Annotated in this window: 51 protein-coding genes and 6 pseudogenes (2 of these 57 running past the window's edge); 38 read left to right on the top strand and 19 right to left on the bottom strand. The window is 52.2% G+C overall.

What is annotated here, in order from left to right; translation table 11 throughout:
• From nnr to ACQ86O_RS02935, 17 genes and pseudogenes are all read left to right on the top strand, one after another.
• A pseudogene (gene nnr / locus ACQ86O_RS03015) lies at positions 1–325 on the top strand (bifunctional ADP-dependent NAD(P)H-hydrate dehydratase/NAD(P)H-hydrate epimerase) (it extends 1,189 nt beyond the left edge of the window).
• A 10-nt stretch (positions 326–335) separates the two neighbouring features.
• A complete protein-coding gene (gene tsaE, locus ACQ86O_RS03010; protein WP_431224077.1) occupies positions 336–806 on the top strand; it encodes a tRNA (adenosine(37)-N6)-threonylcarbamoyltransferase complex ATPase subunit type 1 TsaE in 471 nt (156 codons plus the stop codon).
• A gap of 7 nt (positions 807–813) precedes the next feature.
• Positions 814–2,520 carry an N-acetylmuramoyl-L-alanine amidase AmiB gene (gene amiB, locus ACQ86O_RS03005; protein WP_431224076.1) on the top strand — a complete coding sequence of 569 codons (1,707 nt, stop codon included), beginning with the start codon at positions 814–816 and terminating at the stop codon, positions 2,518–2,520.
• 22 nt (positions 2,521–2,542) lie between these two features.
• Positions 2,543–4,414, top strand: a complete 1,872-nt coding sequence (mutL, locus tag ACQ86O_RS03000; protein ID WP_431224075.1) for a DNA mismatch repair endonuclease MutL — start codon at positions 2,543–2,545, stop codon at positions 4,412–4,414.
• Positions 4,407–5,347, top strand: a pseudogene (gene miaA, locus ACQ86O_RS02995) (tRNA (adenosine(37)-N6)-dimethylallyltransferase MiaA). The gene mutL and the pseudogene miaA overlap by 8 nt, the downstream one beginning before the upstream one ends.
• Before the next feature lie 114 nt (positions 5,348–5,461).
• Positions 5,462–5,770 carry an RNA chaperone Hfq gene (gene hfq / locus ACQ86O_RS02990; RefSeq protein WP_431224074.1) on the top strand — a complete coding sequence of 103 codons (309 nt, stop codon included), beginning with the start codon at positions 5,462–5,464 and terminating at the stop codon, positions 5,768–5,770.
• Positions 5,771–5,867: 97 nt separating this feature from the next.
• Entirely contained in the window at positions 5,868–7,148 is a 1,281-nt protein-coding gene (hflX, locus tag ACQ86O_RS02985; RefSeq protein ID WP_431224073.1) for a ribosome rescue GTPase HflX, read from the top strand.
• A gap of 91 nt (positions 7,149–7,239) precedes the next feature.
• On the top strand, positions 7,240–8,505 hold the full coding sequence (gene hflK, locus ACQ86O_RS02980) for an FtsH protease activity modulator HflK (RefSeq protein ID WP_431224072.1): 1,266 nt from the start codon (positions 7,240–7,242) through the stop codon (positions 8,503–8,505).
• 3 nt (positions 8,506–8,508) lie between these two features.
• Positions 8,509–9,519: a protease modulator HflC gene (hflC, locus tag ACQ86O_RS02975; protein WP_431224071.1), complete on the top strand. Its 1,011-nt coding sequence runs from the start codon at positions 8,509–8,511 to the stop codon at positions 9,517–9,519.
• Positions 9,520–9,623: 104 nt separating this feature from the next.
• Positions 9,624–9,824: a DUF2065 domain-containing protein gene (locus ACQ86O_RS02970; RefSeq protein WP_431224070.1), complete on the top strand. Its 201-nt coding sequence runs from the start codon at positions 9,624–9,626 to the stop codon at positions 9,822–9,824.
• A gap of 96 nt (positions 9,825–9,920) precedes the next feature.
• On the top strand, positions 9,921–11,219 hold the full coding sequence (locus ACQ86O_RS02965; RefSeq protein WP_431224069.1) for an adenylosuccinate synthase: 1,299 nt from the start codon (positions 9,921–9,923) through the stop codon (positions 11,217–11,219).
• Between the two features lie 281 nt (positions 11,220–11,500).
• The gene (gene nsrR / locus ACQ86O_RS02960; RefSeq protein WP_431224068.1) at positions 11,501–11,926 is read left to right on the top strand and encodes a nitric oxide-sensing transcriptional repressor NsrR; all 426 of its coding nucleotides are present in this window, start codon (positions 11,501–11,503) and stop codon (positions 11,924–11,926) included.
• 59 nt (positions 11,927–11,985) lie between these two features.
• Positions 11,986–14,472 (top strand): ribonuclease R, encoded by a 2,487-nt coding sequence (gene rnr / locus ACQ86O_RS02955; protein WP_431224067.1) that lies wholly within the window; start codon positions 11,986–11,988, stop codon positions 14,470–14,472.
• Between the two features lie 59 nt (positions 14,473–14,531).
• Positions 14,532–15,263 (top strand): 23S rRNA (guanosine(2251)-2'-O)-methyltransferase RlmB, encoded by a 732-nt coding sequence (rlmB, locus tag ACQ86O_RS02950; RefSeq protein ID WP_431224066.1) that lies wholly within the window; start codon positions 14,532–14,534, stop codon positions 15,261–15,263.
• Positions 15,264–15,391: 128 nt separating this feature from the next.
• A pseudogene (locus ACQ86O_RS02945) lies at positions 15,392–17,019 on the top strand (isovaleryl-CoA dehydrogenase).
• A 574-nt stretch (positions 17,020–17,593) separates the two neighbouring features.
• Positions 17,594–18,421 carry a filamentous hemagglutinin N-terminal domain-containing protein gene (locus ACQ86O_RS02940; protein WP_431224065.1) on the top strand — a complete coding sequence of 276 codons (828 nt, stop codon included), beginning with the start codon at positions 17,594–17,596 and terminating at the stop codon, positions 18,419–18,421.
• Entirely contained in the window at positions 18,418–20,187 is a 1,770-nt protein-coding gene (locus tag ACQ86O_RS02935; RefSeq protein ID WP_431224064.1) for a hypothetical protein, read from the top strand. Before ACQ86O_RS02940 ends, ACQ86O_RS02935 begins: the two co-directional genes overlap by 4 nt.
• Positions 20,188–20,247: 60 nt before the next feature.
• Here the strand turns inward: ACQ86O_RS02935 and bsmA are convergent, their stop codons facing one another.
• Positions 20,248–20,556, bottom strand: coding sequence for a biofilm peroxide resistance protein BsmA (bsmA, locus tag ACQ86O_RS02930; protein WP_431225634.1), 309 nt, complete (start codon positions 20,554–20,556; stop codon positions 20,248–20,250).
• Between the two features lie 130 nt (positions 20,557–20,686).
• Between bsmA and yjfP the strand changes: the two genes are divergently transcribed.
• Positions 20,687–21,439: an esterase gene (yjfP, locus tag ACQ86O_RS02925; RefSeq protein WP_431224063.1), complete on the top strand. Its 753-nt coding sequence runs from the start codon at positions 20,687–20,689 to the stop codon at positions 21,437–21,439.
• Between the two features lie 27 nt (positions 21,440–21,466).
• Here the strand turns inward: yjfP and ACQ86O_RS02920 are convergent, their stop codons facing one another.
• Positions 21,467–21,733 (bottom strand): DUF1471 domain-containing protein, encoded by a 267-nt coding sequence (locus ACQ86O_RS02920; RefSeq protein WP_431224062.1) that lies wholly within the window; start codon positions 21,731–21,733, stop codon positions 21,467–21,469.
• 435 nt (positions 21,734–22,168) lie between these two features.
• On the opposite strand from ACQ86O_RS02920, the gene rpsF reads away from it, so the two are divergent.
• From rpsF to ACQ86O_RS02895, 5 genes are all read left to right on the top strand, one after another.
• Positions 22,169–22,567 (top strand): 30S ribosomal protein S6, encoded by a 399-nt coding sequence (gene rpsF / locus ACQ86O_RS02915; RefSeq protein ID WP_004933634.1) that lies wholly within the window; start codon positions 22,169–22,171, stop codon positions 22,565–22,567.
• A gap of 8 nt (positions 22,568–22,575) precedes the next feature.
• Positions 22,576–22,893, top strand: a complete 318-nt coding sequence (priB, locus tag ACQ86O_RS02910; protein WP_076943052.1) for a primosomal replication protein N — start codon at positions 22,576–22,578, stop codon at positions 22,891–22,893.
• 4 nt (positions 22,894–22,897) lie between these two features.
• On the top strand, positions 22,898–23,125 hold the full coding sequence (gene rpsR, locus ACQ86O_RS02905) for a 30S ribosomal protein S18 (RefSeq protein WP_000135199.1): 228 nt from the start codon (positions 22,898–22,900) through the stop codon (positions 23,123–23,125).
• A 39-nt stretch (positions 23,126–23,164) separates the two neighbouring features.
• Entirely contained in the window at positions 23,165–23,617 is a 453-nt protein-coding gene (gene rplI / locus ACQ86O_RS02900; RefSeq protein ID WP_431224061.1) for a 50S ribosomal protein L9, read from the top strand.
• Between the two features lie 109 nt (positions 23,618–23,726).
• Positions 23,727–24,086: a DUF488 domain-containing protein gene (locus ACQ86O_RS02895; RefSeq protein WP_431224060.1), complete on the top strand. Its 360-nt coding sequence runs from the start codon at positions 23,727–23,729 to the stop codon at positions 24,084–24,086.
• Here ACQ86O_RS02895 and ACQ86O_RS02890 read toward each other — a convergent pair.
• Positions 24,083–24,757: an OapA family protein gene (locus tag ACQ86O_RS02890; RefSeq protein WP_431224059.1), complete on the bottom strand. Its 675-nt coding sequence runs from the start codon at positions 24,755–24,757 to the stop codon at positions 24,083–24,085. The genes ACQ86O_RS02895 and ACQ86O_RS02890 overlap by 4 nt on opposite strands.
• A 268-nt stretch (positions 24,758–25,025) precedes the next feature.
• Between ACQ86O_RS02890 and ACQ86O_RS02885 the strand changes: the two genes are divergently transcribed.
• Positions 25,026–25,646 carry a peptidylprolyl isomerase gene (locus ACQ86O_RS02885; protein WP_431224058.1) on the top strand — a complete coding sequence of 207 codons (621 nt, stop codon included), beginning with the start codon at positions 25,026–25,028 and terminating at the stop codon, positions 25,644–25,646.
• Positions 25,647–25,691: 45 nt separating this feature from the next.
• Here ACQ86O_RS02885 and ytfE read toward each other — a convergent pair whose 3' ends face one another.
• Positions 25,692–26,357 carry an iron-sulfur cluster repair protein YtfE gene (ytfE, locus tag ACQ86O_RS02880; protein WP_431224057.1) on the bottom strand — a complete coding sequence of 222 codons (666 nt, stop codon included), beginning with the start codon at positions 26,355–26,357 and terminating at the stop codon, positions 25,692–25,694.
• A gap of 272 nt (positions 26,358–26,629) precedes the next feature.
• Between ytfE and ACQ86O_RS02875 the strand changes: the two genes are divergently transcribed.
• Entirely contained in the window at positions 26,630–27,109 is a 480-nt protein-coding gene (locus ACQ86O_RS02875) for an Hcp family type VI secretion system effector (RefSeq protein ID WP_431224056.1), read from the top strand.
• Positions 27,110–27,373: 264 nt separating this feature from the next.
• Here ACQ86O_RS02875 and ACQ86O_RS02870 read toward each other — a convergent pair whose 3' ends face one another.
• Positions 27,374–28,120 carry a hypothetical protein gene (locus tag ACQ86O_RS02870; RefSeq protein ID WP_431225846.1) on the bottom strand — a complete coding sequence of 249 codons (747 nt, stop codon included), beginning with the start codon at positions 28,118–28,120 and terminating at the stop codon, positions 27,374–27,376.
• A 219-nt stretch (positions 28,121–28,339) separates the two neighbouring features.
• Positions 28,340–30,283: a bifunctional 2',3'-cyclic-nucleotide 2'-phosphodiesterase/3'-nucleotidase gene (locus ACQ86O_RS02865; protein WP_431224055.1), complete on the bottom strand. Its 1,944-nt coding sequence runs from the start codon at positions 30,281–30,283 to the stop codon at positions 28,340–28,342.
• A gap of 341 nt (positions 30,284–30,624) precedes the next feature.
• Here ACQ86O_RS02865 and cysQ point away from each other — a divergent pair.
• Positions 30,625–31,364, top strand: a pseudogene (gene cysQ / locus ACQ86O_RS02860) (3'(2'),5'-bisphosphate nucleotidase CysQ).
• A gap of 39 nt (positions 31,365–31,403) precedes the next feature.
• On the opposite strand, the gene ACQ86O_RS02855 reads toward cysQ, so the two are convergent.
• Positions 31,404–31,958 carry a YtfJ family protein gene (locus tag ACQ86O_RS02855; RefSeq protein ID WP_431224054.1) on the bottom strand — a complete coding sequence of 185 codons (555 nt, stop codon included), beginning with the start codon at positions 31,956–31,958 and terminating at the stop codon, positions 31,404–31,406.
• Positions 31,959–32,288: 330 nt separating this feature from the next.
• Between ACQ86O_RS02855 and ACQ86O_RS02850 the strand changes: the two genes are divergently transcribed.
• Positions 32,289–32,495, top strand: coding sequence for a DUF1107 domain-containing protein (locus ACQ86O_RS02850; RefSeq protein ID WP_431224053.1), 207 nt, complete (start codon positions 32,289–32,291; stop codon positions 32,493–32,495).
• 149 nt (positions 32,496–32,644) lie between these two features.
• Here ACQ86O_RS02850 and ACQ86O_RS02845 read toward each other — a convergent pair.
• Positions 32,645–33,975: pseudogene (locus tag ACQ86O_RS02845) on the bottom strand (hemolysin family protein).
• A gap of 190 nt (positions 33,976–34,165) precedes the next feature.
• A complete protein-coding gene (msrA, locus tag ACQ86O_RS02840; RefSeq protein WP_431225633.1) occupies positions 34,166–34,804 on the bottom strand; it encodes a peptide-methionine (S)-S-oxide reductase MsrA in 639 nt (212 codons plus the stop codon).
• A gap of 288 nt (positions 34,805–35,092) precedes the next feature.
• On the opposite strand from msrA, the gene tamA reads away from it, so the two are divergent.
• The 3 genes and pseudogenes from tamA to ACQ86O_RS02825 all read left to right on the top strand — a co-directional run bounded on the left by tamA (position 35,093) and on the right by ACQ86O_RS02825 (position 41,001).
• On the top strand, positions 35,093–36,829 hold the full coding sequence (gene tamA / locus ACQ86O_RS02835; protein WP_431224052.1) for an autotransporter assembly complex protein TamA: 1,737 nt from the start codon (positions 35,093–35,095) through the stop codon (positions 36,827–36,829).
• Positions 36,826–40,647: pseudogene (gene tamB / locus ACQ86O_RS02830) on the top strand (autotransporter assembly complex protein TamB). The gene tamA and the pseudogene tamB overlap by 4 nt, the downstream one beginning before the upstream one ends.
• Positions 40,648–40,650: 3 nt before the next feature.
• Complete coding sequence (locus tag ACQ86O_RS02825) at positions 40,651–41,001, top strand: gamma-glutamylcyclotransferase family protein (RefSeq protein WP_431224051.1); 351 nt, start codon at positions 40,651–40,653, stop codon at positions 40,999–41,001.
• A gap of 50 nt (positions 41,002–41,051) precedes the next feature.
• Here ACQ86O_RS02825 and ppa read toward each other — a convergent pair whose 3' ends face one another.
• On the bottom strand, positions 41,052–41,579 hold the full coding sequence (gene ppa, locus ACQ86O_RS02820) for an inorganic diphosphatase (RefSeq protein ID WP_431224050.1): 528 nt from the start codon (positions 41,577–41,579) through the stop codon (positions 41,052–41,054).
• Between the two features lie 256 nt (positions 41,580–41,835).
• Here ppa and ACQ86O_RS02815 point away from each other — a divergent pair, with 256 nt between their 5' ends.
• Positions 41,836–43,389 (top strand): methyl-accepting chemotaxis protein, encoded by a 1,554-nt coding sequence (locus tag ACQ86O_RS02815; protein ID WP_431224049.1) that lies wholly within the window; start codon positions 41,836–41,838, stop codon positions 43,387–43,389.
• A gap of 39 nt (positions 43,390–43,428) precedes the next feature.
• Here ACQ86O_RS02815 and fbp read toward each other — a convergent pair whose 3' ends face one another.
• Positions 43,429–44,433, bottom strand: a complete 1,005-nt coding sequence (gene fbp / locus ACQ86O_RS02810; RefSeq protein WP_431224048.1) for a class 1 fructose-bisphosphatase — start codon at positions 44,431–44,433, stop codon at positions 43,429–43,431.
• A gap of 170 nt (positions 44,434–44,603) precedes the next feature.
• Between fbp and mpl the strand changes: the two genes are divergently transcribed.
• Positions 44,604–45,983, top strand: coding sequence for a UDP-N-acetylmuramate:L-alanyl-gamma-D-glutamyl-meso-diaminopimelate ligase (gene mpl, locus ACQ86O_RS02805; RefSeq protein WP_431224047.1), 1,380 nt, complete (start codon positions 44,604–44,606; stop codon positions 45,981–45,983).
• A gap of 189 nt (positions 45,984–46,172) precedes the next feature.
• On the opposite strand, the gene yhcN (ACQ86O_RS02800) is transcribed toward mpl, so the two are convergent.
• From yhcN (ACQ86O_RS02800) to argR, 3 genes are all read right to left on the bottom strand, one after another.
• Positions 46,173–46,436, bottom strand: coding sequence for a peroxide/acid stress response protein YhcN (yhcN, locus tag ACQ86O_RS02800; RefSeq protein ID WP_431224046.1), 264 nt, complete (start codon positions 46,434–46,436; stop codon positions 46,173–46,175).
• 133 nt (positions 46,437–46,569) lie between these two features.
• The gene (yhcN, locus tag ACQ86O_RS02795; protein ID WP_431224045.1) at positions 46,570–46,833 is read right to left on the bottom strand and encodes a peroxide/acid stress response protein YhcN; all 264 of its coding nucleotides are present in this window, start codon (positions 46,831–46,833) and stop codon (positions 46,570–46,572) included.
• Positions 46,834–47,359: 526 nt separating this feature from the next.
• The gene (gene argR / locus ACQ86O_RS02790) at positions 47,360–47,830 is read right to left on the bottom strand and encodes a transcriptional regulator ArgR (RefSeq protein ID WP_431224044.1); all 471 of its coding nucleotides are present in this window, start codon (positions 47,828–47,830) and stop codon (positions 47,360–47,362) included.
• 468 nt (positions 47,831–48,298) lie between these two features.
• On the opposite strand from argR, the gene mdh reads away from it, so the two are divergent.
• Complete coding sequence (mdh, locus tag ACQ86O_RS02785) at positions 48,299–49,237, top strand: malate dehydrogenase (RefSeq protein WP_431224043.1); 939 nt, start codon at positions 48,299–48,301, stop codon at positions 49,235–49,237.
• A gap of 68 nt (positions 49,238–49,305) precedes the next feature.
• Here the strand turns inward: mdh and ACQ86O_RS02780 are convergent, their stop codons facing one another.
• Positions 49,306–49,566 carry a helix-turn-helix domain-containing protein gene (locus ACQ86O_RS02780; RefSeq protein WP_431224042.1) on the bottom strand — a complete coding sequence of 87 codons (261 nt, stop codon included), beginning with the start codon at positions 49,564–49,566 and terminating at the stop codon, positions 49,306–49,308.
• Between the two features lie 183 nt (positions 49,567–49,749).
• Here ACQ86O_RS02780 and ACQ86O_RS02775 point away from each other — a divergent pair, with 183 nt between their 5' ends.
• A complete protein-coding gene (locus ACQ86O_RS02775; RefSeq protein ID WP_431224041.1) occupies positions 49,750–50,103 on the top strand; it encodes a DNA-binding protein in 354 nt (117 codons plus the stop codon).
• Positions 50,104–50,226: 123 nt separating this feature from the next.
• Here the strand turns inward: ACQ86O_RS02775 and ispB are convergent, their stop codons facing one another.
• The gene (gene ispB / locus ACQ86O_RS02770; RefSeq protein WP_431224040.1) at positions 50,227–51,198 is read right to left on the bottom strand and encodes an octaprenyl diphosphate synthase; all 972 of its coding nucleotides are present in this window, start codon (positions 51,196–51,198) and stop codon (positions 50,227–50,229) included.
• A 268-nt stretch (positions 51,199–51,466) separates the two neighbouring features.
• On the opposite strand from ispB, the gene rplU reads away from it, so the two are divergent.
• From rplU to cgtA, 4 genes are all read left to right on the top strand, one after another.
• The gene (gene rplU / locus ACQ86O_RS02765; RefSeq protein WP_431224039.1) at positions 51,467–51,778 is read left to right on the top strand and encodes a 50S ribosomal protein L21; all 312 of its coding nucleotides are present in this window, start codon (positions 51,467–51,469) and stop codon (positions 51,776–51,778) included.
• A 17-nt stretch (positions 51,779–51,795) separates the two neighbouring features.
• A complete protein-coding gene (gene rpmA / locus ACQ86O_RS02760; RefSeq protein ID WP_004933559.1) occupies positions 51,796–52,053 on the top strand; it encodes a 50S ribosomal protein L27 in 258 nt (85 codons plus the stop codon).
• A 106-nt stretch (positions 52,054–52,159) separates the two neighbouring features.
• Complete coding sequence (locus ACQ86O_RS02755) at positions 52,160–53,131, top strand: DMT family transporter (protein WP_431224038.1); 972 nt, start codon at positions 52,160–52,162, stop codon at positions 53,129–53,131.
• 16 nt (positions 53,132–53,147) lie between these two features.
• Entirely contained in the window at positions 53,148–54,320 is a 1,173-nt protein-coding gene (gene cgtA / locus ACQ86O_RS02750) for an Obg family GTPase CgtA (RefSeq protein WP_431224037.1), read from the top strand.
• Between the two features lie 50 nt (positions 54,321–54,370).
• Here cgtA and pmrB read toward each other — a convergent pair whose 3' ends face one another.
• The 3 genes in view from pmrB to dacB are tightly spaced (at most 11 nt apart) and all read right to left on the bottom strand, a layout consistent with a single transcriptional unit that may run on beyond the window.
• On the bottom strand, positions 54,371–55,435 hold the full coding sequence (gene pmrB, locus ACQ86O_RS02745) for a two-component system sensor histidine kinase PmrB (protein WP_431224036.1): 1,065 nt from the start codon (positions 55,433–55,435) through the stop codon (positions 54,371–54,373).
• A complete protein-coding gene (gene pmrA, locus ACQ86O_RS02740; protein WP_431224035.1) occupies positions 55,432–56,094 on the bottom strand; it encodes a two-component system response regulator PmrA in 663 nt (220 codons plus the stop codon). The genes pmrB and pmrA overlap by 4 nt, the downstream gene beginning before the upstream one ends.
• Positions 56,095–56,105: 11 nt before the next feature.
• Positions 56,106–56,785 carry the end of a serine-type D-Ala-D-Ala carboxypeptidase gene (gene dacB, locus ACQ86O_RS02735; protein WP_431224034.1) on the bottom strand. 754 nt of this gene lie beyond the right edge of the window, so 680 of the gene's 1,434 nt are visible here — the last part of the coding sequence; its start codon lies beyond the right edge, outside the window; its stop codon occupies positions 56,106–56,108.

Raw genomic sequence — 56,785 nt, 5'->3', positions numbered from 1 at the left:
AGCTCGCAGGCTGGTAGAGCAGTACGGCGGGGTTGTGGTGCTGAAAGGCGCAGGTACGCTGATCGTCGGGCAACAGGGTGAAATGGCGATCGCCGACGTTGGCAATGCCGGTATGGCCTCTGGCGGCATGGGAGACGTGCTGTCAGGTATTATCGGTGGTTTGCTGGCGCAAAAGCTCTCACTGTATGATGCTGCCTGTGCAGGCTGCGTAGTCCACGGCGGTGCGGCGGATTATGTGGCAGCAAAACAAGGAACAAGAGGATTACTGGCAACAGACTTGCTGCCAATGATCCCTCATTACGTAAACCCTGAGTTGGCAAAATAGACATTATCGAATGAAAGAACTCGTTTTACCTCTGCCGGATGAGGCAGCGACAATCGCATTAGGCGCCGCTTTGGCCAAGGCCTGTGATCGTGCCAGCGTGATTTATCTTTATGGCGATCTAGGCGCCGGTAAAACCACCTTCAGCCGGGGTTTTCTACAATCGTTGGGCCATCAGGGCAATGTGAAAAGCCCCACTTATACGTTAGTGGAGCCTTATGCGTTGCAGCCCCTGGCGGTATATCACTTTGACTTATACCGGTTAGCCGATCCGGAAGAACTCGAGTTTATGGGGATCCGCGACTATTTTGCGCAGGACGCCATTTGCCTGGTGGAGTGGCCGCAGCAGGGAACCGGTGTGCTCCCTGAACCCGATCTGGAGCTGCATCTCAGCTACCATGACGAGGGCCGACAGGCGAAAATCCAGGCGGTTTCACCCTATGGTGCGCAGCTTCTAGATCAAATTCACGGGCAACAGGGATAAGGCAGCAATGATGTATGGATTAAGAAAATTTGCTGTTATTGCCTTGATTGCGCTATTGGGGCCAATGGGGGCGTGGGCGGCATCGTCCCTGTCCGATATTAAAGTGACCAATGCCCAGCGTGAGGCTACGGTGTCGGTGAGCTTCAATGGCCCTCCGGCGTATGCGTTCTCCTCTTTGCACGGGCCGGAGCGCGTAATTCTGGACGTGAACCAAAGCGGCAAAGTGGGTGGCCTGCCGTTGAATTTCAGCGGCCAGAATCTGGTAAAAAGCATTCGCTCCAGCAAGCCGAAGGATGCTCAGAGCGTGCGGCTGGTGTTTGATCTGACTCAACGAGCGAAGACCCGTGCGGTAACGCGTCAGGATGGCAATATTTACACCGTGGTATTCACCATTACCTCCGAAGGGGGCACACATACCAACACCGTGCGCAAAGCGCCAGCTCCGGTCGTTAGCGAGCCGGTACGTAAAGCGCCAGCAACGCCGAGTGGGTCTAATCCATTTACCAATAAACCGGTGGCAGTATCCGGTACGGCAACGGCCGTGACACCACGCAGCAGCCGCGTTTCCGCCGGTTCTGGTGATCGCGTGGTTGTGGCTATCGATGCGGGACATGGCGGGCAGGATCCTGGTGCTATCGGGCCCAACGGGCTGCAAGAGAAAACCGTGACCATTGCTATCGCCCATCGTCTGCGGGCATTGCTGGATGCCGATCCCATGTTCAAACCGGTGATGACACGTAACGGTGATTACTTTATCTCGGTTATGGGGCGTTCTGATGTGGCGCGTAAGCAGGGGGCCAACGTGTTGGTTTCCATCCATGCAGATGCGGCGCCGAACCGCAGTGCCAACGGGGCTTCGGTCTGGGTTCTGTCCAATCGCCGTGCCAACAGCGAAATGGCGGGTTGGCTGGAACAGCACGAGAAACAATCCGAATTACTGGGTGGTGCTGGCGATCTGCTGGCTAACAGCCAGGCTGACCCTTATCTTAGCCAGGCGGTGCTTGACCTGCAGTTTGGTCATTCGCAACGCGTCGGTTACGACGTCGCCGTGAAGGTTTTGCAACAGTTACAGAGAGTAGGATCATTACACAAACGCCGTCCGGAACACGCCAGCCTGGGAGTGCTGCGTTCACCGGATATTCCATCTCTGTTGGTGGAAACCGGGTTTATCAGTAATAGCACGGAGGAGCGACTGCTGGGCAGTAGCGCATATCAGGATAAAATTGCACAGGCGATCCACAACGGCCTGCGCAGTTATTTCCTGGCGCATCCGCTACAAGCCGACCCAAAGGTGGAAAACCGCCCGCTGGAGGTCGCAGCGGCGGTTAACTCGACAACACAAGACCTGAGGCAACCTGAGCCGGTTACCGACCGGAACACGCAGATCCACGTGGTGAAGCGAGCAGAGACGCTCTCCGGCATTGCCGACAGCTACGGCACCAGCATGACGGTGCTGCGTAACCTGAACAAGTTGAAAAAAGATGGCGTCTGGGTCGGTCAGCGGCTGAAGGTACCCGCTGGGAAAACAGCAGCGACACCGGTTCAGGCCAAGGCAAAAAGCGCCAGGCCGACCAGACATAAAGTCACGCGTGGTGATACGCTGTCGTCTATCGCGGTACGTTATGGCGTAAGCGTTAGCGAACTTAAACGGGTTAACAAACTAAAGTCGGATGTCGCGCCGCTGGATCGGACGCTGACTATTCCACAGGCTTGATGTCAAAAACAGAGGGATCCGTATGCCTATCCAGGTTTTACCGCCACAGCTAGCCAACCAGATTGCCGCCGGAGAAGTGGTCGAACGGCCTGCGTCGGTAGTGAAGGAACTGGTAGAGAACAGCCTGGATGCCGGGGCAACCCGTATCGATATTGATATCGAGCGTGGCGGTGCCAAACTGATCCGCATTCGTGATAACGGCTGCGGGATTGGTAAAGCGGATCTGGCCTTGGCATTGGCCCGCCACGCCACCAGTAAAATAAGTACGCTTGACGATCTGGAAGCGATTATCAGCCTGGGGTTTCGTGGCGAAGCGTTGGCCAGTATCAGTTCGGTATCACGTCTGATGTTAACCTCTCGCACAACAGAACAGAGTGAAGCCTGGCAGGCTTATGCGGAAGGGCGGGATCAGGACGTCACCGTCAAACCTGCTGCACACCCGGTGGGTTGTACGGTGGAAGTACTGGATCTGTTTTACAACACGCCTGCACGGCGCAAATTTATGCGCACGGAAAAAACCGAATTTGGCCATATCGATGAAGTGGTCCGGCGCATTGCGCTGGCACGCTTCGATGTGGCAATCAATCTGAGTCACAATGGCAAACTGATCCGCCAGTACCGCGCAGCTAAAGAAGAAAGCCAGCATGAGCGGCGCCTGGCCAGCATCTGTGGCCCGGCTTTCTTGCAGCATTCGCTGGCGGTTTCCTGGCAGCATGGCGATCTCGGCATCCGTGGCTGGGTGGCCGATCCGCAAGGAACTGCTCAGCTAGGCGAAATGCAGTATTGCTACGTTAATAGCCGGATGATGCGGGATCGTCTGATCAATCATGCCATTCGCCAGGCTTATCAGGATCAGTTAAAAGGCGATCAGCAGCCTGCCTATGTTCTGTATCTGGAAGTCGATCCGCACCAGGTGGATGTCAATGTCCATCCTGCCAAGCATGAAGTGCGTTTTCATCAGGCCCGGTTGGTGCATGATTTTATCTACCAGGCGGTCACGACGGTTCTGCAGCAGGCCGCAAATGCGCCCCTGCCGTTGGCAGAAGAAAGCACTACGCCTGAAACTCCCGCCTGGCAACCGGAAAACCGCATTGCCGCTGGTGGCAACCACTTTTCGCAGCCTGCTCCGCAACGTGAGCGGCAACCTGCAGCACCAACTTTGGCCCGCGAGCATGCGCAGCCAGCCTATCAGGCGGGTTCTGGTTATCAAAAGCGTGAAGGTGAGCTGTATGGCCGCCTGTTGCAGGCCACGCCTGTAGCAGAGGAACCCGTGGAAACGGCAAAACCGCCACTATTCCCACCGGTCAATGCGTTGCAGGAAACTCCGTTGTCCGGTAACCAGCATAGCTTTGGCCGGGTGCTGATGATTTATCCCCCCAGTTTTGCGTTGGTCGAACAGCGCCAGCAGTTGGCATTACTCAATCTGACCATTGCTGAACGTTGGCTGCGGCAGGCACAACTATGCCCACCGGAAGAAGGGCTACGTTCACAGCCGTTGCTGATCCCGATAAAGCTGACGTTGAATAAAAATGAAGCAGCTGCCTGCGTGCAGCATCAGGCTCTGCTGGTAAAAATGGGCCTGGAACTGCAATCAGATCGCGGGCGTGTGACGTTGCGCGCAGTTCCTTTACCATTACGCCAACAAAATTTACAAAAGTTGATACCCGAGCTGTTAGGCTATCTGGCCGAACACCAGGAGATGTCGCCAACGGTGCTTTCCATCTGGATCGCCAGCCAATTAGGCAGCGAGCATGAGCAGTGGAACAGCTCGCAAGCGATACAATTGTTGACAGACGTTGAACGACTTTGCCCGCAGTTGGTCAAATCCCCTCCTAGCGCTCTTTTACAACCCGTTGATTTACAGGCCGCACTGGCGGCGCTTAAGCATGACTGAAATTGAAATGAACTCTCGTCCTCCGGCCATTTTTCTCATGGGGCCAACGGCCTCCGGTAAGACCGCGCTGGCTATGGCACTGCGTGAACGCTTGCCGGTGGAGCTGATCAGTGTAGATTCTGCATTGATCTATCGCGGTATGGATATCGGTACTGCCAAACCGACGGCAGAAGAGTTGGCCCAGGCACCACACCGGCTGATTGATATCCGCGATCCCGCAGAATCCTACTCGGCGGCAGATTTCCGCGCCGATGCGTTGCAGGAGATGCGTGATATCACTGCTGCTGGGCGAATCCCGCTGCTGGTGGGGGGAACAATGCTTTATTTCAAAGCATTGCTGGAAGGTTTATCGCCATTACCCTCTGCCGATCCAGCGGTACGAGAGCAGATTGAACAGCAGGCAGCGGAGCTGGGTTGGGAGGCTTTGCACCGCCAACTGCAACAGATTGACCCGGTTGCGGCACTACGTATTCATCCGAATGATCCGCAGAGACTCTCCAGAGCACTGGAAGTTTTTTTATTTCGGGTAAAACTTTAACGGAACTGACTAAAATTTCGGGTGAATCGTTACCGTATCATGTTCACCAATTTGCGATTGCGCCGGTTGGCCGGGAGTTGTTACATCAACGTATCGAGCTGCGGTTCAATCAGATGTTGGCGGCAGGTTTTGAAGCGGAAGCGCGTGCACTTTTTGCACGGGGTGATTTGCACACGGATTTGCCTTCCATTCGCTGCGTCGGTTATCGCCAGATGTGGTCATATTTTTCTGGCGAAATTAGTTACGATGAGATGGTTTTTCGCGGTATTTGCGCAACACGTCAGTTGGCCAAACGTCAAATGACCTGGTTACGGGGTTGGGAGTCGGTTCATTGGTTGGACAGTGAAAAGCCGGGAGAGGCTTTAGACTCAGTGATACAGGTTGTTAGTGCATAGGTTGAGTGATTGTGTACAATTGATGAGTATTCAGCGCGCAAATTTTTTAGGTCGTTTATTTTAGAGCCAACAGGTTCTTAGTTACAAACAACAAACAAATAAGGAAAAGATAGAATGGCTAAGGGGCAATCTTTGCAAGATCCGTTCCTGAACGCATTGCGTCGTGAACGTGTTCCGGTTTCTATTTATTTGGTGAATGGTATTAAGCTGCAAGGCCAGATTGAGTCTTTTGACCAGTTTGTCATCCTGTTGAAGAACACGGTGAGCCAGATGGTTTATAAGCACGCTATCTCTACCGTTGTCCCGTCACGCCCGGTATCGCACCACAGTAACACCCCGAGCGGCGGCACCAGTAATTATCACCATGGTAGCAACCCGTCTGCGGCGCAACAGCCGCAGCAGGAAAGCGATGACGCTGAATAAAGCGCGTTGCGAGTCAACCATGACGGGGAGCATAAGCAGCCAAATGCTGTTTATGTTCCCCAAACTCGCGGTTTTTTCCGTTTGAGAGGTTGCACGCTTGTTTGACCGTTATGAAGCCGGTGAGCAGGCCGTACTGGTTCATATCTATTTCTCGCAAGACAAAGATACAGAAGATCTCAGTGAGTTCGAATCGCTGGTGTCCTCTGCGGGCGTCGAAGCTTTGCAAGTGGTTACTGGTAGCCGCAAAGCGCCGCACCCCAAATACTTTGTAGGCGAAGGAAAGGCCGAAGAAATTGCAGATGCGGTGAAAGCCAGTGGCGCGTCTGTTGTCCTGTTTGATCATTCCCTTTCCCCAGCGCAGGAGAGAAACCTCGAGCGCCTGTGTGAATGCCGCGTGATCGATCGCACCGGGTTGATTTTAGACATCTTTGCCCAGCGTGCCCGTACCCATGAAGGTAAGCTGCAGGTAGAACTGGCGCAGTTGCGTCACATTGCCACTCGCCTGGTTCGTGGCTGGACGCACCTAGAGCGTCAGAAAGGGGGCATAGGCCTGCGCGGGCCAGGGGAAACCCAGTTGGAAACCGACCGCCGTCTGTTACGCGATCGCATCAGCCTGATTCTGCGCCGCCTTGAGCGGGTAGAGAAGCAGCGTGAGCAAGGCCGCCGAGCGCGGACCCGTGCCGATGTACCGACGGTTTCGCTGGTTGGCTACACCAACGCCGGTAAATCAACCCTGTTTAACCGAATTACGTCTGCCGATGTGTATGCGGCGGACCAACTATTTGCCACCCTGGATCCCACCCTGCGGCGTATTGACGTGGCGGACGTTGGCGATACCGTGTTGGCGGATACCGTAGGTTTTATCCGGCACTTGCCGCATGATCTTGTTGCCGCTTTTAAAGCGACGCTGCAGGAGACGCGCCAGGCCTCTCTGTTGTTACATGTGATCGACGCTGCGGATCCTCGGGTGGATGAGAACATTGAAGCGGTGAATACCGTGCTGGCAGAGATTGAGTCAGATGAAATCCCTACACTGTTAGTAATGAACAAAATAGATATGCTGGATGACTTTGTCCCGCGTATCGATCGCAACGATGAAAATTTACCGATCCGAGTGTGGCTGTCCGCCGCCAGCGGTGAAGGTATTCCGTTGCTATTTCAGGCGTTGACGGAGCGCTTATCGGGGGAGATCGCGCAGTATGAATTGCGCTTACCGCCACAGGCAGGCCGTCTTCGTAGCCGTTTTTACCAGCTTCAGGCAATCGAAAAAGAATGGAATGAAGAGGACGGCAGCATCGGCGTGGTCGTGCGTATGCCGATCGTGGAGTGGCGTCGCCTCTGCAAGCAGGAACAGGATCTGATTAACTTTATCGTATGATCATATACTGTTACATTTGAGTGCTCGCTGATAGCCGAATGGGCTAAGCGTTAGCCTGAAGTACCCAATCACAGAATAATGGAGCTAAAACATGGCGTGGAATCAGCCCGGTAATAACGGACAGGACCGCGACCCGTGGGGGAGCAGCAATAATAATGGCGGCAACTCTGGCGGTAACAATAAAGGCGGTCGCGATCAAGGGCCACCGGATTTGGACGATATCTTCCGTAAACTGAGCAAGAAATTGAGCAGTTTAGGCGGGGGCAAAGGCTCCAACAGTAATAACAGCGGTGGCACCGGTTCAAGCGGGCCGAACTTAAGTGGCAAAGTCATCGGTATCGCTGCGGTTGCGGTGGTGGTGGTCTGGGCCGCAAGCGGCTTCTATACCATCAAGGAAGCCGAGCGTGGTGTAGTTACTCGCTTCGGTAAATTCAGCCATCTGGTGCAGCCAGGTTTGAACTGGAAACCGACGTTTATCGATCAGGTGCGTCCGGTCAACGTGGAGTCTGTACGTGAACTGGCAGCGTCCGGTGTCATGCTGACCTCCGACGAGAACGTGGTACGCGTTGAAATGAACGTGCAGTACCGTGTCTCTGATCCTGAAGCCTATCTGTTTAGCGTGACCGATCCTAACGATAGCCTGAGACAGGCGACAGACAGCGCATTGCGTGGTGTTATTGGTAAATACACCATGGACAAGATCCTGACTGAAGGCCGTACCATCGTCCGTAGCGACACTCAGCGTGTACTGGAAGAAACCATTCGTCCGTACAAAATGGGTATCACCCTGCTGGACGTCAACTTCCAGGCTGCACGTCCGCCGGAAGAGGTGAAAGCCGCGTTTGATGATGCGATTGCCGCACGTGAGAACGAGCAACAATCTATTCGTGAAGCGGAAGCCTACGCCAACGAAGTTCAGCCACGTGCAAACGGGGCTGCGCAGCGTTTGCTGGAAGATGCTCGAGCCTATCAGGCCAAGACCGTTCTGGAAGCTCAGGGTGAGGTGGCGCGTTTTGCCAAGCTGCTGCCAGAGTACAAATCCGCACCGGAAATTACCCGTGAGCGTCTGTACATCGAAACCATGGAGAAAGTCCTGAGCCATACCCGTAAGGTGCTGGTGAATGACAAGGGCAATAATAATCTGATGGTATTACCACTGGATCAAATGTTGCGTGGCCAGGCCGGTAAAGCGGTGAGCGAAGGCAGTAAAGACTCCAGCCTGATTCGTCTCAACCCTGCCCAGTCTTCTAGCAACTCGTCGGATGCGAGTACCAACAGCTCCAGCGGCAGTTCAGTCATGGACCAACGCCGGGCAAACACGCAGCGTAGCGACAACACTCGCGTAGGGAGAGAATAACCAATGCGTAAGTCTTTTTTAGTTATCGTCGCTGTAGTGCTGGTAGCCCTTTATGCCTCATTGTTTGTGGTACAGGAAGGCGAGCGTGGCATTGTGCTGCGTTTCGGCAAAGTACTGCGTGACAGCGAAAACAAACCGTTGGTGTATGCGCCGGGTCTGCATTTCAAGATCCCATTCATTGAAACAGTGAAAATGCTGGATGCCCGTATCCAGACCATGGATAACCAGGCCGATCGCTTCGTAACCAGCGAGAAGAAAGACCTGATCGTCGACTCTTACCTGAAATGGCGTATCAGTGATTTCAGCCGCTACTACCTGGCAACCGGTGGTGGTGATGTTTCTCAGGCAGAAGTACTGCTGAAACGTAAGTTCAGTGACCGTCTGCGTTCCGAGATCGGTCGTCTGGATGTTCGCGATATCGTCACCGACTCCCGTGGTCGCCTGATGTCAGACGTGCGTGATGCCCTGAACACCGGTACCGTTGGTGAGGGTGAAGAAGTGGCCACTACCGAAGCTGATGATGCTATCGCTTCAGCTGCAGCCCGTGTTGAGCGTGAAACCACTGGCAAACAGCCACAGGTTAACCCGAACAGCATGGCGGCGCTGGGTATTGAGGTTGTTGACGTGCGTATCAAGCAGATCAACCTGCCAGCCGAAGTGTCTGATGCCATCTTCCAGCGTATGCGTGCAGAACGTGAAGCGGTAGCCCGTCGTCACCGTTCGCAAGGCCAGGAAGAAGCGGAGAAGCTGCGTGCAACTGCGGACTACGAAGTGACCCGTACGCTCGCAGAAGCTGAGCGTCAGGCGCGTATCACTCGTGGTGCGGGTGATGCCGAAGCCGCTAAGCTGTTTGCCAATGCGTTTAGCCAGGATCCGGATTTCTATGCGTTCATCCGTAGCCTGCGTGCTTATGAAACCAGCTTCGCTCCGGGTAATCAGGACGTGTTGGTGTTGAGCCCGGACAGTGATTTCTTCCGTTATATGAAGTCGCCGGAACCTACGCGTAACCGATAATGCCAGAGCAATGGCAATACCCAATAGCTTTCAGGCTGTAGCCTGAAAGAGTTAGGGTAGACCAGGGCCCGTTTAATACGGGCCCTTTCTTTTTTGGGGGATAAATGAACTCAACGATCTGGTTGGCTCTCGGGCTGGTTTTGGTGCTTGAGGGGCTGGGGCCAATGCTGTTTCCGCAGGCCTGGCGCAAAATGATCCTGGCGATGACGCAGTTGCCGGATTCAACCTTACGGCGTTTTGGCGGCGGAATAGTGGTTGCGGGCTGTGTTATCTACTACATGTTGCGTAGCCAAACGGGGGTTTAAAGCTTAGTCGAAAAAGTAGGCAAACGTGTGCTAAAAGTGCTGAAACTCGTGAATTACGGTGGTAGAATCCATTTTTAAGCAACCGGTGATTTTAAAATGGGTAAGAACGTCGTCGTACTGGGCACCCAATGGGGTGACGAAGGTAAGGGTAAGGTCGTAGACCTGCTGACTGAACGGGCTCAATATGTTGTGCGCTACCAAGGTGGCCATAACGCTGGTCATACTCTGGTTATCAACGGTGAAAAAACCGTTCTTCATTTAATTCCTTCAGGTATCTTGCGTGAAAACGTGACCAGCATCATCGGCAACGGTGTGGTTCTGGCGCCAGACGCATTGATGAAAGAAATGGGTGAACTCGAAGCGCGCGGTATCCCGGTACGCGAACGTCTGTTACTTTCCGAAGCCTGCCCCCTGATCCTGCCTTATCATGTTGCATTGGATAACGCGCGTGAGAAAGCGCGTGGCGCTAAAGCGATCGGCACCACTGGCCGTGGTATCGGTCCTGCTTATGAAGATAAAGTTGCCCGTCGTGGTCTGCGTGTGGGCGATCTGTTCGATAAAGAAACCTTCGCCGTCAAGCTGAAAGACATCATCGATTACCATAACTTCCAGTTGGTTAACTACTACAAAGTTGAAGCCGTCGATTACCAGACGACGCTCGACTATGTGCTGTCTATCGCTGATATCCTGACTGCGATGGTAGTAGACGTTTCCGAACTGCTGGATGGCGCACGTAAGCGTGGCGATCTGATCATGTTCGAAGGCGCGCAAGGTACCCTGTTGGATATCGATCACGGTACCTATCCGTACGTGACCTCTTCCAATACCACCGCTGGTGGCGTGGCGACAGGCTCAGGCATTGGCCCTCGCTATGTAGACTATGTTTTGGGTATCGTTAAAGCTTACTCTACCCGCGTAGGTGCCGGCCCGTTCCCTACCGAACTGTTCGATGAAACTGGCGAATTCCTGTGCAAGCAGGGTAACGAGTTTGGTGCCACCACTGGCCGCCGCCGCCGTACCGGCTGGCTGGACGCGGTAGCGGTGCGCCGTGCCGTTCAGATCAACTCCCTGTCTGGCTTCTGCTTGACCAAGCTGGACGTCCTGGACGGTCTGAAAGAAGTGAAAATCTGTGTGGGTTACCGCATGCCGGATGGCCGCGAAATGACCACTACGCCGCTGGCAGCAGAAGGTTGGGAAGGTATCGAGCCAATCTACGAGACCTTGCCGGGCTGGAGCGAAACTACTTTTGGTGTGAAAGAGCACAGCAAACTGCCGCAGGCAGCGTTGAGCTACATCAAGCGTATCGAAGAACTGACCGGCGTACCGGTAGATATTATCTCTACTGGCCCGGATCGTAGCGAAACCATGATCTTGCGCGATCCGTTCGACGCATAATCTGCCGCTACGGCCTTCAAATAAACCGGGCGTTGTCCCGGTTTATTTGCCTCACTTATTCTCCCCGATCGCGCTTTTACGTCAAAAAATCCTTTTATTATCCCGGTTAAGAGCCTTCTCTGCGCTAAATAATTAGCTGCGAGCTCTCCGGCTGGTTTATTATCCAATGAGACATCTATACCTTATGCATTTCAGGTTATGGCCTGAAAGGTGACGCAGGTATAAAGAACTTCGCCGAGAATCGGCATATAAGACGGGTAAGCTGATACCCAGGGGTAGACGTGCAGTTAACAAGTTTTACTGATTATGGCCTGAGGGCATTGATCTACATGGCATCATTGCCAGCGGACAAAATGACCAGCATCTCTGAAGTTACGGAGGTGTACGGCGTTTCCCGTAACCATATGGTAAAAATTATCAATCAGTTAAGCCGTGAAGGCTTTGTCACCGCCGTGCGGGGCAAAAACGGCGGCATACGCCTGGGTAAACCGGCCGAGAGTATTCGCCTTGGCGACGTGGTGCGGGCCCTGGAACCTCTTTCGCTGGTTAACTGCAGCAGCGAGTTTTGCCATATAACTCCGGCCTGCCGCCTGAAACTGGTGCTTCAGAAGGCCGTACAAAATTTCCTTGAGGAGCTGGATAGCCATACTTTGGCCGAAATGGTCGATAGCAATCCACCGCTCTACAAGCTTTTGCTTGTCGAATAAAGCGTTACTGAGAAGACAAGGCTCAGCGACACCCTGCTGATGACAACGGAGGAACCTCAATGTCACAAGATCCATTCCTGGAACGAGAAGCAGAAAAATATGAATCCCCAATTCCTAGCCGCGAATTTATCCTGGCCCATTTGGCGAAACGTGAAACGCCTGCCAGCCGCGAAGAGTTGGGCAATGAACTGAATTTATCCGGTGAAGAACAACTGGAAGCCCTGCGCCGTCGTCTGCGTGCGATGGAGCGTGATGGTCAATTGGTATTTACCCGCCGCCAATGTTACGCCTTGCCGGAACGCCTTGATCTGCTGCGCGGCACGGTGATCGGCCATCGCGATGGCTATGGTTTCCTGCGTGTTGATGGCCGTAAAGACGATCTCTATCTTTCTGCCGAACAGATGAAAATGGCCATCCACGGCGATGTGGTTCTGGCACAGCCATTGGGCGAGGATCGCAAAGGTCGCCGTGAAGCCCGTATCGTGCGCGTGTTGGTGCCAAAAAACAGCCAGATTGTTGGCCGTTACTTCACCGATGCTGGTACGGGTTTTGTGGTGCCGGATGACAGCCGCCTGAGTTTCGATATTCTGATCCCGGCGGACTCCGTCAGTGGCGCACGCATGGGCTATATGGTGGTCGTCGAACTGACCCAGCGCCCGACGCGTCGTACCAAAGCTGTCGGCAAGATTGTGGAAGTTCTGGGTGATAAAATGGGCACCAGCATGGCGGTAGATATTGCGCTGCGTACCCACGAAATCCCGCATACCTGGCCACCTCAGGTGGAAAAACAGGTTGCCGATCTCAGCGAGCAAGTGCCAGAGGCGGCCAAAAAAGGGCGTGTCGATCTGCGCAGTTTGCCGCTGGTTACCATTGACGGTGAAGATGCCCGCGATTTCGATGATGCCGTATATTGCGAGAAAAAACGGGGTGGTGGCTGGCGTCTGTGGGTGGCGATTGCCGATGTCAGTTATTACGTGCGTCCGCGCACCGCGCTGGATGATGAGGCTCGCAGCCGTGGCACTTCCGTTTATTTCCCGTCGGAAGTGGTCCCGATGCTGCCGGAAGTGCTCTCCAACGGCCTGTGCTCGCTTAATCCTCAGGTAGACCGCCTGTGTATGGTGTGTGAGATGACTATCTCCGCACAGGGTCGCCTGTCTTCATATAAGTTCTATGAAGCGGTAATGAGCTCTCATGCGCGCTTAACCTACACCAAAGTCTGGCACATTCTACAGGGCGACCAGGATCTGCGTGAGCAGTACCATCCGTTGGTCAAACACCTGCAGGAATTGCACACCATGTATAAAGTGCTGGATCAGGCGCGTGCGGAGCGTGGGGGGATTGCCTTCGAGACTGAAGAGGCCAAGTTTATCTTCAACGCCGAACGCCGTATTGAGCGTGTGGAACCAACGGTACGTAATGACGCACACAAGCTGATCGAAGAATGCATGATCATGGCGAACGTTGCCGCTGCGCGTTTCGTTGAGAAGAGTAATGAGCCTGCGCTGTTCCGCGTGCACGATCGTCCAAGCGACGATCACATTTCGGCGTTGCGCAGCGTCTTGAATGAATTGGGGCTGACCCTGGCTGGTGGTATGAAGCCGCAGCCGAAAGATTACGCCACCCTGATGGATGAGGTGTCCGAGCGCCCGGATCGTGAAATGCTGCAAACCATGTTGTTGCGCTCAATGAAACAGGCGATCTACGATCCGGAAAACCGGGGTCACTTTGGCCTGGCGTTGGCTTCTTATGGTCACTTTACCTCGCCAATCCGTCGTTATCCGGACTTGGCGTTGCACCGTGCCATCAAATATCTGATAGCCAAAGAGCAAGGCCAGGTGAAAGAGCGTTGGACGCCAACCGGCGGTTGGCACAGCGAATTTGAAGAGATGCTGCAACTGGGGGCGCACTGCTCCATGACCGAGCGCCGTGCTGATGAAGCCACGCGTAACGTGGCGGACTGGCTGAAGTGTGACTTCATGCAGGATCACGTTGGTGAAGTGTTCAGCGGGATTATTGCCAGCGTCACCGGCTTTGGCTTCTTTGTGCGCCTCAACGATCTGTTTATCGATGGTTTGGTGCACGTATCCTCGCTGGATAACGATTACTACCGCTACGATAATATCGGCCAACGCCTGATCGGTGAATCTTCCGGCATGGTTTATCGCCTGGGTGATACGGTGGAAATCCGTGTGGATGCGGTGCATATGGACGAGCGCAAGATCGACTTTGCCCTGGTCTCCAGTACCCGTAAGCCGCGTGGTGAAGGTAAAACAGAACGCGATCGCGCCAAGAGCGGTGGCCAGCGTACGTTGCGCGATGGTGCCGGGGCTGGCCGTGGTCAGGCCCAGCGCAAACGTCGTGGTGGTAAACCACCGGCTAACTTTGAACCAGACAGCGCCTTTCGCAAAGAAGGGACCAAGCCTGCAGACAAGGTGAAAAAGGACAAAAAGGCGAAGACCAAGAGCGCGTCTGATAAAACCAAGAAGATAGCAGCGGCGACCAAAGCCAAGCGCGGCAGCAAGAAGAAAGGTGCAGAGCAGGGTTAACCTGCCGCACGTTATTATCACCGGCCGGGCACCCCCGGCCGCACAGTTAAAAGAGCATCATGAGCGAAATTATTTACGGCATTCACGCTGTCAAAGCCCTGTTAGACCGCGATCCGCAACGCTTCCTGGAAGTGTTTATCCTCAAGGGGCGTGACGATCGCCGCCTGCAGCCCTTGATTGCCGAGCTGGAAGCAACCGGTATTGTTATCCAGGTGGCTAACCGCCAGTGGCTGGACGATAAGGTGGAGGGGGCCGTCCATCAAGGCATTATTGCCCGGGTACGTGAAGGGCGTCAGTATCAGGAAAACGATCTGCCGAGCCTGCTGGAAAGCGTCGATACCCCATTCCTGCTGGTGCTGGATGGGGTTACCGATCCCCACAATCTCGGGGCTTGCCTACGCAGTGCCGATGCGGCCGGTGTGCATGCGGTGATCGTCCCACGCGATCGCTCTGCCCAATTGAATGCGACGGCGAAGAAAGTGGCCTGTGGTGCGGCAGAAAATGTGCCGTTGATCCGCGTTACCAACCTGGCGCGCACCCTGCGTTTGCTGCAGGAGATGAACGTGTGGGTCGTAGGTACGGCAGGTGAAGCAGACCATACGCTGTATCAAAGCAAAATGACCGGGCCGATGGCGCTGGTGATGGGGGCTGAAGGCGAGGGAATGCGGCGTCTGACCCGTGAACATTGCGATGAACTGATCAGCATCCCAATGGCGGGTACCGTTTCTTCGCTTAACGTTTCGGTGGCTACCGGCATCTGTCTGTTCGAAGCGGTGCGCCAGCGTAGTTGATCATTCCTGACGAGGGCGGGGATCTCCGCCCTTATCCTCCCCAATCTTCCATCTTGTGATCTCATCTCCGGCAGAAATCCCCTTAATGACCATAATTACTTCTGAAGCGTTAATCAGGGAGCAAGCTTATGGTCTGGAATACGCATACCGTTTTTAACCAACCCAAGCCGCTGGGTAACAGCAATCTGTTTCTTTCCGATACACCATTGCGTGAAGCCGTGCAGCGCGAGCATGCGGGTTGGGATGCTGACGTCCTGGCGTCGCTGGGGCAACAGTTGGGAACGCAGGAGTCCTTGGAATTAGGGCGATTGGCCAACGTCAACCCGCCGGAATTGCTGCGCTACGATGCAACCGGGCAACGCCTGGACGACGTGCGCTTCCATCCTGCCTGGCACATTCTGATGCAGGGCCTGGTGGCTAATCGGGTGCATAACTTACCTTGGCAGGAAGATGCCCGTATTGGTTCCCAGGTCGCCCGCGCCGCTCGCTTTGTATTGCATGCTCAGGTGGAGGCTGGAACGCTTTGCCCAATCACCATGACGTTTGGTGCCATTCCGCTGTTACAGCGTGCGCTGCCTAAAGAGTTTCAACCTTGGTTGGCTCCGCTGTTTTCCGATCGTTATGATCCCCATCTGCTGCCTGCCTCGCAAAAGCGGGGGTTGCTGATTGGTATGGGAATGACGGAAAAACAAGGTGGTTCAGATGTTCTCAGTAATACCACGACCGCGATGCCACTTGCTGGGCGTGGCAATGGTGAGGCGTATCGTCTGGTGGGCCATAAATGGTTCTTTTCGGTGCCGCAAAGTGATGCTCATCTGGTATTGGCGCAAACCGAAGGGGGCTCTCATGTTTCTTCCTGCCGCGGATCCTGCCTGATGGCACGCGTAATGCTATCCGTCTGGAGCGGCTTAAAGACAAACTGGGTAACCGCTCCAATGCCAGCAGTGAGGTCGAGTTTCAAGATGCCACCGCCTGGCTATTGGGCGACGAGGGTGATGGCGTCAGACAAATCCTTCAAATGGGGGGCAGAACGCGGTTTGACTGTGCATTGGGTAGTCATGGGTTGATGCGCCGAGGCTTGTCTGTTGCGTTATTCCATGCCTTGCAGCGGCAGGTGTTTGGCAAAACGCTCATCGAACAACCGTTGATGCGCCAGGTGTTGGCACGAATGGCGCTAAGGCTCGAGGGCCATACCGCCTTGCTGTTTCGCCTGGCTCGGGCCTGGGAAAACCGGGGGAATGAAGGTGAAACTATTTATAACCGTTTGCTGACGCCGGCGGCGAAATACAGCATTTGCCGTCAGGGTGCGCCGTTTATTGCAGAGGCGATGGAGGTGTTGGGGGGCATTGGTTATTGCGAAGAGAGTGAGTTACCCCGGCTTTATCGCGAAGTCCCGGTTAACAGTATTTGGGAAGGCTCGGGCAACATTATGAGCCTGGATGTGATGCGCAGCCTGCATAAGCTGCCGGGCGCGCTGGAGTTGTTACAATTGGAGCTGTCGTCGGTTCGTGGGCAAAGTCGGTTATTCGATCGCGCCTGGCGGCAATGGCAGCAGCAGATACGTCAGCCGCGTGAGGAAATGGGGCGGCAACTGACCCAGCAGTTATTTGATTTGTGCTGTGCCGCTCAGTTGCTGCAGCATGGTAGCCCGCTTTTGGGTGAAGCCTGGTGTCGTTTAACGCTGGATCATCGTGGAGAGACGATGCTACCCGAGGGAGTGTGTGACACTTTGCTCAACCGGGCAATTGGGATCTGAACCCCGAGCGTAGTGCTGCATCGCCATATTAGCGGCCTGTCTGGTCTTGGCGATGCAGTACCGGTTTGACTGAGGTTTATTCCCTAAGATAATACATTTGGTGCTTTATTTTTTTGATTGGCCATTTTTTCTGAATTTAATAATAGGAATAACTTGGCACTTATCTTTTTTCTATAAATAATTTAAATAGATCCTTTGGCTCTTTGGCGGAAGATTCTCATTTATTTAGCGGACGTTACCTGTTTTTGTGTTTGACTAGGTAATTGTCTGAGTCACGCGGTTTTTATATGCTATCTTTTTCCTGTTTTAATGAGTATATACCCGATGAATTTCAAGTTGGCCGCTCAAGCGCATCCATGAGCTCAACTCACTCATCCCCCGGAGCTCACTTAAGTCAGTGTCTGGAGTGTGTGAATGCAGGTAACAACGTTGCAGCTTGAAAAGCGATGGGTATAGAGGCACCAACCTTGGCAGTCAAGGCGTGTCTATTATTCGTTAAGATAACCTATTTTTCTGTCAAAGCCTGTTCTGGTTAATGGGCAGGTTTTCCTATTATGTAAAAGGAATTAACTGAATGGCATCTACCAAACACTTCCCCAAGCCTTCCTTATTGTTGTCAGGTAATGGAAAGAATAATTTCTCTCTGAGAGCCCGTCTTTCACCTTTGTACTTTGCCGGTCTGTTGGCCTCAGGCTTTGTGTCCGTGGCTAATGCGGCCATCGTTGCTGATGCCGGGCAGGCTTCTCGTCCTTCTATTAGCGTAGGGCAGAATGGTGCAACTATCGTTGATATTAACGCCGCAGGTAATGGCGGTGTATCACATAATATTTTTAATAAGTTCGATGTAGATAAAAACGGTGTGGTATTAAATAACAGCGTCGCAGGTGCCAATAGTCAACTAGCCGGGAATATTGCCGGTAACGTTAATTTAAACGGTGGTGCGGCTTCGGTTATTTTAAATGAGGTCAATTCTAATAACGCCAGTGTTCTTAATGGGATGGTTGAAGTCGGCGGGCAGCAGGCACAGGTTGTTATTGCCAACCCTGCGGGTATCGCCTGTAGCGGTTGTGGCTTTATCAATGCCAGTCGAGTGACGCTGACTACCGGCCAGGCAGAGTTCTCTGAGGGCAATCTGCAAGGTTACAGGGTGGAGAAAGGTTCGATTATTATTAATGGCGAAGGGATGAAAGGGGAGGATGCAAATTATACCGACCTGATTGCCCGTTATGTGAATGTCAGTTCAGAACTCAAAGCGAAAGACCTGAGGGTTATTGTTGGCCGTAATACTGTGAGTGCCGACACCAGTGAAGTCACTGCACTCAAAATGACGGGCAGTGGTGGCGTTAATGTCGGTCTGGATGTTGCGGCCCTGGGGGGATGTATGCCGGGAAGATCACCTTGATCAGCACTGAAAATGGTGTGGGTGTACGCAATAGCGGCACCATCGGTGCTTCGACCTCCGATCTGGTGATGGACATCAACGGCGTATTGAATAACGGTGCCGGTTCCCTGCGAGCCGCACGTAATATCGGTATAAAGACCACAGATTCTGTAGATAACACGCTGGGGCAGATCAGTTCAGGCAGCGGTATCACCATTGATACCAACAAGAAGCTGTTCACTAACACCAGCGGTAAATTGGCCACCAACGGTTCTGTGAATATTAACAGTGGCCAGATGAACAATACCAATGGCCTGGTCCAGGCTGGCCTGCTGGTCAATGTGGATACCAATGGCCAAACTTTGACTAACACCGGCCGTGATCGCGGTGCCGGTATCTACAGTGGTTTGGGAATAACGCTGAAGACTGGTCAATTGAACAACAATAATGGTCTGATCACCACCAGTGGCAAATCCACCATTACCAGTGGTGCACTGGATAACCGCAATGGGCAGATCTATGCATTTGGCTCTGCTCTATCCGACCTGTCGATGACGGTAGCCGGAACCCTTGATAACCGTGGCGGCGAAATGGCAGCTCAGCGTAATTTGAACCTGTCTACCACCGGCACGTTGAACAATAGCGCTAACGGTAAAATGAGCGCAGGCAGTGCTTTCACATTGGCAACCAACAAGACCACGCTTAATAACAGCAGCGGTTTGATTGAAGCCGGTACGGTTCTTGATATCAACAGCGGAGAGTTGAACAACGCCCAGGGTATCTTGCAATCAGCCAAAACGTTGGCTGTGGATACCAATGGCCGAACGCTGATTAACAATGGCCGCGAAAATGGCAAAGGGATCTTCAGTGGCACCAGTACCACGCTGACTACCGGGCAATTAACCAATAACGGTGGCCAGATCTCCTCCAAGGGTAATATCAATCTCTATAACACCAATGCGATGTATAACCGTGATGGCCGTATAGAAGGCGATGGCAAAATGATCCTGCAATCCAACAGCCTGGATAACAATACCGGTGGGATCACCATGGGCAGGGGAAGTGAAGTTCGCGTCAATACCATCAACAACAACCGTGGGGTGATTGCCAGCAAAGGCGCCACCGATGTTTATGCCAAGACACTCAATAATAATGCGGGTGTAGTTGGTGGGCAGACAGTGCATGTAGAGGCAGTCACGCTGCAAAACGATGCGGGTCTGATCTACGCAGAGAGCTCTGCAGATGTTCAGGCGACGACTATCTATAACCGCAATAGCGCGAAGTTTGGCAGCGAAATGGGGCAGTACATTGAAATGGCTGACGAAGAGGGCGGCATTGTCAGCAAGGGTAACCTGAGTGTCTCCTCCGATCGCTTATACAACAATGATGGTCTGGTTGCCTCGACCAGCGGCAATGTGAAAATGGAACACAATTCTGTGGATAATACTCGCGGTATTATCTCTGCGGTAAAAGATCTGTCTCTGTCTACGGGTTCCCTGAATAACAGCAAAGGCATTATCGCAGCCAAAGGTGCTAATACCCTTGGCATTAATTCGTCCTTTACCAATGCGGGGACTATCAGCGGTACCGAAGGGTTGAATGTTAGCGTCTATGGGGATTTAACCAATAGCGGCAATTTATCGTCTGATGGGGTGACCAGCATCAACAGCCAACATTTCAACAACCAGCGTGGCGCAGTGACCACTGGCCTGGAAGGTGTGAAGCTGAATCTGACCGGTAAATATACCAATAACGGCACGGTAAATGGCCCGGTAACTAAAGAGTAACAACGGAAAGAACACTCCACGGGTGCTCGTTCGGGCACCCGCTTTCGCTTCGGTTACAAGCTAGCGGTAAAGAATTGCCTGAGAATACCATTGGCCTGGCACAATGGTTTCGCTGTTCATGATTATCATGTAATAGCGAGCACCGCTGGCATTGGCTTTACGCTGGATTTCATCTTCGACATTCATCGGGCTGCCACGTACCAACGCGCTGATTGTCGCCATCTTTTCCAGCCCGAAGGTTTGTGCGCGGGTGATTTCCTGCGCCTGGTTGGTCGGTGGCGGCGGTGGTTTGGGAGTAGTGTTAAATACGCTACAGCCTGATAGCAGGCCAATCAGCAATAGGGTTATCACCGAACGGGAAAGTTTCATCGCCAGTCTCACGTCGTCCATTCTGATAGTCAGTGTAACGCAATCATTTGGCATATAGTGGAACCGATTGAGCTAATACCTGAGGCCGATTTTTGCCATTATAAGAAGGATTAGCCAAAGGGGAGAGTCAATGATCGAAATCCATGATGAGCGGGTAGGCGAGATTGCGGTGATTCATGCGGTACCTGCCGGGCACTATGAGAAGCCTTTACCGACGGTGTTTTTCTACCATGGTTACACCTCGTCAAAAGAGGTGTATGCCTATTTCGCCTATGCTCTGGCAAAGGCCGGTTTCCGTGCCGTGTTGCCAGACTGTGAGATGCATGGCGAGCGTTTTGATGGTGATGAAGCGCGAAGGTTGGCGCACTTCTGGGAAATTTTGCAGCGTAATGTCGATGAATTGCCCGCACTCAAGGCGCACTTTGAACAACGTGGATTAACCGCGGAGGGGCGAGTGGGGGTGGCAGGGGCTTCCATGGGGGGGATGACGACGCTGAGCGCTTTTAGCCGTTATTCCTGGGTGAAAGCGGCTGCCAGCCTGATGGGATCTGGCTATTTAACCTCGCTGGCGCAGACGTTGTATCCGCCATTGGATGCTCAGGGCAAATTGCTGGATAATATCGCCTTTGCGGAGCGGATTGCGCCTTTGGCCGCCTACTGTGTAGAGCCGCATTGGGAAAGTCTGGCCGGGCGGCCATTGCTGTTGTGGCATGGTGAAACCGATGATGTAGTCCCAGCGGCAGAAAGTGAGCGATTGGCCAATGAATTGCAGCGACGAGGGTTAAGCCAGCATCTGACTTATATCACCGAGCCTGATGTCCGGCACCGTATCACGCCTGGAGCATTAGCCGCCACGGCCGCCTTTTTCCAGCGTTGGCTATAAAAGGTGGCGCGTGGCCAGGCATTTTGGTTAACGGTACAGTTCAGCGCTGACGTGGATCGATGCTGCGCTGCCCGGCTCATGCAGAGTAATAATGTGGTAGGCAGTGGCGCCACGCTGTTCAGCGATCTGGTTTATTTGCGAAATAGCATCATCAGGTGAAACCACATTCTGATCCAGGGTGACAAACCCGATGCTTTGGCGTTGATCCGCCTGATGTGAGGTGATTTCCGTAGCGGCCATGGCATTAGCGGAAAGGAGTAACGCGAAAGCGGTAGCGATGGTGATACGTTTCATAAGTTCCTCTCTTAACTTTTGCTGCAACGGTAAGCAGCAAAAGTTATTTATCAGTATTGAATAACTTCGATTCTTTTTCGCAGCTTTATCTGCGGTGTATTGCTTAATTTTAGACCTTGTTATGGGATTAAATAGAGGGAGGTTTTGATGGAGTTATTCAAAAAAATGATAATGATTTGCGCCTGTCTGATGATTTTATTGAAAGATTTTTTATACTAATGGATCTGCATACATCGCTTTACCCAGCGGCAAATCGTGCTATTTACCGTGGCTGCCCGCACAAACATCAATAAATCCTACACAGTCCTTGAGTTTCCCCCTTGCGCCAGTATGATTACGCGTCATTTTTCAGCCGCACACACATACACGTTCCTTGCTTCCATGGGCCGCGGTTGACCCTGACAGGAGGCTGAATAATCCGTAAGGAGCAATTCGATGCGTCATTACGAAATCGTTTTTATGGTCCATCCTGACCAAAGCGAACAGGTTCCGGGCATGATCGAGCGTTACAGTGCTACCATCACTAACGCACAAGGTCAGATCCACCGTCTGGAAGACTGGGGCCGCCGTCAACTGGCTTACCCGATCAATAAACTGCACAAAGCTCACTACGTTCTGCTGAACGTTGAAGCTCCGCAGGAAGCGATCGATGAGCTGGAAACTAACTTCCGCTTCAACGACGCCGTTATCCGTAGCATGGTTATGCGCGTTAAGCACGCGGTAACCGAAGCATCTCCGATGGTTAAAGCGAAAGACGAACGTCGTGGCGATCGCCGCGAAGACTTCGCTAACGAAACCGCAGATGATGCAGATGCTGGGGATTCTGAAGAGTAATTGCCGCCGTGACCGCTAATCGTCTGGTGTTGTCTGGCACTGTGTGCAAGACCCCCGTGCGAAAAGTGAGTCCTTCCGGGATACCCCACTGCCAATTCGTGCTTGAGCACCGATCGGCGCAGGTGGAAGCCGGATTCAGCAGACAAGCATGGTGCCGAATGCCCGTGGTTGTCAGCGGACAACAGTCACAAGCTTTAACTCAAAGATTAACGGTCGGCAGTCAGGTAACCGTTCAAGGCTTCGTTAGCTGCCATCAAGGGCGCAACGGGCTGAACAAATTGGTCCTGCATGCCGAGCAGATTGAATTGATAGATTCTGGAGACTAGCCTAATGGCACGTTATTTCCGTCGTCGCAAGTTCTGCCGTTTCACCGCGGAAGGCGTTCAAGAGATTGACTATAAAGACATCGCTACGCTGAAAAACTACATCACTGAAAGTGGTAAAATTGTCCCGAGCCGTATCACCGGTACTCGTGCAAAATATCAGCGCCAGCTGGCCCGTGCTATCAAGCGCGCGCGCTACCTGTCTTTGTTGCCGTACACTGATCGTCATCAGTAATCGGCCACTGTCCATTAACGACTTTGAGAGGATAAGGTAATGCAAGTTATTCTGCTTGATAAAGTAGCAAACCTGGGCAGCCTGGGTGATCAAGTTAACGTTAAATCGGGTTATGCCCGTAATTTCCTGGTACCACAGGGCAAAGCTGTTCCTGCTACCAAGAAAAACGTAGAGTTCTTCGAAGCACGCCGTGCTGAACTGGAAGCCAAACTGGCTGACGTTCTGGCTGCTGCTGAAGCTCGCGCAACTAAGATCAACGAACTGGGTTCAGTGACTATCGCGTCTAAATCAGGCGACGAAGGTAAACTGTTCGGCTCTATCGGCACCCGCGACATCGCTGACGCAGTGACTGCGGCAGGCGTTGAAGTTGCCAAGAGCGAAGTTCGTCTGCCGAATGGCGTTCTGCGTACCACTGGTGAGCACGAAGTGCACTTCCAGGTACACAGCGACGTGTTCGCACAGCTGAATGTAGTTGTGGTTGCAGAAGCTTAATCGCTCCTGCCAGCCAAGTTAAAACGCCAGCCTCGTGCTGGCGTTTTGCTTTTCAGCGTTAGGCAAAACGCGCTACTCTGTGGCTATCTGTTGGCAAGGAGCAGCGAAAATGGCAGAAATCAATCTACAACGAGTCTACGATTTCAGCGCCCCGGCACCGGAGCACTGTTATTTGATTGACCGGCTATGGCCACGGGGTGTCAGTAAAGAAAGGCTGCAGGGCGTGGTGTGGTTGAAAGAAGTGGCTCCGGATACGGCTTTGCGCCAGTGGTTTCACCAGCACACCGAACGGTGGGATGAATTTGAATTGCGCTATCGCCAGCAACTGGCCAGTAATGACGCCTGGCAGCCGCTGGTGGCATTGTTGCAGCAGGGTAAGCCGTTGACTCTGCTATATGGTAGCAAGGACACACAGCACAACCAGGGGGTTGTACTGCGCGATTTTTTGCTGACTCAGGCTAAAGGCTAGCGGATACGCAGATAGCTGCCATCGGCCTGGCGGCGGAACAGAGCTTCGCTATTGTCCGCAGAGGTGACGGAGAGGGCGGTGATCACGCCGTTGGCATTACGCTCGATACGTACCTCCTGCCCGGCTTTAAGGTTACTGAGCGGCTTATCTCTACCTTCAACTTGCGCCATGGCAAACACTTCATTAACCGGCAGATTGTTGTCGCGGAACAGTTGCGCCAGCGTTTGACCTGCCTGGATCTGATAGCTCTGCCAATTGCCGCTTTCCGGCTGCTGTTGCTGTTGGCCATCATTTTGCAATTGGGCCTGCAAAGGTATGCTGTTCTCCTGAGCGGTGACCGGGAACGAGCGTGATGCGCTATTGTCAGAGTACGGCCAAAGCAGAGAAAGCAGTAAGATAGCACCAAAAATGATCACCCAACGGCGGTGAAAATAAGGCAGAGGCTCCATCCAGTGGAAGCTGTCTGGCAGGTGCCATATCTTCAGCAGTAAAGCTTTGAGCTCATGCCCTTTGCCGTTTTGCTGCGGTGGTTGCAAATCCGGTTCCTCGGTTGTCTCCGGCACTTCCGGTGCCTGGCCGAGTTTCAGACGCTGGCTCAGGTTTAACCAGATGCGCAGCAGCGGCTGATAGACTCGGGTGGTTTTCCTTCTCCTGGGCGCGATTCTGCCCATGGTGACCTCTCTTCAACTGCGTAAAATTGCCACGGTACAAACAGGGTATGAAAAAGTGTAACGCCAACCCCGTATACTTGTCGTCTTTCAAGCTGCAGCGCTATTGACTGCATTTCTCCATTCCGGGGAATGGTATCAAGCGTTAACAGAAGGTTATTGTTTCTTTTTCTACGACAAAAGTCATCATTCTCCACACAAGATTTTACCCGGCTTTCCAGCGCTGCTATGCTGCGCTTTCGACTTTTATACAGACTAAAGGAAAACCCCCATGACAACCCCTTCTTTTGACAGCGTTGAAGCGCAAGCAAGTTACGGGATTGGTTTACAGGTCGGCCAGCAACTGCAAGAGTCCGGCCTGGAAGGTTTACAACCAGAAGCTCTGCTGGCTGGCCTGCGTGACGCACTGGAAGGGAATGCCCCGGCGGTTCCGGTAGATGTGGTACATCGCGCACTGCGTGAAATCCACGAACGTGCCGATGCCGTGCGTCTTGAGCGCCAGAAGGCGATGGCCGTAGAGGGCCAGAAGTTCCTGGAAGACAACGCTAAGCGTGATGAAGTGTCGCTGACCGAGTCTGGTCTGCAGTTCTCCGTTCTGGAGCAGGGCAATGGCCCAATCCCATCCCGCCAGGATCGTGTGCGTGTGCATTACACTGGCCGCCTGATCAACGGTGATGTATTCGACAGCTCCGTTGAACGTGGCCAACCGGCAGAATTCCCGGTGAGCGGTGTGATCCCAGGTTGGATCGAAGCGCTGACGCTGATGCCGGTAGGATCCAAATGGCAGTTGTATATCCCACACAACCTGGCCTATGGCGAGCGTGGTGCGGGTGCCTCGATCCCTCCGTTCAGCGCGTTGATCTTTGAAGTTGAGCTGTTAGACATTCTGTAATCTGTTATAGCATTGCAGCAAGGGCGCCTTAACGGCGCCCTGGTTTTATCTGCCGCTCAGTGCGCGTGGGAACAACAGATTGTTCTCCAGATGGATATGCTCCATCAGATCGCTGATAAACGTATTGATGCCGTTATACAGGGCCAGCCAGGTATTGCAGGCGCCCTCCGGCGGGGTGACGTTGTTGGTGAGGAATTTCACCACTTCCAACTGCTCGCCAGCCTCATCATGTTCATGCTCCATCACCGAAATCGGCCCGGCCGCCTGTTGCCCCATACCTTGCTTAATCAGCGGGAACAGGATCTGTTCTTCCTTCATCATGTGATTTTCCAGATCGAGACGGATCAGGTTTAGCTGTTTTGCCAATCCGCGCGGGCAGGCAGGTTTATCACCATGAACTCGCTCAACCTTTTCCGCCATTAACACCAGCTCAGGCAGTTGTTCACGGTGGCGCTGGTGGAAGCGGGGCAGGATATAATCGATGATCTCAGCCAGCGGAGCCAGACGCCAATCGCGGGTATCCACGGAGTCTGCCGCCAGTGCAGCCAGCTCACTTTCCAACTTATCCAGATCCAGTTCTTTGCGGCTGGCAGCACGCTCCAGGGTTTGTTTACCCCCGCAGCAGAAGTCCAGATCATAATCGCGAAACAGCTTGCTGGCTCGTGGGATTGAGATGGCGAGTGCGCCTAGGGATTGATTGCGGTAATCCATGATGATGCCTCTTTAAAGGAAGAAAACTTTAACATGCATTTTAAATGCAATTTAAAGAGTGCGCTACTGTTAAAAGTGTCTAAGCCTAGCCTGGGCCGAACAATCACGATGACGACGTTCAGTTTGCTAAAATATAGAGATTTATTCGTAAAATCGACAATGTTGCAGGGTAATAACCTACAGCCTTGATAAGGTATTTTACTTTTCCTCTGAAGAAAATGGATATACCATGAAAACCTCTCATTCTTTCACGAAAGCGATAAGGATATTCTATGAGCTTTAATACTTATTTAAGTTTAGCAGGAAGCACACAAGGCTTGATTTCTGCCGGGTGTAGTTCTTTTGATTCAATTGGGAATCGCCATCAGAGTGGCCATGAAGACGAGATCCAAGTGTTATCATTAAACGGCGCCATCACAAGAGAGCAACACTGTACTCATCACCCTATAGAATTTATCAAACCTATTGATAAATCATCCCCCTTGTTGCTTATGGCGGTCTCAAATAATGAGATGTTGACTCCTATTTTCTCAATATACCGATTGAATCAATTTGGTGCATTGGAAGTGTTTTATGAAATGAAGCTAAGTAAGGCTACGATAATAGATATAAGCCCAAGCTTCCCACACATTATTAATAATCAGGGATCAATGCCATTTGAGAAGATCTCACTTAGATATGAATCGATCTCATGTCAGCATAAAATAGCTGGGACCTCTGGTTATAGCATATGGGACGATAGAGTTTATTAATGTAGTCTATTATATCGCCCGTACATTCAAGATGGAATGTACGGGGGTGAATAGAGTAGAAATCAGCGTTTAAATTTATTTTTTAAGTAATCCTGCAAAAGATAGGATAAGTAAAATGACAAAAAGAAGCCACCATACACAATGTACATCATAAAGGACTCAGGTACTTGCCAAGATAGGTATATGAAGAATGCGAAAAATAAAAGCGCTAAGGCAATAAATGACCACCCTGCCAGTATACTAATTAAGAGCTTCATAGAGTCCTCATTGTTGTAAAATATTATTCAACGATTGTATTACTTCATCGGCTGACTTCTCTTTGGCAGCACTGATGAGCGTATCCACTTTCTTCTCGATTAAGAAGTAAAGCATCTCTATTTTCATCTGATATAGTTGATTGTAAATAGCAGTATTCTCACGCCTCAATTTTCGCGCAGATCTTGACGCTTTTTCTACGATGGCATAAATTTGAAAGGCTGTAAGGGTGATAGTTGTTATTGTTCCGGCTTGCTTTAGCACATCAGGGTCTGAGGATAAAGCATATGAGACAATACGTATTATCGCTTCCGTTAACGTTATTTTCGTTGCCATTTTTGTTGCTGTGTTAGCGACAAGTGAAGATCCCTTTGGAGTAATTAAGCTAGGTAGTTTTTCAATAACTCTATCTTGTAATTCCGGCGGCATTGACATGAAAATTGTATGTATGGTTACTTTTATCATCTCTGAGATCGTGAGTGAATCTCTTGATAGCATCATAATCGCCATAACCATTCTTTTATTTTCTACAAGAATGAGTTCCCGGTTGGCTGATAAATGATTTTTAATGACCCGGTTGTACTGGGGAAACATCGTTAGTTCAGGAACAAGCTCAGGTGCAACGGTCATAAACGTTCTCTCAGCACCTAACCCCATAGTTTCAACTGTATCAATAATCACGGTCGATGACTTTTTGATAAACGCATCAAAATATCTTTCTAATACGGCATCTGCGGATTGTTTACTATAAATCATGTTAACAAATTCCTTTTTTAATCCCTATGTAACCAAGCAGGTTAACCATTGGGTAATCCTCATCATCCTGCCAAAAAGTTCATTCCTATGTTTCCGGCTATATAGACATACTATCAAGCAAAATCCCATGTAGCCAGATTGTTGTTAAGTTTTCTACTCCTCAAGCCTGTATTGAGGCATATTACGGATAAGGCGCGCCGTAACGCGCCCGGAAATTAATTACTTGCTCTGCAAATCAATCTGATATAACTCAAAGCCAATGCTGTCGTTACCCTTGGCGTTCATCGGGTACTGAGCGTTATCTTTAATAAATGCGGCTGCTTTCTCGCTAGGGGAAGTTTCAAAACGGATATCCAGCGGCTTAGCGCTGCTGATATTGGCCAGACGCCAGTTGTTATCTGCCTGGGGTTTTACCGCGCCATGTTTTTGCGTTTCCGCGCTGATATAGGCCGCTAATACCGAGCGGTTCTCATCGGGTGAAGCAAAGGCGATATGTTTATCGCCCGTACCGGCAAACTTGCCGCCGTAAGCGCGATAGTTATTGGTCGCAACCAGGAAAGTAGCATCCGGATCGATCGGTTTACCATTGAAAGTGAGTTGCTTGATGCGTTCAGCTTTTTCATTAATCAGTGCGCATTCCCCGTCATAACGCGCGGGTTGGCTGACATCAATCTGATAATTGACACCATCAATCACGTCGAAGTTATAGGTGCGGAAACCGTCCCAGTTGATCAGTTCCTGCGGCTTGCTGCTGTTAATGTCGATTTGATTGAACTGCCCGGCGGAGCATTCCAGCCACTCTTTGACTTCCTTGCCGCTGGCTTTGACCACCACCAGAGTATTGGGATAGAGATAAAGATCGGCGGCATTACGGAAGGTGAGTTGGCCTTTTTCCACTTCGACATAACTGGCGGGATCGTTCTTGCGGCCACCCACCTTGAACGGTGCGGCAGCGGTCAGCACGGGTAGATCTGCCAGGTCCGGGTCGCCCTGAATATAGTGTTCCACGTAGGCTTTTTGCGCATTATTGACAATCTGTACGGTAGGATCGTCCTGTACCAGGGCCAGATAGCTGTACATATTGCCGTCGGACTTGCCGATCGGTTTACTGACAAAATCACGCGTCCCCTTGTGCGCTTCTGCCAGCACTTTCACCAGTGCGGGGTCTTCTACTGCCAGCGATCTCTTGTTTTCTTTGTCATAAATAGGCCGGGCCTGCGCTTTTGCGGCGGTAACCTCCCAGCTACCCGCATCGTTATTCATTTGCAGATCCACGATGCCGAGATGATCGCCCCACTGGCCCGGCATCACTGCGGGGATGCCGTTCAGCAAGCCCTGGTCGATGTCTACGCCCTTGATATTGGCGAAATCCTTGCTTGGGAATACCGCATGGGCATGTCCAAACATGATGGCATCGATACCCGGAACCTGGCTGAGGTAGTAAACAGAGTTCTCTGCCATTACCTTGTAGGGATCACTGGAAAGGCCGGAGTGAGGGATCGCAATGACCAGGTCTGCCCCCTGTTTACGCATTTCCGGTACGTAATGCCTGGCGGTTTCGGTGATGTCGTTGACCGTCACTTTCCCCTGCAGATTGGCTTTGTCCCAGACCAGGATCTGAGGCGGTACGAAACCGATGTAGCCGATACGCAAAGTATGTGCCTTGCCGTCACGATCTTTTACCGGGGTATCGACAATAATATAAGGGGTGAACAGAGGTTGCTGCGTAGTGGCGTCGATGACGTTGGCGTTAACGTAGGGGAATTTGGCTCCGGCCAGAGCATTCTTCAGGTAGTCGAGACCATAGTTGAACTCGTGGTTGCCAATATTGCCTACGGCGTAATCCAGCGTGTTCATTGCCCTATAGACCGGGTGAATATTGCCAGGTTTTAATCCCTTGGCAGCCATATAATCGCCCAAGGGGCTGCCTTGAATAAGGTCACCGTTATCTACCAGCACGCTGTTGGTTACCTGCTGCCGAGCATCGTGGATCAGGCTGGCGGTGCGCGCCAGGCCGAATTTGTCGGTCGGTTTATCCTTGTAATAGTCAAAGTCCATCATATTACTGTGCAGGTCACTGGTTTCCATCACGCGAAGATCGACTGTGGCAGCCTGGGCTGAGGCGCACACTAACAGAGTGAGGGCGGATAATCGTAGGGTCATTGGTTATCTCCATTGCGTTATTGTTCGAGAGGTATCCCAAAAGAGTATGTAATTACCATTGGCTATCTCAATAAACTGTGAAGTTTGGCAGAAAGCAGCCGAATGTAACGCACAGATGTGCAAAGTTGTGACGACGAAGACTTGTGGAAATACCGCAGCTTAGCGAGTTGAGATGGATATTCTGCAGAAAAAAACTAGGCTGCAAGTTAGGCTATGCCCAACCATTACACCCTCCACCCTGATTATTAGCGGTTGTGGCCGCGACGGTACCTGGGTTAAAAGTAGGGCAAAGCCTGGAGCAGGGGGCAATTTCCCACGGAACAGAATGTCTGAGGTGCACTATGTTGGAGCAGATTTGCCAACTGTCCCGCGAAGCGGGAGCAGCGATCATGGCGGTATATAATGGTGAACAACCGCTTGATGTGGCGCATAAAAAAGACGATTCACCGGTGACTGCCGCCGATCTGGCCGCGCACCATATTATCAAACGTGGCCTGGCGGCGCTGACGCCGGAAATTCCTTTGCTGTCGGAAGAGGATCCTCCCGCCTGGGAGATCCGTCGCAACTGGACTCGTTACTGGCTGGTAGACCCACTCGACGGCACCAAAGAGTTTTTACACCGTAACGGAGAGTTCACGGTCAATATCGCATTGATTGAAGACGGTGAAGCGGTGATGGGCGTGGTGTTTGCACCTGTGCTGGATGTGTTGTATCTGGCTGAGCGTGGCAAGGCCTGGAAGGAAGAAGGGGGCGGCGCCTAGCGATTAGTGTCAGTAATGCCGAGCTGCCACTGGTGGTGGTCAGCCGTTCTCATAGCGACGATGAATTGCGGGATTACCTGCAGCAACTAGGCGAACACCAAACCATTTCGGTCGGTTCATCACTGAAGTTTTGCCTGGTGGCGGAAGGGAGAGCGCAGCTTTACCCGCGTTTTGGGCCAACCAATATCTGGGATACGGCTGCGGGGCATGCGGTGGCGGTAGCTGCCGGGGCGCAGATCCATGATTGGCAAGGTAAGCCGCTGCTTTACACGCCGCGTGAGTCCTTCCTTAATCCTGGCTTTAGGGTTTCTTTGTTCTAAGCGATGCCCGCCAACAAAAGCGCGGGCATCGTTTCAAGATTATTTCAGTAATTGGTGCAGCAGATCCATCACCTGCTGTACCTCTTGCGGTGTCAGTGCGCCATCTTTGGCAAACTGGATCTTGCCATCTTTATCCAACACCACAATCGCCGAACTTTTTGGCTGCAGATCCCAGGCTTTTTTGACGATGCCATTGCTATCGACAATAAACTGCGACCAGGGGAACTCTTTTTTGCTGTCTTCTATACTGTTACGTACGAAAACTGCGGTACCGATGATGGCATCGTCGGTATTGACGATTGTCGTCGTTTGGTAACGATCGTGCGGTAGTTTAGCTGCCTTGATCGCTTCGATTAGCGGCTCGTTCAGCTCTTTGGCAGAGGTTCGGCCAGCAATATGTTGCATCACTCGCACTTTTCCACCGAGCTGAGCGCTATTCCAGGCTTTGTAGCTAAACTTATCATTAGCGTAATCCAGTTCTCCTTTATCGCTGACGCCAATCGGGGCCACGCGCTGTTGGAGTTGGAAATTGTGAGCAGAGGCCAAAATAGGGGCCAACAGCAGCGATATAATTAGCATGCTAGTTTTTTTCATGCATTCTCCTGCAAAAGGGGATCAGTATTGATATGACTCTGGTGCCTAAAGCATAGGTGGTCATCGGAGGTCTGTCCTGTTAGCCGGATCGCAGTTTGCCTATCTGGCTCTAAACACGCTGTTTTTGAATGGATATACTGAAAAAGTTATAAATTATTATATACAATTCTGTCAAAAAGTGTAAATCCAGCGGGGAAACCCAGGCAGAGTTGAACGAAATAGTCTTTACTAGGTCTACTAGAAAGCAATCAAGTTGCGCTCCGAATGTCGAGGTAGCCACTTTTGGCCGCTCGCTGAGCGCATGGATCCAACGGGAGGAGAGTAAAAACGATGAGAATCTTCCAGCGTTATAATCCACTTAAAGTGGCCAAGTATGTAAAAACCCTGTTTCGTGGAAGGCTATACATCAAGGATATGGGGGCGTTTGAGTTCGACAAAGGCAAGATCCTGTTGCCGAAAGTGCGTGACAAGCGCCACTTCAACGTGATGTCCGAGGTCAACCGGCAGGTGTTGTTACTACAGGCAGAGATGGGTTAATGCGCGATACCCGAGGCTTTTCAGACCGCCGCTATAGATACTGCGAATCGAAATCCAGAGGGTAGACTGGAGTACCTGCAAAGCACAAATAACTGCGGCCCCACTATGGGGCCGCTGATGTTTCTGGCTCGGGGCAACGGTTATCCCAACTAGGCCTGAGTGGTTTCTTCCGGCGTTTTTGGCAGCACAATGGTTGGTTTGTCGATCAGTCTGGTGACCAGCAACTGGTCAATTTTGTAGCTGTCGATGTCGACGACCTCAAACTTGTACCCGGCATACTTCACGAAGTCGGTACGCTTCGGGATCTTGCGCAGCATATACATCATAAAACCGCCGATGGTTTCGTAGTTGCCTGCCTGTGGGAATTCATCGATATGCAGCACACGCATCACGTCTTCGATGGGGGTACCGCCCTCAATCAGCCACGAGTTTTCATCACGGGCCACAATTTGTTCTTCCTGCCCCTGGCCAACCAGATCGCCCATCAGAGTGGTCATTACGTCATTCAGGGTGATGATGCCAACCACTAGCGCATATTCGTTGAGGATCACCGCAAAGTCTTCACCCGCAGTTTTAAAGCTTTCCAGCGCTTCTGACAGCGTCAGCGTATCTGGCACGATCAACGCCGAGCGGATTTGCACGCCGCTGCTTAACACCAGACTCTGGTTGCCCAATACGCGGTTCAACAGGTCTTTGGAATCGACATAACCGACAACCTGATCGATATGGCCATCGCACACCAGGAATTTGGAGTGCGGATGGGTAGAGATCTTCTCTTTGATACTCTCTTCGCTTTCGCGCAAATCGAAGTAGATCACGCTTTCACGGGAGGTCATTGAAGAGGGTACGGTGCGTGATTCAAGTTCAAAGACGTTTTCAATCAACTCATGTTCCTGCTTGCGCAGTACACCGGCCAGTGCCCCGGCCTCCACCACGGCATAGATGTCATCGGAGGTGATATCGTCTTTACGCACCATTGGCAGTTTGAACATGCGGAAAATCAGATTGGCCATGCCATTGAAGAACCAGACCAACGGGCGGCAGATCATGATTGAGAAACGCATCGGGTTGATGATCCGGACGGCGACCGTCTCTGGTGCAATCATACCGATGCGCTTCGGTGTTAAATCTGCGAACAGGATGAACAAACTGGTGACCAGCACAAACGAACACATGAAGCTGATTTGCTCTGAGAGTTCGGGTGACAGGAAGCGATCGAACAACACTTTAAAGGTGGGGAGAACGCTGCATCGCCGACAATACCGCCAAGGATGGCCACGGCATTGAGGCCAATTTGCACAACGGTAAAGAAGATACCTGGTGTTTCTTGCAGTTTAAGGACTCTGGCGGCATTGACGTTACCTTCGTCGGCCATCAGCTTGAGTTTGATCTTGCGTGACGCAGCCAGAGAGATTTCTGAAAGCGAGAAAAACGCACTCACTGCAATCAGAAAAAGAATCAGTAAAATACTGTTTAACATAGTCTATCCATTCGTGCCGACGGGATGGCGGCGCTCTTTCGGAGGGGTAATACCGTATAAAAAGTTAATTGTTGGGGCGTTGAACACTACGCCCACCAGGGCTTTAACAAAAAGCGGGGGCCATGAAATATGGCCCCAGACAGTATAGCAGTTGCCCTGTGAGGGCCGCCAGTGGTTAAAAATTAGTAAGTTAACCTTGCGGTGGCAGGCAAACCCCAATGCCACCCAGGCCGCAATAGCCTGCCGGGTTTTTGTGCAAGTATTGCTGATGGTCGTCTTCTGCATAGTAGAAAGGCAGCGCCGGTGCGATTTCGGTGGTAATGGTGCGTTTATCGCCTGCTTCATCCATCGCCCTCTGGAAACGCTGCAGGCTTTGTTCAGCTTCTGCCTGTTGTTTGGCGTCGGCATAATAAAGGGCGGAGCGGTATTGGGTACCGATATCACCACCTTGGCGCATACCTTGGGCAGGATCGTGGTTTTCCCAAAATACCTGTAGCAGATTCCGGTAGCTGATGACTTTGGGATCGAACACCACCAGCACCACTTCAGCGTGCCCTGTCTGGCCGCTGCAAACTTCGCGGTAAGTAGGATTTGGCGTGTAACCACCGCTGTAGCCAGCCGCCGTGCTGTATACCCCTTGTTGCTGCCAGAACAAGCGCTCAACTCCCCAGAAACAACCCATCGCGAAGATGGCTGTTTCCATTCCCTCAGGCACGAAGGTCATCGAATGGCCAGTTACCAGGTTAGTGGTTGCCACCAGCATTGGCGTGGTACGGCCTGGGAGCGCACTTGCCTTATCGACGTTTTGAGACTTATCAAAAGATTGCACCACGGTTGACTCCTGTTGCCATAATAAGAATTGACCTAATAGAGGCGTGTGTCAGTTGTATCTGTCCACTTCTTTGCCCACAATAAGCCCTATCTTGTGTTTGTGTATAAGCTTAACGCAGTATTTTGAGCGTAAAAAGCCAAGAATGCGTCTTGTTTTCGGTAACAGAAAAACCGGATAGGCAGCATCTGGAGATCCGCTGTAAAGGGCGTTGTCCTGATAGCGCGGAGCCGCCCTGCACCAGAGCAAAGGTACTGACAGGAAAATAAGATAAATTAAGGAGAACGTGTGCCACGATACCGTGCCCTTTGCGTTTTATGTGCGCTATTCGTAACACAGTCAGTGTTTGCGGCGAATGTGCGGCTTCAGGTTGAAGGCCTGAGCGGCGAATTGGAGCAAAATGTCCGAGTGCGCCTTTCGGCGATCACGCCGGAAGAGGTCAATGCCGAGGGGCGTTTTCGCGCGCGGGTGGATGCGGCTATCCGTCAGGGGCTGCGGCCACTGGGTTATTATCAGCCGATTATTGATTTTACTTTTGACGACAGCCCGGAGCTTTCGCGGCCAATATTGCGTGCCAAGGTCAATCCTGGTGAGCCGATACGTATCGCCGGGGCTAATATCCAGTTGGAAGGTGGCGCCAGAACCGATGAAGACTACCTGAATCTGGTCAGAACGAGCCGGCCAACCATTGGCGAAATCCTCAATCACGGTAAATACGACAGCTTAAAAAGTTCGATGACCGGCCTGGCGCTGCGTAAAGGTTATTTTGACGCCAACATGATCAAGAGCCAGCTCGGCGTTGCTGAAGAACTGCATCAGGCGTTTTGGGACATTGATTTCGACAGTGGCGAGCGCTATCACTTCGGCAAAGTGAAGTTCCAAGGTTCCCAAATACGCGAAGATTATCTGCAAAATCTGGTGCCCTTTCATCAGGGGGATTATTACAGCTCAAACGATCTTGCCGAACTGAACCGGCGTTTATCCGCCACAAACTGGTTCAACTCGGTGGTGGTGTCCCCTGATTTCACCGACGCCAAAGAGAACAAGATTTTGCCGCTAGATGCGGTGGTGACCCCGCGCAGCAGTAATATTTTAGAGCTGGGTGGCGGTTTCTCTACCGATATCGGTCCACGCGTGCGGGGAACCTGGAGAAAACCCTGGCTGAACGATCGAGGCCATAGTCTGATCACCTCCGCCAATATTTCTGCTCCGGAACAGCAGTTGGATCTGACGTATAGAATACCTTTGTTGCGCAGCCCGCTGGAGCAATATTATCTGCTGCAGGGCGGTTTCAAGCGCACGGATCTGAATGACACCCAATCTGACAGTACCAAAGTGGTGGTTTCACGTAACTGGGATCTCTCCAGTGGTTGGCAGCGTGCGCTGAATCTCAGCTGGCGTTTGGACCACTTTACGCAAGGTACCGTGACTAACACCACCATGCTGCTTTACCCTGGCGTTACCATAAACCGCACGCGTTCACGCGGTGGCCTGATGCCGGTCTGGGGGGATAGCCAGCGTTATTCCATTGACGTGTCTGATACCACCTGGGGCTCCGGGGTCGATTTTGCGCTGATGCAGGCGCAAAACGTCTGGATCCGCACCCTGGCGGAAAAACACCGTTTCGTGGCCCGTGGGCAGATAGGCTGGATAGAAACCAACGACTTTGACAAGGTGCCGCCCGATTTGCGCTTCTTCGCCGGTGGCGATCGCAGTATCCGTGGTTACAAATTCCAGGGCATTTCCCCGCGTGATGACGATGGCAAGCTGACCGGTGCATCCAAAATGGTGACGGGCTCACTGGAGTATCAATATAACGTCACGGGCCGCTGGTGGGGGGCGATGTTTGTTGACTCAGGGCAGGCAGTCAACAATTTCCAAGACAGCAATTTCAAAACCGGTGCAGGGGTAGGGGTACGCTGGCAGTCGCCGGTTGGGCCGGTGAAGCTGGATATTGCTGCACCCATTGGGGATAAAGAAACCCACGGTATGCAGTTCTATATCGGTTTGGGGCCAGAACTATGAAACTGTTGAAAAAGATTTGTCTGGGATTTTTGATCCTGCTGTTGCTGCTGGTGGGGACGCTGGCGTTTCTGCTGGGGACGACCACCGGCCTGCATATGGTCATCAACGGTGCGGCTCGCTGGGTACCTGGCTTGGAGATTGCGGCAGTCAGCGGTGGTTGGCGTGATTTGACCTTAAAGGGCGTGAAGTATCAGATGCCGGGCGTGTCGGTTAACGCCGGACAGCTCCATCTCTCGCTCGATCTCTCCTGCTTGAAACGCAGCTCGCTGTGCGTCAATGCGTTGACCACACAGGATGTTGATGTTGTAGTAAAAACTGCCGAAATGGCCCCTTCTGCGCCGGTAGACGAGCAAAGCCAACCGCTTACTGAAATCAGCACTCCTTATCCGATTACCCTGCGTAAACTGGCGTTGAATAACGTTAAAGTCAGCGTGGACGATACCGCGATTTCACTTGGTGAGTTCAGCACCGGTGCGCAGTGGCAAGAACGATCCCTGACCCTGATGCCAACCACGATCCGTGCCTTGCTGATCGCGCTGCCAAAAACACCAGTGAATCCTTTGCCGCAAGTTCTGCAACCTGCTGCGGAGGTGGTGGCCGAGAAGGTGGCGGAGAAAGTCACGGTTGCGCCAGCGTTAGTACCACCGCCAGTGGAAGAGAAACCACTGGGTGAAACCTTGAAAGCGTTGTTTGCCAAACCATTGTTGCCGGATCTGCCTGAAATTCGTCTGCCACTTGATATTACCGTTCAGGAAATCAGCGGTGAGCAGTTGCATTTGACCGGTGATACCGAAGTGGCGATCACCCGGCTATTGCTGCAGGCCAGTACCAAAGACCAGCACATCCAACTGGATCGTTTTGACGTGAGATCGCCACAGGGCATGCTTTCTGCAAAAGGCCAGGCCACACTGACCGGCAATTGGCCGGTAGAAATGACGGCCAACAGTACGCTGAATATCGATCCACTGAAAGGCGAGAAGATAAAGCTGAATGTGGCTGGCGGGCTGCGTGAAGAGCTGAAAGTGGCACTTAACCTCTCCGGGCCGGTCGGTGCGCAGTTGGATGTGCAAACCCGCTTGGCGGAGGCCGGCTTGCCGTTGGCAGTGACGCTGCAAAGTAAGCAGCTTAAATGGCCGCTGACTGGTGAGGCGCAGTATCAGGTTAATGATTTCCGCCTGCGCTTTAGCGGCAAGGCTGCGGATTATGCGTTATCTACCCGAGCCAATTTCAAAGGGCAGGATCTCCCCCGGCAGTGCTGACGCTGGACGGTAAAGGTAATCTTGAACAGTTTAGGCTTGAACGTTTACGGCTGGCGGCCTTGGAAGGCAATACCGATCTTACGGCATTGGTGGACTGGAGCAAGGCGATAAGCTGGACGTCGCAACTGACGCTGACTGGCATTAATACCGCCAGGCAATGGCCAGAATGGCCAGCAAGGCTGGAGGGTAAGATGACGACCCGGGGCAGCTTGCACGGCGGCAGTTGGCAATTGCAGGTCCCGGTGCTGCAACTTGACGGTAACGTGAAGCAAAACAAAGTTTCAGCGCGGGGATCGCTGCGTGGCAATGCGGCCGGGCAGTGGACGATCCCTGGGATCGATCTGGCGCTGGGGCGCAATACGCTCAACGTGAAAGGTCAGTTGAATGAGAAAAGCTGGGTGCTGGATGCTAATGTCGATGCACCGCAACTCGATGGCGCCTTACCGGGGCTTGCTGGGAATGTCAGAGGGCTGTTGAAGCTGCGTGGTAATCTCCAGGCGCCACAGTTGTTGGCAGATCTGACCGCGACAGGTTTGCAATGGCAGGCGCTGCACATCAATCGGGTGAAAATCGATGGAGATGTCCGATCCAGCGATCAGATCCAGGGGCAATTGGCCGTACGGGTTGAACAACTGAAACAGGATGCTCTGCAGATCAATCTGATGACGCTGGATGCCAGAGGCAGCGAACGCCAGCATCGGCTTCATCTGAATATTGACGGCAAGCCGGTTGCCGGACAGTTGGCCCTGGAGGGCAGCTTTGATCGCCAGCAGCAGCGTTGGCGCGGCAATCTGAATAATACCCGGTTTGATACACCGGTAGGCGAATGGCGCCTTACCCGCTCCATCGCGCTGGATTACCTGAATACCCAGCAGAAAATCAGCGTGGGGCCGCATTGTTGGGTGAACCCGAATGCCGAACTTTGTGTGCCGAGAACCATCGAAGCCGGTGCCAGTGGCCAGGCTAGCGTGGTGCTTAACCGCTTTGATTTAGCCATGATAAAACCCTTCCTGGGGCCAGATACCGCTATGAGCGGCGTCTTTAGTGGCCGGGCTGATGTCAGTTGGCAACCGGGGGGCGTTGCCGCAAGCGAGAGTTTCACTGGTGGGTAATGGCGTTAAAGTGGTGCAGCAGGTTCAGGGCAACGCCTTACCGATTGCCTTTGATACTTTGAATTTGAACGCGGGTCTGAATAATGGCCGTGCGCAGGCGGACTGGCTGATTAAGTTGGCCAATAATGGGCAGCTTAACGGCAACATTCAGATTACCGATCCGCAGGTGCGCCGCGCTATCAGCGGTAATGTGAATATCACCAATATTTCCCTGGCATTGCTCAACCCGATATTGACGCAGGGCGAGAAAGCCACGGGGATGCTGAATGCCAATCTGCAACTGGGGGGCAACGCGCAGAATCCGTTAGTATTTGGCCGCCTGGCGCTGGATAAGGTAGCCATCGTTGGCCACTGGATGCCGTTCGATATGACCGAAGGCCGCCTGACGCTGAACTTCAACGGTATGACCTCGACCTTGGAGGGGTTGCTCGCCACCACTCATGGGCAACTTAATCTGTCAGGTGATGCCGACTGGCGTGATATCAACGCCTGGCGGGCGCGTATTGCCGCCAAAGGCGATCGGCTGCGGGTAACGCTCCCTCCGATGGTGCGCATCGATGTTTCCCCGGACGTCGTGTTTGAAGCCACGCCGCAGCTATTCTCGTTAAACGGTTCGGTAAATATACCTTGGGCACGTATTACGGTGCAGGAACTGCCTGAGAGCGCGGTAGGGATTTCTCCAGATGAAGTGATGCTGGATAACCAACTGAAACCGATCCAGCCGGCGACGGCGGGCATCCCAATCAACAGTAACTTGATGATCCGTGTCGGCAACGACGTGCGCCTGGACGCTTTCGGCCTGAAAGCCAGATTGCAGGGTGATCTGCGGGTTGCACAGGACAGGAATGGCCTGGGGTTGAATGGCCAGATTAATATCCCTTCGGGCCGCTTCCATGCCTACGGGCAGGATCTGATCGTGCGTAAGGGCCAACTGCTGTTTTCTGGCCCACCGGATCAACCCCTGCTGAATATTGAGGCGATCCGCAACCCGGATGCAACGGAAGATGGTGTCACTGCCGGGGTTCGTGTGACCGGTATGGCCGATGCGCCAAGGCTGGAAGTGTTCTCCGACCCGGCAATGTCGCAACAGGAAGCGCTGTCTTATTTGTTGCGGGGCCAGGGATTGGGCAGTACCGGCGCAGATGGTAACGCCATGACCTCAATGTTAATTGGTATGGGGGTTGCACAAAGTGGTCAACTTGTGGGTAAAATCGGCGAGGCGTTTGGCGTAAGTAATCTGGCCCTTGATACCGAGGGAGTTGGAGACAGCTCCCAGGTTGTGGTGAGCGGTTATGTCCTCCCTGGCTTACAAGTAAAATATGGGGTGGGGATATTCGATTCATTGGCCACGCTGACGTTGCGATACCGCCTGATGCCTAGGTTGTATCTGGAAGCGGTGTCTGGCCTTGACCAGGCACTGGATGTGCTTTATCAGTTTGAGTTTTGAGCTATGCGAATAATTGTCTACGGCAGTTTAAGACGCAACCAGGGAAACAGCCATTGGATGACCAACGCCCAATGGCTGGGTGAACATGAGTTAGAAGGCTATCAGCTTTATAATCTGGGTCACTACCCGGCGGCGATCCCTGGAGAGGGCAAGATACACTGTGAAGTGTATCGTATTAACTCATCGATTCTGGCAGAGCTGGACGATTTAAAAAGCAATACCAAGGACTATAAGCGCGAGCTGATTCAGACGCCTTATGGTAGTGCGTGGATCTACCTGTATAAGCACAGCGTGGACGGTTACCCGCAGATTAAAAGCGGTGATTGGCTAAAGCGTCTTGACGAAAAGCAGTAAAAAAACACCGCTCATTGAGCGGTGTTTTTCCTTCCAGAACGGGCTGCTAATTACTTTTTGGCGCGTTCGAAAGAGGCGATGATTTCAGCTTTGGCTGCAGCAGCGTCTGCCCAACCATCTACTTTCACCCATTTGCCTTTTTCCAGATCTTTGTAGTGCTCGAAGAAGTGGGTAATCTGCGCTTTCAGCAGTTCCGGCAGGTCGTTCACATCTTTTATGTGATCGTATTCTTTGGTCAGCTTGCTGTGCGGAACGGCGACCAGTTTTGCATCTTCACCGGCTTCGTCAGTCATTTTCAGTACGCCAACCGGACGGCAGCGGATCACTGAGCCTGGCTGCAGCGGGTATGGGGTTGGTACCAGCACGTCAACCGGATCACCATCCAGTGACAGGGTGTGGTTGATGTAACCGTAGTTGCACGGATAGAACATCGCGGTAGACATGAAACGGTCAACGAACAGCGAGCCGGTTTCTTTGTCGATTTCATATTTGATCGGATCGGCGTTAGCCGGGATTTCGATAACTACATAGATGTCTTCCGGCAGGTCTTTGCCAGCAGGGACCAGATTCAAGCTCATGTCGGTTTCCTTTAATCAAACCAGAAATGGAGTGGGGGCTATTATAGCGGACTCTTTTGCGATTTCCTGTCCTTTTCATCGCTGACTCATGGCTTGAGTAATGAGGGGGTAATTTCCAGATTAATCTCCTACGGCATTAAGTTTTCTTCCCGGCAGCCGATAACTTCATCAAATAATAAGGGTTCAGCTTTAGCTGGCCCCGCGTTTTACCTCCTTACATCTGTTGTGACTTATCTTTTAAAGCCGGGAAGAACTCATGTTAAAAAGAATTACGGTCAAGGCCGGGCTGATTGCCTTGCTGAGTCTGATGACGTTGCTGCTGATTATCGTCAGCATCATTGGTGTGAAAGCGATTAACGAAGGCTCGCGTTCGCTGGGCACCCTGAACCAGATCCTGGGGGAAGAACTGGGCTCATTGGCCAATAGCTCAAACCTGACACTACGGGCCAGAACGGCCGCCGCGCTTGCGGTACACCAACGCGAGATAGGCCAGATTGACGTCGCCGATGCCACGGTCAAACGGATCGATGGCTATCTCGAACAGTCAAAAGGAGAAATGGCGCGCTTTGTTAACGTCGGCACCGTGACCGAGCGTGGCCGCCAGTTCTCTCAACGTATGCAGGCAAGCTATCGCGCTTATCTGGAACAGGGCGTTGAGCCGATGGCGGCAGCGATCAAGGCCGGCAAGCTGGATGATTACTACGCCATTCAGGAGAATAAAATTTCCAAGCTGAGCATCGCGTTTGAAGATGACCTCGGTGAGTTCCGTGCGTTTGCGATGGAGGTCGGGCAACAACATGTCCATGAAGCGCAGAGCAATGCTACCACCAAGATCATCCTGGTCGTCTCCGCCGGGTTGCTCAGCGTCTTGCTGGCGGTATTGGCCTGGTTCGCACTGCGTCTGATTATCCTGCGACCACTGGATGAGTCGATTGCCCAGTTGGAATATATCGCTGAAGGGGATCTGACCCACGATATTAGCGGTGAAGGGGATACCGAAATGGGGCGCCTGGTGCGGGCCATGCGGCGTATGCAGCAGTCGTTGGTCGTGTCAGTCAGCAAGGTGCGCGATGCCAGCAGCCAGATTGACACTGGCTCGCGCGAATTGGCGGCCGGTAACGTTCATCTGGCGCAACGAACCGAGGAGTCGGCTGCGTCTTTAGAGGAAACTGCCGCCAGCATGGAGCAACTGACCTCCACGGTGAGGATGAATGCCGAAAACTGTGAGCAGGCCAATCAACTGGCGCTGAGCGTATCGGATATTGCCGAACAAGGCAGTGAGGTGGTCAGCCAGGTCATGAGCAAGATGCAGGCCATTACCGACAGTTCCCGCCGTATCGCCGATATTATCAGCGTCATGGACGGTATTGCGTTCCAGACTAATATCCTGGCACTGAATGCAGCGGTAGAGGCCGCGCGTGCCGGTGAGCAAGGCCGCGGTTTTGCCGTGGTGGCCGGTGAAGTACGCAGCCTGGCTCAACGCAGTGCGCAATCGGCCAAGGAGATAAAAGGGTTGATCGAGGCCTCACAAAACCGGGTACAGGAAGGTGAGCAGATGGCGGGAACTGCGGCGAAGACCATGAACGGTATCACTGGGGAAGTGGGGCGTGTTACGGCTCTGATGCGAGAAATTTCAGCGGCAACCCGTGAGCAAAGCAGTGGGATTGAGCAGGTCAACCTGGCGGTGGCCCAGATGGATCAGGTGGCCCAGCAGAATGCGGCGTTGGTAGAAGAGGCGGCTGCGGCAACCCGTTCTCTGGAGGAACAGGCGCAGGCGTTGGCACAAAGCATGGCGGTGTTCAAACTGTAATGCGGTAGAGGGGCGGTATACCGCCCCTTCATTACGGCGTTATTCGTCTGGGTTTTCAGCAATAAAGCGTTCGGCGTCTTCAACCATCGACTTGGTGCCTACGAAGAACGGCGCACGCTGGTGCAACAGCTCTGGCACGATATCCAGAATGCGGTTTTTACCATCGCTGGCTTTACCGCCGGCCTGTTCTGCCAGGAAAGCCATTGGGTTGCATTCATACAGCAGGCGCAGTTTACCTTTCGGGTGGCTGGCGGTGCTTGGATAAATATAAATGCCGCCTTTGAGCAGGTTACGGTGGAAGTCAGCAACCAGTGAGCCGATATAGCGTGAAGTGTAAGGGCGGTGAGTCGCTTCATCCTGCTCTTGGCAATACTTGATGTATTTCTTCACCCCGAGCGGGAACTTGATGTAGTTACCTTCGTTGATGGAATACATATTGGCTTTTTCCGGGAAGCGAACTTTCTCGTGAGAGAGGCAGAATACGCCCAGAGAAGGATCGTAGGTAAAGGCATGCACGCCATAACCGGTGGTGTAAACCAGCATGGTAGAAGATCCATAAACTACGTAGCCGGCAGCAACCTGGGCGTGGCCAGGCTGCAGGAAATCTTCTTCGGTGACGGGGGTGCCAACCGGAGTGATACGGCGATAGATAGAGAAAATCGTCCCCACCGAAACGTTGACATCAATGTTGGACGAACCGTCCAACGGATCCATCAACACCACATATTTACCATTTTCAGCTCGCTCGCCGTCAAAAATCACGATCTCGTCTTCTTCTTCCGAAGCGATACCTGCAACTTCACCGCGTGCTTTCAATGCAGCTTTCAGTTTTTCGTTGGCGAAAAGATCCAGTTTCATCTGAACTTCGCCCTGAACGTTTGAAATGCCGCTGGTCCCGAGAATATCAACCAGACCGGCTTTGTTGATATCACGGTGGATGATTTTGGCGCCCAGTTTAATGGCAGAAAGTAATGCGGTCAGTTCGCCGGTAGCGTGTGAAAAGTCGTGCTGTTTTTCGACGATAAATTCGCCTAACGTTTTCATGACACAATCCCTGAATCTACGGATGGATAGCGGTTCGTTAACATACCGCCAACGTTTTCGCCAGCAGTGTAGCCCAAAGCAACTCGTGATTCATAGGCAAATCCATTTCTTCTGGACGATTCTGAGCGTTAGAATAGGCACTAAATCGATGCACTTAAATGAGAAACCTAATGCGCATACATATTCTTGGGATCTGCGGCACCTTTATGGGTGGGCTGGCAATGCTGGCACGTTCGCTTGGGCATGAGGTGACGGGTTCAGATGCCAACGTTTATCCTCCGATGAGCACCCTGCTGGAAAACCAGGGCATAAACCTGATCCAGGGTTATGATCCCGCTCAGTTGGATCCGGTGCCGGATTTGGTGATTATCGGCAATGCGATGAGCCGGGGTAACCCTTGTGTGGAGGCGGTGCTGGAACAGGGCATTCCTTACGTTTCTGGCCCGCAGTGGCTGCATGATTATGTGCTGCGCGATCGCTGGGTGCTGGCGGTAGCGGGGACACACGGGAAAACGACCACCGCCGGGATGGCAAGCTGGATCCTGGAGGCTTGCGGCTATCAGCCGGGCTTTGTGATTGGTGGCGTGCCGGGTAACTTTGATGTTTCTGCCCGTCTTGGCGGCAGCCCATTCTTTGTCATTGAGGCCGATGAGTACGACAGTGCTTTCTTCGACAAACGCTCCAAGTTTGTTCACTACAGCCCACGTACGCTGATCATGAACAACCTCGAATTCGATCATGCGGATATTTTTGACGATCTGAAAGCGATCCAGAAACAGTTCCACCATCTGGTGCGCCTGGTGCCGGGCAAAGGCAAGATTATCCTGCCGGAGAACGACGCGCATCTGAAGCAGGTCATGGCGATGGGCTGTTGGAGTGAACAAGAGTGGATTGGTGAAGAAGGTGCCTGGTGTGCGCATAAGTTGACCACGGATGCCAGCCACTACGAAGTTCTCCTCAACGGTGAGAAAGTGGGTGAGGTGAATTGGGTTCTGGTGGGTGAGCACAACATGCATAATGGCCTGATGGCCATTGCAGCCACTCGCCATGTGGGTGTACAGCCAGCCGATGCCTGCCGCGCACTGGGTGATTTTATCAACGCTCGTCGCCGCTTGGAATTGCGTGGTGAAGCACATGGTGTCACGGTTTATGACGACTTTGCTCATCATCCTACCGCTATTCTGGCAACGCTGGCCGCTTTACGTGGCAAAGTAGGTGGGACAGCCCGTATTCTGGCCGTACTGGAACCGCGTTCAAACACCATGAAGATGGGGATCAGCAAAAACGATCTGGCACCTTCGCTTGGCCGTGCCGATGAAGTATTCCTGTTCCAGCCCCATCACATTCCATGGCAGGTTGCTGAAGTCGCGGATGCCTGCGTGCAACCGGCGCATTGGAGTGCCGACCTTGATACGCTGGTGGACATGATCGTGAAAACCGCACAGCCAGGCGACCATATTCTGGTAATGAGCAACGGCGGTTTTGGTGGTATTCATGACAAACTGTTGGCTGGGTTGGCGAATAAGGCTGAGCCGAAAGAAACCTACTGAGGTTTAATTGCATCCCCAAGATAAGGCCGCTGCTGCGGCCTTTTTTACGCTCACAAAAAAGCCCTCGCGAAGAGGGCAATGGGGTTCGTCGGATAGGACGACGATTTTTTCAGGGAATGTGCATTTACCTGAGAACTCGGCAGTGGCAGTGACGAGGGTAATCAGTTCGGCAAATGCAGCCCTGAATTATTATTTATAAATTTCTGCAGTGGCGTGCCAGTTGCCGTTTTCATAGGCTTCGACAACGCGATAGGCTTTAGCGCCTTGCTGGTCAGCTTTATCAGACAGCGCCTGACGGATATTGGAAGGTGCGCCGGTCACACCGCTAGCGGTAATGGTGCCGATAGATTGCATATTGCTGGCCTGGGCATCTGTCACCAGGGTGGCAGCAGAGGCACCGAAAGAAACGGCAGAGAGCAGGCTAATTGCAGCGATGGTTGTTTTCATGTTCATGATACTTGGATCCTTGATGGCTCGAAGATAACGGCCTGGAAGGGCTTTACAGCGTTTTTTATACTTGAAGGCTGTTATCTAACGTGATTTTTACCAGAGAATTACTGTGCGAAAATCGCATAACACATTGTAATTATTTATAAATTTCCGCAGTCGCGTGGTAGTTGCCTTCACTGCGAGCTTCGATGACACGGTAAGCCGTCGCGCCTTGAGCATCGGCTTTGGCAGACAGTGCCTGACGAATATCTGAAGGTGCAGAGCCTACGCCGCTGACGGTAATGGTGCCGGCAGATTGCAGTTTTTGTGCCTGAGACGCGTCAATTGACTGTGCTGCAAAAGCACCGAAAGACAGCATAGAAAGCAGGCTAATTGTTGCTACAGTAGTTTTAATGTTCATGATTTATCCTCTTCGTATTCTTTTATCAGTTCCAATGAACTGTGATTTACGTCACGAAAATGAGTATACATCTAGTAACTGTAAAAATTAATAGGAAGCTAACAATTTCTAGTGAAACTTTATTCGGTTCAGTACGGTTTTTAATAACCGAATGGAATAAAAAGCGCTTATAAAACGTTCTTTCAATGTTAAATTTATGTAATATCAATGGGGTAAGTGTTTTTGACCAAAAGTGCGGAATTAACCAGTGACTCTCACTAGCCAGCTTAAATTGTCATTTAAATGTGCTGTGGGTGGGCTGATAAGCAGTTTTAAACATGGTAGGGGCGCAGTAAAAAAACTGAGGTGGTAAACAAAGGGTTAAGAAGAGGCTAATAACGTGCGGCAGAGAGTTATGGCTGCCGCCTGGTAAAAGCGGCTTGGCGTCTGCGGGCGCAAACCTTAAGGGCGCCGGATAACAGCGCTCCTGCAATGCTAACCTTGTCGCATAGCGACCGCTTCAAATCTAGCGGTATAGCTCAAGGCATCAGAGTTCCTGCTCGAACAACGAAAGAATGGCTTCATACAGCTGGCGTGCGGTAAAAGTGCTGGCCGGGGTAACAAAAATAGTATCATCACCAGCAATTGTGCCCAGGATCCCTTCCGATTTGCCCAGTGAGTCTAACAGGCGGGCGATCAATTGTGCTGCGCCAGGGCTGGTATGGATCACCACAACGGCATCATTATGGTCGACATCCAGTACCAGATTCTTCAACGGACTGGTGGTGGTTGGCACACCGAGTTCGGCCGGAAGGCAGTACACCATCTCCATTTTGGCATTACGCGTGCGCACTGCACCGAACTTGGTCAGCATGCGTGATACCTTGGATTGGTTAATATTCTCAAAGCCTTCTTCTTGCAGCGCCAAAACGATCTCGCCTTGAGAACTGAATTTTTCTTCTTTCAATAACGCCTTAAACGCCTTGATCAGATCTTCCTGTTTTGCGGGATTACGCATTTTGCACCGTAGACTGTTGGTAATGGAGTTCATTATTATGCATATAAATGAATTTTTATGCAATACAGATCAGGGCTGGGGAAATAGTAATGCCCTAGAGTCAAGGAAAGGGAGAGATTTTAACAAAATCCGAAGCTCATGAATATGCCCTTTCAATGAGGGAAGCGAGCCAGCTCTCTGGTAAAGAAGATGTTATTAAAATGATGTTGTTCTGATGTTATGTAAGGGTGTAATGTAACGGCCGGTTAACGCGAACGTGAAGTGTCTCGCACTATTTTTGATTAGTGTGCGCTATGCCCTTAATGCGTAAGCTTTTTAATTTAGAATGACCGCAACAACGATCATTTTATTGCGCCAGATCTAAAACCGACTGTTAAGAGGTTGTTTTTAAAGGTGTGATAAATTAAGGTCCGAGACCAAGAATTCACGGCGCTTTTATATTCAAGATAAAAAATAAAGGAGTATAGGATGAAAGTTGCAGTTCTCGGTGCTGCTGGCGGTATCGGCCAGGCGCTCGCCCTTCTACTCAAGACCCAGCTTCCTTCAGGTTCTGAACTCTCTCTCTACGACATTGCCCCTGTTACCCCAGGCGTTGCCGTCGATTTAAGCCATATCCCAACCGCAGTTAAAATCAAAGGCTTCGGCGGTGAAGATGCAACCCCTGCGCTGCAAGGTGCGGATGTGGTGCTGATTTCTGCTGGTGTTGCGCGTAAACCAGGCATGGATCGTTCAGATCTGTTCAACGTCAACGCCGGTATCGTGCGTAACCTGATCGAGCAAGTGGCTAAAACCTGTCCGAAAGCCTGCATCGGGATTATCACCAACCCGGTAAACACCACCGTTGCCATTGCTGCCGAAGTATTGAAGAAAGCTGGCGTTTACGACAAGAACAAACTGTTTGGCGTGACATCGCTGGATATCATCCGTTCCAACACCTTTGTGGCTGAGCTGAAAGGCAAAAAGCCAGAAGAACTGGATGTGCCGGTTATTGGCGGCCACTCTGGCGTGACTATTTTGCCTCTGCTGTCACAGATCCCTGGCGTAAGCTTTAGCGATCAGGAAGTGGCTGATCTGACTAAACGTATCCAGAACGCAGGTACCGAAGTCGTTGAAGCCAAAGCCGGTGGCGGCTCTGCAACTCTATCTATGGGGCAGGCTGCAGCGCGTTTTGGCCTGTCGCTGGTGCGTGCATTGAGCGGTGAAAAAGGCGTCGTGGAATGTGCTTATGTTGAAGGTGATGGCAAATATGCCCGCTTCTTCGCACAACCGCTGGTGCTGGGTAAAAACGGTGTTGAAGAACGTAAAGACATCGGCACCCTGAGCGCCTTTGAACAAAAAGCGTTGAACGAAATGCTGGATGTGCTGCACAAAGATATCGAGTTGGGTGAGAAATTTATCAATAACTGATCCCCAAACATAAGCCGTATTGGTATTGCATAAGCCGCCGGGGCAAACTCCGGCGGTTTTTTGTTTTCTCATGATTTCATTCGACCTTTTCGATCCAGCAGATGATGCGTGCGTGGATCAAAATATCTGCTTGGCCAGATCTCAGCGGGGTGCACATTCAGTGCATCAGCGATCAACCATTCTCCTTTTGGCCAGGGGCGTAACAGCGCGTTTGCCAGCGTGGATGAGCTCAGGCCAGCTTGGCGTGAAACCGCAGCCATTGTGGTACCTCTCTTTTTCAATGCTGCTATGACGTCTGCTGGATGCCAATCTGGATTCCGTGAATTCATATTTACATTCCTTTTTTTGATTAGTGAAAGTACTGTTAGTGGTATAACTAACAGGTCAGAGTTAATCGTTTGAACAACACGAAACGCTTACTCAGAAAGCAGGATACCATTAAGTTTCCCAAAAATATCTTATTGGTTTCTGAAAAATAGAAATTGTCACATTAGTGTCACGAGATAATGGCTATGAAAAACGAGTGGTTTGCCGCCAAGGAGCTTACAGGCATCGCAGGATTACCTTCCTCTACACAGGGAATCAACCTAATGGCTCGGCGTGAAGGCTGGATCAGCCGCCGCCGGAAGGGTGTGCAGGGAAAGGCGTTGGAATACCACCTCGACAGCTTGCCCAGTAACGTTAAAAACCTGTTGATACTGCGGGAAGAGCCTGCGTCTTATGAAGCAGAGCGTCAGGATCCCTTGTTGGCGTGGATTGAGTACTACTACCACCTTTCGGAGAGCGAACGGGTGAAAGTGATGGAATTTCTGATGCGGGAAGGTGTGGGCAGCCTGCTGACGTGGATTACTGAAAGAAATAAATAGCGGAAGCTGCTGTTTACTCCAGGCGCTTCAGTTTCTACCTGGCGTAAAGAATGCCAGAGCGGGTTCTAAGAATGGATAGGCCTGCTTGGCAGGCCTATGGAGATATATAGAAATCGTTGTTTCTTAAAAATCGCGTTGAACCGCAAGGTGTGCTAATCCTTCCAGTGCAGAACGATGTGGCGATTCCGGTAAGGCTTGCAAGGCTGCAATGGCCTTGTCGGCTTCCTCCTCCGCTCGTTGGCGCGTATAGCTGAGCGAACCGCATGACTGCATGGCTGCCAGAACTGGCTCCAGCAGATGACGGCCATTTCCCTGCTCTATCGCTCCACGGATCATTGCGGACTGTTCAGCATTGCCGTGATGCATGGCATGCAATAAAGGTAACGTCGGTTTACCTTCATTCAGATCGTCACCGGTATTTTTACCCAGGGTGACGCCATCCGCGCTGTAATCGAGCAGATCGTCGATCAACTGGAAAGCCGTGCCAAGGTAGCGGCCATAATCCTGCAGGGCTTTTTCTTCCGCTTCGCTCGCGTCAGAGAGAATGGCGGAAGATTGCGCCGCCGCTTCAAACAGACGAGCAGTTTTGCTGTAAATGACCCGCATATAGCTTTCTTCACTGATATCCGGATCGTTTACGTTCATCAACTGCAGCACTTCACCTTCGGCGATGACGTTGACCGCTTCTGACATCACCGCCAGCACGCGCAGTGATTCCATACTGGTCATCATCTGGAAGGCACGCGTATAGATGAAATCGCCGACCAACACGCTGGCAGCATTGCCGAACGCCGCGTTGGCGGTGGCCTTACCACGGCGCATATCCGATTCATCCACCACGTCGTCATGCAGCAGGGTCGCGGTATGAATGAATTCAATCAGGGCAGCAACGGTAATATGCTTATTACCTTGATAGTGCAGCGCCCGAGCCGCCAGAACGGCGATCATCGGACGAATGCGCTTACCGCCACCGCTGATAATGTAATAGCCAAGTTGATTGATGAGCGTGACATCGGAATTCAACTGTTCAAGAATTGTTGCGTTCACGGCCGCCATATCTTGCGCGGTTAACTCAGTAATTTGTTCTAGGTTCATTGTATTTTTTTCAGCTGTGTTTCTGTTCACCGCGATGAGATCGCTGCTCACATCGGTACATGGCGGTAACTGTCACCTTGATTGTACTTGAAAAACGGTCCAGATAAACGTCGGCAGAGAAACTGTGTTTTTTTCTTCTTTTTTCACCTTCTGGCCCTAATCTGCTCTTGTCATGTGCAGGATTATTGCGTAGAATTCGCGCCCTATTGTGAATATTTATAGCGCGCTCTGTACTGAACAGTTGGGCACGCGGAAAGCGGAGTTTTATATGTACGCAGTTTTCCAAAGTGGTGGTAAACAACACCGAGTAAGCGAAGGCCAGACGATTCGCTTGGAAAAGCTGGACATCGCAACTGGTGAAGCGGTTGAGTTTGACCAGATTCTGATGATCGCTAATGGCGAAGATATCAAAATCGGCGTTCCTTTCGTCGATGGCGGTAAGATCAAAGCTGAAGTTGTTGCTCACGGTCGTGGCGAGAAAATCAAGATCGTTAAGTTTCGTCGTCGTAAGCACTACCGTAAGCAGCAGGGCCACCGTCAGTGGTTCACTGACGTTAAAATCACCGGCATCAGCGCTTAAGTTAGGAGAGCGGATTAATGGCACACAAAAAAGCTGGCGGCTCGACTCGTAACGGTCGCGATTCAGAAGCTAAACGTCTGGGCGTAAAACGCTTTGGCGGCGAAGCAGTACTGGCAGGCAGCATCATCGTTCGTCAGCGCGGCACCAAATTCCACGCTGGTACCAACGTGGGTTGCGGCAAAGACCACACTCTGTTTGCTTTGAAAGACGGTAAAGTCAAATTCGAAGTTAAAGGCCCGAGCAATCGTAAATTCATCAGCATCGAAGCTGAATAATTTTTCGAGCCTTACGAAATAGATGTAAGCCCCGCAATTCGTTGCGGGGCTTTTTACATTTATGGGTTGCTTATGTTCAGGCCCATAGCGTGCAGGCATTAGGAATATGGAAACAAAACAGCAGGCTGGTGTTGGTATTTTTCTGGCGCTCACCACGGCAGTTTGCTGGGGCGCATTGCCGATAGCGATGAAAGAAGTGCTGGTAGTCATGGAGCCGTTTACCGTCGTCTGGTATCGCTTTACTATCGCCGCAATCGGTCTGGGAGCGATCCTGGCAGTGCGTGGGCGCTTGCCGCCGGTGAAAATGTTTCGCCAGCCACGCTGGTTGTTGTTACTGGCGATCGCCACCGCTGGGTTACTAGGCAACTTTGTCTTCTTCAGTTCTTCGCTGCAATATCTGAGCCCGACAACGTCGCAGGTGATCGGCCAACTGTCACCGGTTGGCATGATGTTCGCCAGCGTGCTGATCCTGAAAGAAAGGATGCGTGTCACCCAGGTCATCGGGGCAATGATGTTGATCTGCGGGTTGATGCTGTTTTTTAACGTCAGTCTGATTGAGATCTTCACCCGGCTGACGGATTACACCCTTGGTGTGCTGCTGGGCGTATGTGCAGCATTGGTTTGGGTGACTTATGGCGTGGCGCAGAAAGTGTTGTTACGACGATTAGCCTCGCCGCAGATTCTGGTAATGTTGTACACTTTATGTGCAATCGCGTTATTCCCGCTGGCCAAGCCTGCGGTGATTTTCCAGCTCAGCAGTTGGCAATTGGCCTGCCTGCTGTTCTGTGGTGCCAACACGCTGATTGGTTATGGTGCGTTGGCGGAAGCGATGGCGCGCTGGCAGGCGGCTCAGGTGAGTGCGTTAGTGACGCTGACTCCTCTGTTTACCCTGCTGTTTTCAGATTTATTGGCGCTGGCCTGGCCACAGGTATTTGCCGCCCCGACATTAAATATTGTCGGCTATGTAGGTGCTTTTGTAGTGGTAGCGGGCGCCATGTTTTCCGCAATTGGTCACCGTTGGTGGCCACGACGGGCAGAAACCAACCTGGTTGCTTCATTGAAGCAGCCCGGTGAATGATTTACGGAGACGGTAAATGAAGTTTGTAGATGAAGCGACGATCCTGGTCGTTGCAGGTGATGGTGGTAATGGTTGCGTCAGCTTCCGCCGCGAAAAATACATCCCGAACGGTGGGCCTGATGGCGGTGACGGCGGCGATGGTGGCGATGTCTATCTGCTGGCAGACGAAAACCTGAATACCCTGATCGATTACCGCTTTGAAAAATCTTTCCGTGCCGAACGTGGTCAGAATGGCCAAAGCCGTGACTGTACCGGTAAACGCGGTAAAGACGTAGTGATTAAAGTGCCGGTAGGTACCCGTGTGCAGGACCAAGGTACCGGTGAGATCCTCGGTGACATGACCCGCCATCAGCAGCGTCTGATGGTAGCAAAAGGCGGCTGGCACGGTTTGGGTAACACTCGTTTCAAATCCTCGGTAAACAGGGCTCCGCGCCAAAAGACGCTGGGCACCAAGGGTGAGATGCGCGATATCCTGCTGGAACTGCTGCTGCTGGCCGATGTCGGCATGCTGGGCATGCCGAATGCAGGCAAATCAACCTTTATCCGTGCAGTCTCCGCCGCGAAGCCGAAAGTGGCTGACTATCCGTTCACCACTTTGGTACCAAGCCTGGGTGTTGTGCGTATGGACCATGAGCAGAGCTTCGTCGTTGCGGATATTCCCGGCCTGATCGAAGGGGCTCACGAAGGGGCAGGTCTGGGGATCCGTTTCCTGAAACACCTGGAGCGCTGTCGTGTGTTGCTGCACCTGGTGGACATTGCACCAATCGACGAATCCGATCCGGTAGAAAATGCCAAGATCATCATCAACGAACTCCATCAGTACAGCGAAAATCTGTCGCAGAAGCCTCGCTGGTTGGTGTTCAACAAAGTTGACCTGCTGGGTGAAGAAGAAGCTGCCGAGCGTGCCAAGGCGATTGTAGAAGGCATGGGTTGGGAAGGTAAGTATTACATGATCTCTGCGGCGAACCGTGAAGGCGTTAATGCGCTGTGCTGGGACGTGATGAACTTCATCAATACTCAACCAAAAACCATGGCAATTGAAGAAAGCGCCCCGGAAAAAGTCGAATTCATGTGGGATGACTATCACCGTGAGCAAATCGCTGAGGTGGAAGCTGAAGCGGAAGACGATTGGGATGATGACTGGGATGAAGATGACGACGAAGGCGTCGAAATCGTCTACCAGAAGTAATTCTGCGGTGTGAATTTTAGGGGCTCAGTTCAATACTGGGCCCTTTTTATTTATTGGTTCAACAGATTATCTGGCAGCCAGCATTGTGCGTTCAGCCCGCTGGCGTCGGTACGGTTTTCCAATTGCAGAGAGCCACGGTGCAACTGCACAATACGAATAACTATATTTAGCCCAAGCCCGCTGCCGCCGTAGCGCTGATCCATCCGGCGAAATGCCTGAGTCAGAACGCCTGCCAGCTCCTGTTTAACCCCCGGCCCTTCATCCAGCACCTGCAAGCAATGCCCGTTATCTTTGGGGGTCAGTTGGACCCGAATGGTGCTGTTTTCCGGGCCATAGCGATGTGCATTCTCCACCAGATTACGCAACATCAGGCGTAACAAGACCGGATCGCCATGGATTGGCGCGCTGGCAGGTAATTGCCAGCTCATTTTTTGCCCACGCAGGGCGCAGAGCTCTTCCAACTCTTCCTTCAGCGGTTGGGTAACGTTGGCGATCCAGTCAAATTGCTGATAATGACCACTGGCAAAATCCTGCCCGGCGCGCGACAGCATCAGCAATTGCTCAACGACATGCATCAGTTGATCGATACGGGCGATCAGGATTTTGCTACCCTGGATCCCTTGTTGTTCCATCAGTTCCAGATGCAGACGGATACCAGCCAGAGGAGTGCGTAATTCATGCGCCGCATCGGCAGTGAACAGACGTTCTTGCTGGATGGTATGGTCAAGACGTGAAAAGAGCTGATTCAGCGCGGTGGTGACCGCCACCATTTCCATGCTGTCGCTGGTGATCGGTAATGGCGTCAGGTTGTCTGCTGAACGCTTCTCCAGCTTTTCTTGCAGTTGATTGAGCGGGCGGATAATCCAACTGATGGCCCAGAAAGAGGCCAGCAGGGTCACGATCATCATGATCAGCGAAGGGGCTAGCAATGAGGCAATAGCTTCGGCAATTTCAGTATCGACCCGCTCGTTGCGCATTTTGGCCGATAAGGTTTCATCCACCAGAAAACTGATTTGCTCCTGGCTTTCATGCCATAACCAAAATGCACTGATAAGCTGAGTGACCAACAGGATCAACGCCAGCATCAGCAACAGACGACGGCGCATGCTGATCATGATGTGGGTTCCAGGCGGTAGCCAATCCCGCGTACGGTGCGGATGCGGTTTTTACCCAATTTGCGGCGCAGATTATGTACGTGAACTTCGAGGGTATTCGAGCCCAGATCGTCGTTCCAGGTATAGAGATCCTGCTGGAGCAGCTCGCGGTTGACGGTTTGCCCGGCACGCATCATCAGGCGTGAAAGAATGGCAAACTCCTTCGGGGTAACGTCTATCGCCTGTTCCAGCAAATAAACCTGCTGGCTGGACAGATTGAGCGTCAGATCGTTTTGCTGCAGCAGGTTATCGCTGTGGCCCTGATAACGGCGAATCAATGCCCGTAACCGGGCCTGTAATTCAATCAGGGCAAAGGGCTTGGTCAGATAGTCATCGGCACCGGCATCCAGGCCTTCGACACGGTCTTGCAGAGCATCCCGGGCGGTGAGGATCAACACCGGGATGCTGATATGCTGACGGCGCCATTGCCGCAGCAGGCTGGCGCCGTCGAGATCCGGCAGGCCGAGATCGAGGATCACCATACTGTATTGGCTGGTGTTGATCAGGCTGTTGGCTTCAGCGGCGCTAGCCGCACAATCACAGGCATAGCCTTCATTGGACAGTGCCAACGCCAGGCCTTGCTGCAGCAGTTCATCGTCCTCAACCACCAGTAACTTCATGCCTATCGACCTCAATTGTTCTGATAAATATCCCGATATAACCTGCTCTCGAAACGTACCAGTGGAGCTCGGCGCTGTTTTTGATCCTCTGGGGGAACCGCGTAACCTGACAGGAATTGGACAAAAGCATAACGCTGCCCACTGGCAGTCGTAATAAAACCAGCCAGATTATAGACTCCCTGCAACGCGCCGGTTTTGGCGGAAACCTTGCCATCAACCCCGGCTTCGTGCAGGCCACCGCGATAGCGCAAGGTGCCATCATACCCAGATAGCGGCAGCATAGAGATAAAGTTGAGCTCGTTGTCGTGCTGGGCAATATATTGCAACGCCTGCATCATGGTGGCCGGCGCCAACAGGTTGTGGCGAGACAGACCTGAACCGTCCACCACGATACTGTTACCCAGGTCTACGCCAGCCTTCTGGCGCAGTACCTGGCGCACCGCGTCAGCGCCCGCCCGCCAGGTGCCAGGCACCCCGAAACGCTCGTGGCCGATGGTGCGAAAAACGGTATCGGCAATCATATTGTCCGATTTTTTCAGCATAACTTTCAGCAACTCATGTAACGGAGCGGACTGTGTCTGAGCGATCACATTCCCCTTCATACCAGGCAGGGTCTGGCGCTTGAGGTGACCGTCAATCTGGATACCGGCCTGGGTCAATTCATCTTTCAGAATAGCACCGGAATAGCTGG

The organism is Serratia sp. L9 (genome assembly GCF_050632285.1).
Classification (GTDB): domain Bacteria; phylum Pseudomonadota; class Gammaproteobacteria; order Enterobacterales; family Enterobacteriaceae; genus Chania.
This window is presented reverse-complemented; position numbering and strand designations above follow the sequence as displayed.

Bases quoted from the DNA above. Each gene is read 5' to 3' on its own strand.
- ACQ86O_RS02850 (WP_431224053.1), top strand. From the start codon at position 32,289: ATGAGAATCTTCCAGCGTTATAATCCACTTAAAGTGGCCAAGTATGTA.
- ACQ86O_RS02825 (WP_431224051.1), top strand. From the start codon at position 40,651: ATGCGAATAATTGTCTACGGCAGTTTAAGACGCAACCAGGGAAACAGC.
- hfq (WP_431224074.1), top strand. From the start codon at position 5,462: ATGGCTAAGGGGCAATCTTTGCAAGATCCGTTCCTGAACGCATTGCGT.
- ACQ86O_RS02775 (WP_431224041.1), top strand. From the start codon at position 49,750: ATGAAAAACGAGTGGTTTGCCGCCAAGGAGCTTACAGGCATCGCAGGA.
- ACQ86O_RS02895 (WP_431224060.1), top strand. From the start codon at position 23,727: ATGGCAGAAATCAATCTACAACGAGTCTACGATTTCAGCGCCCCGGCA.
- ytfE (WP_431224057.1), bottom strand. From the start codon at position 26,357: ATGGATTACCGCAATCAATCCCTAGGCGCACTCGCCATCTCAATCCCA.
- ppa (WP_431224050.1), bottom strand. From the start codon at position 41,579: ATGAGCTTGAATCTGGTCCCTGCTGGCAAAGACCTGCCGGAAGACATC.
- ACQ86O_RS02920 (WP_431224062.1), bottom strand. From the start codon at position 21,733: ATGAAACGTATCACCATCGCTACCGCTTTCGCGTTACTCCTTTCCGCT.
- rpsF (WP_004933634.1), top strand. From the start codon at position 22,169: ATGCGTCATTACGAAATCGTTTTTATGGTCCATCCTGACCAAAGCGAA.
- tsaE (WP_431224077.1), top strand. From the start codon at position 336: ATGAAAGAACTCGTTTTACCTCTGCCGGATGAGGCAGCGACAATCGCA.
- ACQ86O_RS02855 (WP_431224054.1), bottom strand. From the start codon at position 31,958: ATGAAAAAAACTAGCATGCTAATTATATCGCTGCTGTTGGCCCCTATT.
- ACQ86O_RS02815 (WP_431224049.1), top strand. From the start codon at position 41,836: ATGTTAAAAAGAATTACGGTCAAGGCCGGGCTGATTGCCTTGCTGAGT.
- ACQ86O_RS02870 (WP_431225846.1), bottom strand. From the start codon at position 28,120: ATGATTTATAGTAAACAATCCGCAGATGCCGTATTAGAAAGATATTTT.
- hflC (WP_431224071.1), top strand. From the start codon at position 8,509: ATGCGTAAGTCTTTTTTAGTTATCGTCGCTGTAGTGCTGGTAGCCCTT.
- mpl (WP_431224047.1), top strand. From the start codon at position 44,604: ATGCGCATACATATTCTTGGGATCTGCGGCACCTTTATGGGTGGGCTG.
- rlmB (WP_431224066.1), top strand. From the start codon at position 14,532: ATGAGCGAAATTATTTACGGCATTCACGCTGTCAAAGCCCTGTTAGAC.
- rpmA (WP_004933559.1), top strand. From the start codon at position 51,796: ATGGCACACAAAAAAGCTGGCGGCTCGACTCGTAACGGTCGCGATTCA.
- ispB (WP_431224040.1), bottom strand. From the start codon at position 51,198: ATGAACCTAGAACAAATTACTGAGTTAACCGCGCAAGATATGGCGGCC.
- ACQ86O_RS02965 (WP_431224069.1), top strand. From the start codon at position 9,921: ATGGGTAAGAACGTCGTCGTACTGGGCACCCAATGGGGTGACGAAGGT.
- argR (WP_431224044.1), bottom strand. From the start codon at position 47,830: ATGCGTAATCCCGCAAAACAGGAAGATCTGATCAAGGCGTTTAAGGCG.
- ACQ86O_RS02890 (WP_431224059.1), bottom strand. From the start codon at position 24,757: ATGGGCAGAATCGCGCCCAGGAGAAGGAAAACCACCCGAGTCTATCAG.
- mdh (WP_431224043.1), top strand. From the start codon at position 48,299: ATGAAAGTTGCAGTTCTCGGTGCTGCTGGCGGTATCGGCCAGGCGCTC.
- rpsR (WP_000135199.1), top strand. From the start codon at position 22,898: ATGGCACGTTATTTCCGTCGTCGCAAGTTCTGCCGTTTCACCGCGGAA.
- mutL (WP_431224075.1), top strand. From the start codon at position 2,543: ATGCCTATCCAGGTTTTACCGCCACAGCTAGCCAACCAGATTGCCGCC.
- hflK (WP_431224072.1), top strand. From the start codon at position 7,240: ATGGCGTGGAATCAGCCCGGTAATAACGGACAGGACCGCGACCCGTGG.
- ACQ86O_RS02780 (WP_431224042.1), bottom strand. From the start codon at position 49,566: ATGAATTCACGGAATCCAGATTGGCATCCAGCAGACGTCATAGCAGCA.
- rplU (WP_431224039.1), top strand. From the start codon at position 51,467: ATGTACGCAGTTTTCCAAAGTGGTGGTAAACAACACCGAGTAAGCGAA.
- ACQ86O_RS02865 (WP_431224055.1), bottom strand. From the start codon at position 30,283: ATGACCCTACGATTATCCGCCCTCACTCTGTTAGTGTGCGCCTCAGCC.
- yhcN (WP_431224046.1), bottom strand. From the start codon at position 46,436: ATGAACATGAAAACAACCATCGCTGCAATTAGCCTGCTCTCTGCCGTT.
- yjfP (WP_431224063.1), top strand. From the start codon at position 20,687: ATGATCGAAATCCATGATGAGCGGGTAGGCGAGATTGCGGTGATTCAT.
- fbp (WP_431224048.1), bottom strand. From the start codon at position 44,433: ATGAAAACGTTAGGCGAATTTATCGTCGAAAAACAGCACGACTTTTCA.
- ACQ86O_RS02875 (WP_431224056.1), top strand. From the start codon at position 26,630: ATGAGCTTTAATACTTATTTAAGTTTAGCAGGAAGCACACAAGGCTTG.
- bsmA (WP_431225634.1), bottom strand. From the start codon at position 20,556: ATGAAACTTTCCCGTTCGGTGATAACCCTATTGCTGATTGGCCTGCTA.
- amiB (WP_431224076.1), top strand. From the start codon at position 814: ATGATGTATGGATTAAGAAAATTTGCTGTTATTGCCTTGATTGCGCTA.
- cgtA (WP_431224037.1), top strand. From the start codon at position 53,148: ATGAAGTTTGTAGATGAAGCGACGATCCTGGTCGTTGCAGGTGATGGT.
- yhcN (WP_431224045.1), bottom strand. From the start codon at position 46,833: ATGAACATTAAAACTACTGTAGCAACAATTAGCCTGCTTTCTATGCTG.
- rnr (WP_431224067.1), top strand. From the start codon at position 11,986: ATGTCACAAGATCCATTCCTGGAACGAGAAGCAGAAAAATATGAATCC.
- rplI (WP_431224061.1), top strand. From the start codon at position 23,165: ATGCAAGTTATTCTGCTTGATAAAGTAGCAAACCTGGGCAGCCTGGGT.
- ACQ86O_RS02940 (WP_431224065.1), top strand. From the start codon at position 17,594: ATGGCATCTACCAAACACTTCCCCAAGCCTTCCTTATTGTTGTCAGGT.
- ACQ86O_RS02970 (WP_431224070.1), top strand. From the start codon at position 9,624: ATGAACTCAACGATCTGGTTGGCTCTCGGGCTGGTTTTGGTGCTTGAG.
- pmrB (WP_431224036.1), bottom strand. From the start codon at position 55,435: ATGATCAGCATGCGCCGTCGTCTGTTGCTGATGCTGGCGTTGATCCTG.
- ACQ86O_RS02755 (WP_431224038.1), top strand. From the start codon at position 52,160: ATGGAAACAAAACAGCAGGCTGGTGTTGGTATTTTTCTGGCGCTCACC.
- ACQ86O_RS02885 (WP_431224058.1), top strand. From the start codon at position 25,026: ATGACAACCCCTTCTTTTGACAGCGTTGAAGCGCAAGCAAGTTACGGG.
- pmrA (WP_431224035.1), bottom strand. From the start codon at position 56,094: ATGAAGTTACTGGTGGTTGAGGACGATGAACTGCTGCAGCAAGGCCTG.